Here is a 57,671-nt window from a genome sequence, read left to right as displayed (position 1 = left end):
CGGCGAGCTGCTGGATTTGGCCAAGTCCAATATCCGGAACATGCCTAGGTGATGCGGTAGGGCTTCAACGCTTCATTTAGCTTTTCGACGTCCAGCGCCGCCCCTTCCGGGTGCTTCAGCACCATGAGGGCCGGTTGGCCTCCGCCACGCAATTCGAAGGCGACTTGGCCGATATTGTGTGACGCAAAGACGTCGAAAAGCTTTTGCCTAGCCCGCTGAACATCGCGGTTGCTGCCGATGCCCGCAACCTCAAAGCTGGACGAAACAATATGAGGGGACACTAGATCCTTCCATTAAACGCCTGAAGTGCGGAGTCCTCGCGGGTGCCGCCGCGGCCATCACCATAATCGGCGTAATCCGCGATCCACTGAATCGATTTCACCCACTTCACGGCCTTGTAACCGTGCTGTGATTCAGCGCGAAGCCTAGCAGGTGCCCCCAAATGAACCTCCAACGGGTGACCATTGCGACGAATCGCCAAAATGGTGCGATCCTCCAGGGCGGTAGACGCCTCGATCACTGCATAAAAGGGCTCGCGGGGGCGATTGTCATACATCTGCTGGGCCAGACCATAGGACTCGATCAACACGTAGTTCGCGCCCTCGGGGCGAGGAGGCAAAAGATCCCGAAGGCGAGGGCCTTCCCAGCGCGATGTAGCCGACCAGCCCTGCATACAGGTATGCGTGGCGATGTAGCTAGCCTGCGGCAAAGCCTCGAGATCGGACAAGGTGAGCGAACGATCGCCCACCTGAACCCTATAACTTTCCCAATCGTCCGACTTTGCGGCGAGCCACTCCCGCGACTCCTCCTCGGTGGGCGGCAAACCGTTGGTCCAGTGGAACTGCGAAATGTCCGCGTCCGTGAAAGCGTTCTTTGGGGCAGCTTTGAGAGGGTTCAAGAAAAACTTGCGGCCCAGCTCAGTGAAAGGAACCAGGAAATGGTGTGCCCGAGCGCGATCCGCCAAGGTGAAGTAACTCAACGCGATCCAAAAAATGATCACCGCCGCAATGGTGAGCGTAATCGCGGTGAATGCCTGTGCATAACGAGCTGTGTCCACATCGCCAAACACCATGTGCACCAAATTGTGCTCTCGATGCACGGCAAACACCAGGGTCACGTGGATGATGATGAACACCGAAATGCACACCATGGAAAGGAAGTGCAGCGAACGCGCACCCTGATGGCCGCCGAGCATTTTGACGTACCTGGGAAAGCGCTCGCGGATAGCGGGGGACATCGCCACACCGGTAAACATCATCATCGGTGCAAACACGAAGATGACTGCCGAATATGCCAGCATCTGTAACGCATCGTAAGGCTGAAAATTCTCCAGGGAAGGCACACCAAAACCGGCGTAAATCTTCGCGGACTCCCAAGCATCCCCGAACACCTCCCAACTCGTAGGGACGATTCGGCGCCATAATCCTGTACTGAGGAGCAGAGTGACATACACGAGGCCGTTCAGTACCCAAAGCATCACGGCTGCGCCGTGCCAATGGCGTCCAAGGCCGACGTTTTCCCTGCCGGGCAGTGAGATGATCGGTGAGAGAGATTTTTCATCCATAAGCGAGGTGTAGACCCCCTCTTCCCGGGGTAACTCTCGCTTTGTGAATTTCAGCCACTCCTTGCCCGGGGCGCAATCATTGGACCACCAGAGGCGTGGCATTGAACTAAGGATCTCGAAGCCTGACCGCAAAAGCATGCCAATCAAGATGAAATTGATGAGATGTGTGGCTCGGAGCCACATGGGGAAATCAGGATTAATCCCCATTGCAACCTCCTTTAATAGGGGAGAGGTGATGTATTTAAGTGTATTCGCATATGTCGAAATAAAACGGGAAATAACGTGTTAATAATGTTTGGTTTATCACTGAAGGTTTTTTGGCTTGATGTCGGCCGTTTCCCATGTCAGTTGGGTGGGTAGATCTGCTGTTGCCGTCACTTTGACATGGGAACGTGCACGGTTTGGGTTTGGGTGTCGTGTTCTGTGTCGTTTCCCATGTCAGTTTGAATGGGATTGGGATTGTCGCCGTCACTTTGACATGGAAACGTGCACGCGTCAGCATGCGTCATCGGGCGCCGGAAAGCCCCCAACACTAACCCTCAACCATGAACCCCTCCCGCCGCCGCAATCCCCACCGACCTGCAGATTTGTTGATCATCGTTTGGGTAGAGTAGATTGAATATCCGTTGCACGCGCCCGTAGCTCAACGGATAGAGCATCTGACTACGGATCAGAAGGTTGGGGGTTCGAATCCCTCCGGGCGCACCAACTCAAAGGCCCTGGTGAAAACCGGGGCCTTTCGCTATGCCAGACCCGAGCCAAACCTCAACCCACCCCCCAGCCGCCGGATCTTAGCCGCCGCGCTGGAGTTCGTAGGCGAGTGTCTGCAGAGCTCGTCGTAGCGCGTCGTCCTCGAGCGCGCCGAAGCCGATCACCACACCATTTTCGCTGCTTGCGGCGCCGCCCCAGTAGTCGTCGAGCGCGGTTACTCCCAGGCTTCGCGCCGCGCAGCCGGTCACGACCTCACCCGCCGGCCTGGAGCAGAGGATCACCGCGTGCAGTCCGCCGCGGATCGGCCGCAACTCAGCATCGTGTAGACCGCCGAGCTCCTGGTAGACGATGTCGCGGCGCCGGGCGTAGGTGCGCCGCAGTTTTTGGGTGCGTCGCCGAAGGGCGCCGGTGGCCATGTAGTGGGTGAGGGCTCGTTGGGTGATGGCGCCGGCGGGTTGGCTCAGTAGGGTGCGGATGCGCAGCGTGGCGTCGAAAAGCGAAGGGGGCACGAGGATGTAGCCGCAGGCGATTGTGGGGCTTACCAGGGTAGAGAAGGTGCCCAGGAGTGCGGTGCGGGCGGGCGCTAGGGCGGTGAGTGCAGGCAGTGGTTGGCCTTCGTAGCGAAGCTCGGAGTCGAAGTCGTCCTCGATGATCCAGGCGTTGTTGAGTTCGGCCCAGCGCGCGATGGCGGTGCGGCGTTGGGCGGGCAGGGAGCCGCCGTGGGGGTACTGGTGGCTTGGGGTGCAGATCAGTGCGTCCATCGGTTGGAGGGCGTCTTCGCGCACGCCGTGGGCATCGGTTCCTACTTCCACGAGTTGGTGGCCCAGAAGTTCGGGTACGCGCCGCAGGCTTGGGTAGCCGGGTGATTCCACTCCCACCCGCAGCCTCGTCCCCATCGCGTGGAGCAGCACCATGAGTCCTTCGCGTGCGCCGGAGGTGACGATGATGTGTTCGGGGTGTGCGATCACGCCGCGCATGTGCCGAAGGTGGTGCGCGATTTCGCGTCGCAGCGCCATCGACCCGGCCACGGGCAGTGCCTCGGTGTTGTTCGCGGCTTCGCGCCACGCTGCTCTCCAGGTGGGGTCTATGAGGGTGCTGACGTCGGGGATGCCGGGCGTGAGCGTCGATAAGCTTTTCGACGCCTCCCGTCCCCGAACCTCCTGCGTGGCCGCGGGGAGGGGCTGCAATCCTGGGTGGATGCGGGTGCCTGAGCCGCGTTCGGAGTGGAGGTAGCCTTCGGCGCTGAGTTGCTCGTAGGCGGCGACGACCGTGCCGCGCGATACCCCCAATTGGGTGCAGAGGGCGCGGGTGGATGGGATTGGGTCGCCTGGCGAAAGTTGGCCGGCGGTGATGAGTTCGCGGATCTGGGCTGTGAGCTGCACGGGGAGGGGTCGGGTGTCGTGTTCGTCGAGGTGCAGGGTGAGTTCTGCGGCGGCTTCGGATCGCACAATTCCTCCAAGTGGTCTAACGCAACACGCTGAATATGGCTCTTACATTGAACCACTTTGCGTGTTGGAATGACTCTCATGGCTGAACAACAACACGGAACCACCCGCGTCAAGCGCGGACTCGCAGACATGCTGAAAAACGGCGTCATCATGGACGTCGTGACCCCTGAGCAGGCGCGCATCGCCGAAGACGCCGGAGCAGCGGCCGTGATGGCGCTCGAGCGCGTACCCGCCGACATCCGCGCCCAAGGCGGCGTGGCTCGCATGAGCGACCCCGACCTCATCGAAGGCATTGTCGACGCCGTCTCCATCCCAGTGATGGCCAAAGCCCGCATCGGCCACTTCGTCGAAGCCCAAGTGCTCGAGGCCCTGAATGTGGACTTCATCGACGAATCCGAGGTGCTCAGCCCCGCCGACTACACCCACCACATCAACAAGTGGGACTTCGACGTGCCCTTCGTCTGTGGCGCCACCAACCTGGGCGAAGCACTGCGCCGCATCACCGAGGGTGCCGCTATGATCCGCTCCAAAGGCGAAGCTGGCACCGGCGACGTCTCCGAGGCCGTGAGGCACCTGCGCACCATCAAGGGCGAAATCGCCCGACTCCAGCGCCTCGACCGCGACGAACTCTACGTAGCGGCCAAAGAGCTCCAGGCACCATATGACTTGGTAGCCGAGGTCGCAGAGACCGGCAAGCTGCCCGTGGTCCTGTTCGTCGCTGGTGGCGTTGCTACTCCCGCCGACGCCGCGCTCGTGCGCCAAATGGGTGCCGAGGGTGTGTTCGTGGGCTCGGGTATCTTCAAGTCCGACAATCCAGCGAAGCGCGCGGAGGCCATCGTCAAGGCCGCCACTGCCTACGATGATCCCAAGCTCATCGCCGAAGTCTCCCGCAACCTGGGCGAGGCCATGGTCGGCATCAACGTCGCCGACGTGCCCGCCCCGCACCGTTTGGCGGAGCGCGGATGGTAATCGGCATCCTCGCACTTCAGGGCGGCATTGAGGAACACCGCGCTGTCCTGGAGCGCCTCGGCTGCCAGGTGCGCCTGGTGCGATTCCCCACCGACCTCGAAGGCCTCGACGGCATCGTCATCCCCGGCGGCGAATCCACCGTCATGGACAAACTCGCCCGCGCCTTTGGCCTGGCCGAGCCCCTGCGCGACGCCCTGAAATCGGGTCTGCCTGCCTTTGGCACCTGCGCCGGCCTGATCTACCTCGCCGAAGTGGAAAACCCGGCCCCCGCCCAGCAAACGCTTGCGGTGTTGCCCGTGCGTGTTCGTCGAAACGCTTTTGGCACCCAAAAAGACTCCTTTGAGCAGCTTATCGACGGCCAACCCGCCACATTCATCCGCGCCCCCGAAGTCGTAGCCGCAGGCGACGCCGAGGTGATCGCGAGGCTGGCGGATGGGCGAATCGTGGGCGTGCGGCACGGGCGCAACGTGGCCTACTCCTTCCACCCCGAAGAAAACGGACGCACTGACCTGCACGAACAATGGCTTCGGAACCTCAGGGGCGAAAAACACGTCTAATTGTCATGTGGGGGTCGAACACATTGCAGAACTCAGGGAACAAGGCATCGGCCGACGAGCACTGAACGCGATGCTCGGCAGCGGGGCGCTCGTGCGAATCTTCCGCGGGCACTACAGCCGTGGGCGGCCAACGCCCGACATGCTGCTGCAATGGCTGCGCGAGCATAAACCATTTGCGCGCATCACGGGCGTGACCGCCCAGGAACACCATGAAGGGCGACCCCTGAGCTTGCCGCTGCATGTGGAGGTACCGCGCGGGCGAGGGTTGATCAATAACGAATACTTCCGCATGCGGCACTGCCGGAACCTACGTAAGAAACCCAGCGAAGGCGTGTTCGCGAATGCCGTTGAAACTGCGAGACAACTCGACTTCACCCCTGAAGATCGCCGACACTTCATTGCCCGCGCCTATCCCGGCAAAGGAGGTCTTCAGCGCTGCCTGAACGACTCAGCTAACACGCCCCGGCTCGGCCGGGAACTCAAACGTGACCTGAGGTTTTCCCCCATCGGCTGCGACTCCAACACTGAGCGGCGCTTCTTCGCCGCTCTCGCCAACTTGGGCGTGGAACTGCGCCACAACAAACCCATCGGCCCCTACCGCTTCGACGCCGTGTGCGAGAAGGCCAAGCTGATCATTGAAATCGACGGCTACGACTACCACAGCGGCGAAGAGGTATTTAAGGCTGATCGCTGGAAAGGCAATGCCGCGCAGCTGCACGGTTATCGCGTCCTGCGCTACTCAGCATCCTGCATCGACACCGAATTCGATACCTGCGTCGAGCAAGTCATGCGCGCCCTGCAGCCACGTCTGCCTGCAACCGCTTTAACCCACGTTGAAACGACCGGCGTGTGGAAATGGCACTCGCAACTGCGTTACGGGCAGCGTTGGCGCTAAGTTTTTGCTTGAACTAAGTGCCAGTCATGCTTTAGGTGTGTGAACTGGGTTTTTGTCGTGGATTTGCTGCGGATTCTGGGAATGCGAGCGAAGAGCAAGGACAACAGGAGGGCGTGAGATGCCTCGGATGGGGAATTGAGCGGGTTGTCTTGGGTTGGGGGATTGGGTTTCTTAGGAAGTGGGCCGTTTCCCATGTCAGTTGGACTGAGGTTGGGCAGGTTGGTGTTGGAATGGCATGGGAACGTGCACGTTTGGGGGTTTGGGGTGGCTTGTTTGTGCAGTTTCCCGTGGCAGTTGGGTGCTGTTGGTTAGTACGAGTGGCAGATCGTCATGGGAACGTGCACGTGGGGGTTTGGTGGGCCGTTTCCCATGTCAGTTGGGCCGAGATTGGGCAGGTTGGTGTCGGAATGGCATGGGAACGTGCACAGCGCCACCCTGGGTCTACCCGATGTTCAGGACTTCCACGCGGGCGCCAATGTTTTCTGCCTGTTTGAGCTGGTTGACCCAGCCGGGGGCGCCCGGATGGAGTCGGAACACCGGCCGGGATGAGATGCTCAGTGGGCTCACCGAGTCTGCTGAGGATTGTCCGGAGCGGGCCTCGTAGCGGATGCGGGAGCGGTAGCCGGCGTCGATGAGTTCCTCGAGGTTGGGGTTGGCTTCTGCGAGGTGGGCGCGGGCGTCGGCAAGCAAGACCATGGCTTCGTCGAGGGCGTTGAGCAGGGCTTCGGAGTTGGTTTCGCACATGGCGCGCACCAAGGAGGGGGCGGAGCCGGCGACGCGGGTGCCGTCGCGGAAGGAGCCGGCAGCCAGCGACAAGGAGAGGGCGCCGCCGTTGTCGCCGACGATTGCCAGGGCTTCGGCGAGGATGTGGGGCAGGTGGGAGATGCGGGCGACGGCGCGGTCGTGGACTTTGACGCGCGCGGGGATGACTTCGGCGCCAACTGTCTGAGCCATGAGGGCGACGTCGGTCCAGAGTTGGATCCAGGTTTTTGGTGCGCGCTGTTCGATGGCGTAATCGAAGGTCAGCACCCAGGGTGCGCCGCGGAAGAGGGTGGCGTCGGAGGCTTCCCAGCCGCTGTTGGCGGTGCCGGCCATGGGATGTCCGCCCACGTAGCGTTCTTGCATGTCGCGTTCTTTGACTTCGGTGAGCACGCTGCCTTTGACGCTGACGACGTCGGTGAAGCCGCAGCTTGGGGCGTGCGCGCTGATGGCGTCGAGTAGCCCGGCGATGGCGGTCATGGGGGTGGCCAGCACGATCAGTGCGCCTTCGCGTTCAGCGCGGGTGAGTGTTTCTTCGAGGTCGGAGCTCACATCGAAGCCGTCTTTGGCGGCGGCGCGGGCGCCGGAGGGGGAGCGGTTGAAGCCGAAGGCGGGCACGTTGGCGTCGACAAGCGCTCTGAGCAGTGACCCCCCGATGAGGCCGAGTCCGAGTACGCAGATGGGGCGGGAGATGCGGAATGTCGTCACCTGACAAGTGTGGCATATTCCGACTACGGTATGGCGTATGAAGCAGGATTTTGCGGTGACGGTGGTGCGCGGCGAGGGTAAGTGGCAGGTGCGCGAGTTTCGTGATCGTTTTGAGCAGCTTGGCACCTCGATTCAGGCGGTGCGCAGTTTGCGTTCGGAGTCTGCTGCTTTTGCCATGTTGTGTGTGGAGGACGATTATTTTGTGCTCGTTCGGCCCACTCCGCAGGGTGTGCGTTTGCTGATTTCTGATGCTTCGGCGGCGAGCGAGGACGATTTTGCTTTGGAGGTTCTGGAAACCTTGGGTGTGGAACCTGAGGAGGGAGATGAGCCTTGGGCGGAGGGTGACTTCGATATTCTTGCCGATTTGGGGGTGAGTGAGCAGGTCATGGCTGTGATTTGTGATGAGACTGATTGGTGGGCTTCGGAGCAGTTGCAGCGCTTGGCTGAGGAGCTGGGTTGTGAAGAGGAGCTTGCCGCCGCCGTTGATGCTTAGCTTTTCGACGCCCCTGCGCCCCCAATCCCACGCCCTCATGGGCCTGGCCCTAGACCATGCCGTCAACACCCCGCCGGGTGACGTGCCTGTGGGGGCGATCGTCCTTGATGAACGCGGGGAGGTGATTGGCCGCGGTGTGAATCGCCGTGAGGCGGATGCGGATCCGCTGGCTCACGCGGAGATGCTGGCGATCCGCCAGGCGTTGGGTAAGACGGGCGATGGTTGGCGTTTTTCCCGTTGCACTCTGGTGGTGACGTTGGAGCCGTGTGCGATGTGCGCGGGTGCGATCATGGGGGCGCGTATGGGCAGGTTGGTGTTTGGTGCGTTCGAGCCGAAGACGGGGGCGTGTGGTTCGGCGTTGGATGTGGTGCGTGATCCGCTGGCGCTGCACACGATGGAGGTGATCGGCGGCGTGCGTGAGCGGGAGTGTGCGGCGCTGATGGAGGAGTTTTTCCGCGGTTTGCGCGGCTAATTTGAGGTTTGGCGCGGCCAACTTATAAGCTGTTGCGCGGTAGCGTGTCCGAGCGGCCGAAGGTGCTCGCCTCGAAAGCGAGTGTTGGGTAACTCCCAACCGCGGGTTCAAATCCCGCCGCTACCGCCATCTGCTTTCGCCCCCTTCATCGCGAAGGGGGCGTTCGCGTGTCCGGGGGTAGGGTGTACGACATGTCAACTAGGTTCATCGAAGTTCTTGGCGCGCGCGAAAATAATCTGTGCGATGTCTCGTTGCGAATTCCTAAGCAAAAGCTCACGGTGTTTACGGGTGTGTCGGGCTCGGGTAAGTCCTCGCTGGTGTTCGACACGGTTGCGCAGGAATCGCAGCGCATGATTAACGAGACCTACCCCGCCTTCCTTCAAGGCTTCATGGACAATTTGAGTCGCCCGGATGTGGATGAGTTGCGCGGTTTGACGGCGGCGATTGCGGTGGATCAGGCGCGTTTGGGGGCGAATCCTCGCTCGACTGTAGGCACGGTGACTGATGTGTTGGCGCTGCTCAGGGTGCTGTTCGCCCGCGCTGGCACTCCTGCCCCGGCGAGTGCGCAGGCGCTGAGTTTTAACACCCCGAGCGTGCAGGCCAGCGGCGAGATTGCGGTGAAGGGCAAGCGTCAGACTCGCGAATTTCAGGTCACCGGCGGCATGTGCCCCACCTGCGAGGGTTTGGGCACGGTGTCGGACTTGGACTTGGATGAGCTTTTCGACGCCAACGCCTCCATCCACGACGGTGCCATCAAGGCGCCGGGGTATAACGCTGGCGGGTGGAATGTGCGCCTTTTCGCTGGCACCGAGTTTTTCCCTGGCGACGTGCCCATCAAGGATTTCAGCGAGGAGCAGCGCCGCGCCTTTTTGTATGCCGAGCCCACCAAGGTGAAGGTGGAGGGCATCAACATGACCTTCGAGGGCTTGGTGCCGCGCATCAAGAAGTCGGTGTTGTCGAAAGATCGTGAGGGCATGCAGAAGCATGTGCGCGAGTTCGTGGACCGCGTGGTGACGTTCCAGCCGTGCCCCGACTGCGACGGCACGAGGCTTTCGCCGCAGGCGCGCGAGATCAAGATCGAGGGCGTGGACTTGGGTGAGGTGTGCCGCATGCCAATCGTGGAGGCGGCGGCGTGGGTGGATGCGTTGCGGTTGCGGGGGTTTGAGGCGTTGGTCGCGTCGATAAGCAAGCAACTGAACAATATGGTCGAGATCGGCCTTGGGTATGTGGCGCTGGAGCGTTCGGCGGGCAGTTTGTCTGGTGGTGAGGCGCAGCGCGTGAAGATGGTCAAGCACCTCGGCTCGGCGCTCACGGATGTGACGTATGTGTTTGATGAGCCCTCGACGGGCCTGCACCCGCACGACATTCACAACCTCAACCGGCTGCTGCAGCGCCTGCGCGACAAGGGCAACACCGTGCTCGTGGTGGAGCATAAGCCGCAGGTGATCGAGGTGGCAGACCACGTGATCGACCTGGGCCCCGGCGCGGGCGGACAAGGCGGCCAGGTGGTGTTTGAGGGCAGCGTGGCGGATCTGCAGCAGTCAGAGTCCGCCACGGGGCAGTATCTGCAGCGCCCGGCTGTGCTGAAAAAAGAGGTTTGCAAGGCACAAGGGGAGCTGCGCGTTGAGGACATGCGCAAGAATAATCTGCGCGGCATCTCGGTGGGTATTCCCACCGGCGTGCTCACCACGATCACGGGCGTGGCGGGTTCGGGCAAGTCTTCGATGGTGCAATGCTTCCTCAAGGCGCACCCCGACATCGCCTACATCGATCAACAGGGCATCCGCGGTTCCAGGCGCTCCAACCCCGCCACCTACACGGGTGTGTTGGACGCAATCAGGAAACTCTTTGCCAAGGAGCACGGCGTCAAGCCCGGCCTCTTCTCACCCAATAGTGAGGGCGCCTGCCCCGAATGCAAGGGTGCGGGCGTGACCTACATTGAGCTGCCCATGACCCCGCCCGTCGAGCAGCCCTGCGCCGTCTGCGAGGGCCGCCGTTTCCAGCCCGAGGTGCTCGAACTCACCTACAACGGCAGCAACATCGCCGATGTGCTCGACATGTCCGCAGCCGACGCCCGCGAGTTCTTCACTCAGGCCAGCATCAAGAAGGTGCTCACTTCGCTTGTCGACGTCGGCCTGCCCTACATCACCCTCGGCCAACCCCTCAACACGCTTTCCGGCGGCGAACTGCAACGGCTGAAGCTCGCCTCCCAAATGGTGGCGAAAAAGAGCGAAGCCGCCGAGGTGCTTATCCTCGACGAACCAAGCACCGGCCTGCACCTCAAAGACGTCGACCAACTCCTAGCGCTGCTGGACCAACTCGTGGATCAAGGCAAGACGGTGGTGTGCGTCGAACACAGTGTAGCGGTGATGGCGCACTCCGATTGGATCATCGACCTCGGGCCGGGAGCAGGTAGCGAAGGCGGCCGGGTGGTTGTTGAGGGGACGCCGGCGAGGGTCGTCGAAAAGCAAAAAGGCGTGACTGCGAAGTACCTAGCAGCAGGGATCGCCACGTAAAGCCTCCAGGCCCTCGCGGACAGCGAACGCGGCGATGAACAGTGCAGCCACCGAATCCGCCCAACCCCAACCCAACCAAGCGTTGAAAACCAGGCCGGCGAGGGCCGCGAAGGAAAGGAGTGCGCAAATCATGCGCTGCTTCGAATCCGCCACCACGGAAGCCGAACCGAGCTGCTCTCCTGTGCGACGCTGCCACAACGCCAAACCCGGCATAATCAGCGCGCTCAACGCCGTAATGATCAAACCCGGGGTGGAAGGCTCAGCCTCACGGGAGAAGAGAGCCTCAAAGGTGACGTAGGCGGCCAGCAAGAAAAACGACCACGCGATCAGCTTGAGCGCCACCTCCTCGCGCTGCTCCGGGTCAGGGGCGCGGAACTGCCACGCCACCACCGCGGCCGAAAGCACCTCCACCACTGAGTCGAGGCCAAAGCCCACCAAGGCAGCAGAATCAGCCTCCCGGCCAGCCCACAGAGACACCACAGCCTCCACAACATTCCACGCAATCGCGATGGCGACGATAAGACGAACCCGGCGGTGAAGAGTGCTCATAGTGCCACATCATAGGGCTGGGATAAGCTAAACCCCGATTTCCCCCACACCAAGGAGCAAGCGCGTGGCAAAGCTGTTGTACCGAATCGGCGCATGGTCGTTCAAGGCCAAATGGCTGGTGATCGCGGCGTGGTTCGTGATCCTCGGGGCCATCGGCGGCGCGGCGGTGACCTGGGGCGGAGCGTTTGTAGACAACTTCGCCATCAAGAACACGCCCTCCCAAGAGGCCACCGAAATCTACATGGAGCAATTCCCCGACGCCCGCAACCCCCTGCGCGGCACCGGCGTGAACGTGGTGTTCAAAGCGCCCGAAGGTCAAAAGCTCACCGAGCCGCAGAACGTAGAGGCCATGGACAAAGTGGTGAACTACATCCGCGACAACCTCAAAGAAATCACCGGCACCGAACGCTTCGGCAACCCCGCTGTGCTCAGCCCCCAGATTGAGCAGGGCGTCTACAACCAGCTCACCGAAAATGGGGTGCCCGAGCTCAGCGCCAAAGCCGACGCGCACAACCTGCGCCTGCTCAGCGATGACGAAACCATCGGCTACACCACCTTCTCCATCGACGAACCCATGCCCGGCGAAGTCACCCAAGCCGAGCGCGACGTGGTGAGCCAGGCGCTCGACATTGGTCGGGCTGAGGGGCTGCAGGTGGAGGCCGGTGGGCCGGGCTTCGGTGACCCCATCGAGATTTCATCTACCTCAGAAATCATCGGTATCTCCGTTGCGGCGGTGATCCTGGTGTTCACCTTCGGCTCCTTGCTCGCCGCAGGTATGCCACTGATCACGGCGGTGGTGGGCGTGGGAATCGGCTCCCTCGCCATCACCTTGGCCACAGGTTTCGTGGACCTGAATAACACCACTCCGGCACTGGCCGTCATGATTGGCCTGGCCGTGGGTATCGACTACGCCCTGTTCATCATGTTCCGCTACCGGCGCGAACGCCTGCGCATGTCCAATCAGGAAGCCGCGGGCATGGCTGTGGGCACGGCTGGTTCGGCCGTCACATTCGCGGGCCTCACCGTGATCATTGCGTTGGTGGCGCTGGCCGTCGCCCGAATCACCTTCCTCAGCTACATGGGTTTCGCCGCCGCTTTCACGGTGCTGGTGGCGGTGCTGGTGTCCTTGACGCTGGTGCCCGCGCTGCTGGGCGTTCTTGGCGACCGCGGCTTCAAATCCCGCCGCAGCCGTCGCCAGCATGTACGCACCGCCCCCAATAAGACGATGGGCAGGCGTTGGGTGCAGCTCGTTCACCGCGTCCCCGCGCTCGTGATCGTCTTGTGCATCGTGGGCCTCGGCGCCCTGAGCTACCCCGCCACGCGCCTGCACCTCTCACTGCCCTCCGACACCACATCCAACGTGGACACAACCCAACGAAAGTCCGCTGACCTGCTAGGCGAGGGTTTCGGCGACGGCATCAACGCCCAAATGCTCGTGGCCGTCGATGCGCACCAAGTGCTTGACGACGCCCCCGTTCTCCAACCCCTCATCCGTGCCCAAGAGGCGCAAGCGGCACAGAAGGCGGCGATAGCGGCGCCGCCCGCGCCTGAAGGTGAGCCTGGGGCTGAGCCCGCGCCGCCTGCTGAGGAGGCGCCTCTAGCTCCCCCGGTTGAGGGGGAACCGGCTCCAGCCGGGGAGGTTCCTCCGGCTGAGCCTGCCCCGGCTGAGCCTCCCGTGGAACTGACAGCGCAAGAAGCCCCATTAGACGTACACAAGGCCGCAGCCAATGCCGCTTTCCAGTACATCGTGCAGAACTATTCCAACACGCCTGATGTGAAGCACGTTCAGATCATCGGACTTTCCGAAGACGGCCTGGGTGCCCAAATGCTCATCACCCCGGAGAGCAACCCAGAGGACGAATCCACCAACCAGTTGATCTCAACGCTGCGCACTAAAGAACAAGCGGTTGAAGACGCCACCGGCGTTCGCGCAGGCATCACCGGGCTCGTGCCGATCCAGCAGGACATCACCAATAGGCTCGCCGGTGTGATGCCACTGTATTTGAGCATCGTGGTTGGCCTTGCGATTTTGCTGCTCATGGTCATTTTCCGAAGCTTCTGGGTACCGATTGTCGCTGGTGTGGGCTTCCTGCTTTCCATCGGTGCCGCTTTCGGCGTGACCGTGCTGTTCTGGCAGGAAGGTCTGTGGGATTTGGTGAACACTCCCGGGCCAATCATCGCCTTCATGCCCATCTTCCTCATCGGCGTGTGCTTCGGCCTCGCCATGGATTACCAGGTGTTCCTAGTGTCAGCGATGCGAGAACACTACGTCGCCAATCCCGAAGGCAGCCAAACCGAACTTGGCGATCCCCGCAACAACCCCATTGAAGAATCGATCGTCGAAGGATTCACCTCGACCGCCCGAGTGGTGACAGCAGCAGCGCTCATCATGATCTCTGTGTTCGTTGCCTTCATTGGACAACCATTGCCCTTTATTAAGATCTTCGGCTTCGCACTCGGAGCTGGAGTTCTTTTCGACGCCTTCTTCATCCGCATGGCCTTCGTCCCAGCCGCAATGTTCCTCATGGGCCGACGAACCTGGCACATGCCACGATGGCTAGACAAAATTCTGCCCCGCATCGACGTTGAAGGAACCGCCCTTGAGCGCGAGTTCGAAGCAAAACAGGAAGACCGCAGGGCCGCTGAAAGAGAAGCCGAGAAGATGGACGCGTAGGCGGGCGCGTACGCGCCCGCGCAAAGAAGATTGAGGGAGAGGCAAAGGGACTTTGCCTCTCCTTTTTCTTTTTCACCAGTCTTGGTGGGCGCGGTTAGGGAGTTGGGCAGTTTCCCGTGGCAGTTGGTCGCTAGCGGCGGGGGTTAGTGCTGGATTGTCATGGGAAAGCGCTCGGGTTGGGGTGAGTGGTGCTGTTTCCCGTGTCAGTTGATGGCCAGCGGCGGGGGTCAGCGTCAGATTGTCATGGGAAAGTGCTCGCGCAGGGGTTCGAGGCGGGGGAGCGGGCGGGGAGGCGCTAAGGTTGCGGGCATGGAGAATCGCCAAGTTGGACAAAGCCCGGCCCTCGACCAGGATCTTTCCTTTGATCTGCGCACCGAGTTGCCCGAGGCCCAGGCAGAGCAGCCCGGCAAGCATGGGCGCACCGGCGTAATTCACACGCCGCACGGGGACATCCAAACTCCCGCGTTCATTCCCGTCGCAACGAAGGCCACGGTGAAGACGCTCACACCCGAGCAGATCAGGCAAACGGGCGCCCAGGCGATCCTGTCCAATGCCTACCACCTGTACCTCCAGCCGGGGCAGGATGTGGTGGATGAGGCGGGTGGCGTCGCAAAGTTTGAAAACTGGCATGGACCCACCTACACGGATTCGGGTGGATTCCAGGTGATGAGCCTTGGCGTGGGTTTTAAGAAGGTGCTGGCGATGGATACTAAGGGCTGGGATGAGAAGGACATTCGCGCCCGCCATAAGGATCGCTACGCGCATGTGGATGAGGATGGCGTGGATTTTCGCAGCGTGATTGATGGTTCGCGGCATCGTTTCACCCCTGAGGTGAGTATGCAGATTCAGCACGGGCTGGGCGCCGACATCATGTTTGCTTTCGATGAGCTCACCACGCTGGTGGATACGCGCGCGTATCAGGAGTCTTCGGTGGCGCGCACGCATCGTTGGGCGCGGCGTTGTTTGATTGAGCATGATCGTCTCACTAGGGAGCGTTCGCATCGGCCACGGCAGTCCTTGTGGGGTGTGGTGCAGGGCGCGCAGTATGAGGATTTGCGTCGGCAGGCTACGCGCGGGCTGCTCGATTTACACCAGGAGGCTCTGGATGAGGGGCGTCGCGGTTTTGGTGGTTTCGGCGTCGGTGGCGCTTTGGAGAAGGAGAACCTGGGCACGATTGTGGGCTGGGTGTGTGATGAGTTGCCTCGCGAGATGCCTCGTCACTTGTTGGGGATTTCGGAGCCGGACGATCTTTTCACGGCGATTGAGGCGGGTGCGGATACCTTCGATTGCGTGGCGCCGACCCGTTTGGCGCGTCGCGGCGGCGTGTACACCCTGGATGGCCGCCTGAATCTCAAGAACGCTCGTTTTAAGCGCGATTTTTCTGGCGTTGATGAGGAGTTCGGCGGCTACGTTTCGGAGAATTATTCGCGCGCCTACCTGCACCATCTGCTGAAGGCGAAGGAATTTCTGGCGGGCACGCTTTGCACGATGCACAACGTCGAGTTCATGGTTCGCCTGGTGGACAATATCCGCGCCAGCATCGATAACGGCACCTACGCCGAGTTCAAGGCCGAGTTCTTGGGCCGCTACTACACCTAAGCTTTTCGACGTTCTCCGCCCCCATCCACAGCGCCTCCGTCACCGCCGCCGCGCTGATGGGGGCGCGTTGCTGTTCGAGCTGCCCCCAATACACTTCGCGGGCGCCATGAAATGCGTTGAGCATGAGCGCGGGGCGACCCCACAGCCACCCGGGTTCGAAGCCGGGTGTATCCCGCACGTTAAATCCCGCATCGCGCAGCACCTGGAGCGCGCCGGGCAGCGTGGTGGATGGAAGGGCGCGGGTGTGGTTGGAGTACCAGGCGGTGCTGCCCTCGAACGCGATCAATGAGGAGTAGGTGCTTTCGATGGCGCGGCCGTGGGCGTCAATCAGGAGCGATTCGGAGCGGCCGGGGCCGAGTGTGGACTCCAGCCAGGGGATGTCGGGGCCCTTGGTGGTGGGTGCACAACGTTGATCATGTGCGGCATGATTAATGTGGCCGACCACCTCGCGGGGCCGTGCGGGACGCATCTGGATGTCCCAGCGTTGGCCGTCCCAGGCGATTTTGGGGTGCCACGCGCCGGGGGTGTGCAGCGGGGTGATGTCGAGAAGCTCGAGGGGGCCGTAGGCAGCGAGGCGCTGGCGGTGGCGGGTGAGGGCGGGGGCGTGGGCGTCGATAAGCAAAAAGGAGGTGAACATTTAGAGCATCTTGTGCAGGGCTGAAAGTTTGGTCAGGACTTCGTCGTATTCCTCGTCGGGGTCGGAGAGACGGGTGATGGCGCCGCCTGCGCCGTAGGTGAGGGTGTTGCCGCGGAGGACGGCAGTGCGGATGAGCATGGAGAAGGTGGCGTCGTTGCCCTGGATGATGCCCATGGCGCCCGAGTACCAGCCACGAGGCTGGCCCTCAATTTCGCGGAGAATGTCCATGGTGCGTTGCTTGGGTGCGCCCGTCATGGAGCCGCCGGGGAAGGCGAGGCGGAGGGCTTCAAGTGGTGGGACGCGGAGGCGGCCGGTGATTTCGGAGATCATTTGGTGCCACTGCGGGAAGCTGACCACCTCGCACAGGCGCGTGACTTCCACCGAGAGGGGGTCGCAGGAGCGGGTGAGGTCATTGCGCAGAACGTCGGTGACCATCATGTTTTCGGCGCGGTCCTTGACGCTGCTTTCGAGGTCGCTGCGCAGGGCGGCGTCGGCTTCCGGGTCGGCGGCGCGGGGGCGGGTGCCTTTCATGGGCAGGGTGGTGGCTACGCCGTCTTTGCAGCGCAGGAAGAGTTCGGGGCTCGCGGAGATGAGGGTGACTTCTGGGGTGATGAGCAGACCGTTCATCGCGCCGCCGCGTGCGCGCAGGTAGAGCTCCAGGGGGTCGGGGTTGTGGAGGGTGACTTTGGCGGAGGTGGTGAGGCAGAGTTCGTAGGAGTCGCCGCGGTGGATGGCGGCTTGGCATTGGGCGATGAGTTCGCGGTATTCCTCGCGACTGTGGCGCAGTTGTATCTGGGAGTGGGCGGTGGGTTTGCCGGGGATCTTTGGCAGGGTGCCGGGGAATTGCACCATTTTTTCTGGGGTGAAGCAGACGGCTTGTTCTTCCTGCCACTGCCCCGCATCGGTGCCGTTGGTGGCTTCGTAGGTGCAGGCGCCGATGACGGTTTCGCCCTCGGTGCGTGAGCTGCCGCAGGCGATGGTGGTGTGCCCTTCAAATTCGAGCCAGGCGAAGTACGGCTGTTTGGCCCATTCGCGCAGGTTGAGCGCCAGGAGCAGGACGTTGCGCATGAGCGTGATGCCTTCTGGGGTTCCTACTGATTCGGGGTGAAATTGCAGGCCCCATTGCGGCTTTTCGACGTGCCTCAGTGCCATAATTCCACCGTCTTCCGCGGTGGCGAGCGCCTTTAAGCAGGAGGGGAGATCGCTGACGTCGAGGGAGTGATAGCGCATGACTTCCAGGGGAGAGCGTAGGCCGGTGAACATGTCTCCACCGTCGTGCTGCACTTGGCTGCTCATGCCGTGCTTGGGATGCTCGGCTGGTTGGACGATGGCGCCGTAGTGGTGGGCGATGAGTTGATGGCCAAGGCAAATGCCCACGACCGGTGTGGTGCTTTGCAGAGCTTTCAAAGCGAGGGGGCCAGCATCGCGTGGGTGGCCGGGGCCTGGGCCGATGACGTAGACGTCCGCGGGCGGGAGAGCTGAGGTGAGCTGCGCTGAAAGTATGCGGGGGTTGACGCCGATGGCGCGTTCGCAGGCAGAGGCGAGGATCTGTGTGTAGGAGTCGCCGTTGTCGATGATCACGATGGAGAGTCCTCGCTGGACCAAGGACTTCGCCGACTGAACAAGAGACATGCGGATACATGCTAGTTCTCAAGACGGTAGGCGGAGTGCGATTGGCGGGTGAAGTTTCGTCACCTCGACGGAAGGCGGTCAAAGCAACCATTGTGCAGACTTTTGTCTACCCCTGTAAAGGGGTGTGTGACAGGCGACATGAATTAACCGTTTCTTATGGTTTGCAAAACTTGCAAGCGATCTGCCTGTGAAGGTATGGAAATATCAACAAAGGACATTTGTGGCAAAAACTATAAATGTAGGTTAGAGCACCCTTCTTGGTAACGCATTCGTTCAAGACGTCAGATAGAATATTTGATAGATCAGAAAAACTGGAGTTGGGACACCCATGTCCCGCGCTCGACGTAGAAGGCAGTTCGTTGCAAGTAACCACTGAACCCGCAAGCAAAAAGCTGGGCACCATCAAGACGGTGCTCGCTTTCCTTGCCGCGCTGGCCATCGCTATCTCCACTATCGCCTGGATTGAACCCACTCCCGCGCACGCGCAGGAAACGGAAACGGCAAGCGAAACCGAAGATGCTGGCACCAGCGATGGTGAATCCGCGACGAACGACGCAGCCCAGCAAGCTGTGACCGAGGATGCGAGCGCGGCTTCAGAAGAAGCAGCCGCGCCTGCGGAAGATCAAACGACCGCTGAGCAGACGAACAATGAGGCACCTGCGGAGCAAACGGCTACTGAAGAAGCGCCTGCGGAAAGTGCTGAGGCTGAGGAAGCTACTGGAATCGACGTGAAGGGTGACCCATTCCGCCCAACTTTAACAGTGTCACGCCGTTCATCCCGCGCAGCAACTGCTGGTGCAGACCCAAGGTATCAGTGTGGTCTAGATTTTGCTTTGCTTATTGATACTTCTTTGTCCACGAGTGATTCTGCCGCGAAGCAGCGCATTAAAGATGCCGCCAATCAAATGATCAAGAACCTTGCCAATTCTGGTTCCTCGTTCACTATCATCCCTTTCGCTAAGGACGCTACGGTAGCGCTACCTCGCACGTCGCTGGATGCTGCCGGAGTGCAACAGGCATTGAATGCCGTAGCGAACCTGGATCAGTATTGGAAAGAGGGCGGTTCTAACTATGCCGCTGCTATCGATCTTGCCCAATCACAAGGCACAAACGTTTCGATTCTTGTTGGCGACGGTCGGCCGATCATGGCCAATAGGACAAACGGAAACCTAGCGACGAAGACATTTAATGAGGATCTCACAAACACGTATTCAGCCGCCCGGAACTATCAAAATTCTGGCGGGTCGATCTTTTCGGTGTGGGCGCAAACCGACTCGACAGTTCAGATGTTTGTACCAGAGACTAATAGCCGATGGAGTGATTATTTCCTCGAGGAGGATTACCTGCCCCCAGCAGCTTTTCGTTCCACAAATCGGGCGGAGATGCTGAGGAAGCAGGGTACAAGTTGGTACAGCCTTTCCAGCTCTGATGTCCTCGTCGGCGTGGAAGGATCCCGGAAGGTTCAGCACCTGAATTCGTTGCAAGATTTGGCGCAGAAGCGTTATTACCGGCCCCGGGAAGTTCTTCAGAACATCAGCGTTTCGGTGAGCGACGCAAACCGTGATCTTTCAGATCTCACGAGCGAAATCGACGCCCTCACCTCGGGCTGCTGGGGCACGGTGAACCTGCAAAAGGAAATCGTGGACAGCACCGGCAAGGTGCAGTCCGGTCAGCCTCTTTCTGGCTTCGAGTTCGTTGCTGATAAGGCGCTGAACGGTTCGAATGTTCAGAGTAACTTCACTGTGGCCACCGATGATCAGGGCAAAGCAACCTTGCACTACCCAACCACTGCCGGTGTAGGTGCCATGAAGGTCACCGAAACGCAGCGCGACGGTTTCAAACTCTACGAGCAGACCGTGAATGGCAACAAGACGTTGGCGAAGTGCACCGCTGTAGATAAAAACGGTAGCAACGTGCCTATCTTCTACGGCTCCGGCTCCGGCATCGTTGTCACCAGTGACAAAACAAACAATGCCTTCAGCCTCTCCGGCGTAGGTGAGCAGCACCGCGTGACCTGTACTGTGCAGAACTCCAAGGGTGAACCCAAGTTCGCGCTGAAGAAGACGCCGTTCGGCAATGGCGAAGCTCGCGTGATCACTGGCGAGCCCAACCAAACCATCAACGTTGAGTACCTCATCGAGGTCGGCAACACTGGCACCTCCGGTGGTCAGCCTCCGATCATTCGCGAAATGCCGCAGGCACCTGCGGGCACAAGCGTCACCAACGTCGTTGCTTTCCCCGAGGGCTCTAACCCCTTGGTCGCGCAGCAGATCACCCTCACTCAAGGCGATGGCGGTGCCTGGACGCTATATCAGCAAAATCTCACCGCAGTAGATGCAGGCCAGAAGCGCACCGCACGCGTCGTGGTCACTTACACCGTCAATGATCCCAACGCTGTGAATGAGGATGATTTGACTTGCGAGCCAGGCAATACCTCCAAGGGCTTGTTCAACCACGCTGAGTTTGATCAGGCAAATGACGATACGCAGAAGTCCGACGCTTGCGTCAGCGCTACGGTTCCCGGTGTTGAGCTGAAGAAGCGCATCAACGATGCGGACGCCAACACCAAGGACGGAGCAACCGCGATCATGGGCGGCACTGACCAAGTTCAGATCACCTACGAAGTGAAGAACTCTGGCTCCACTCCGCTGACTGAGCTCCGCTTGGATGACTTCAACTTGGACCAGGACTCCGGTGCCAAGCAGGGGCCAATCAACATGGCGGGTCTCGTCTGCGAAGGCGCATCCCTCCGCGATGAGGGCACCACGAAGATCATTACCCCGACCAATCCGCTTGCCAAGGACGCGACCCTGATCTGCCGTTGGACTGCCTCCGCCCCGATCGTGCCCGCTGAAGGCGAGTACCACGGCGACCGCGGCATCGTCCTCGCCTCCTACAACGTTCCGGCTGAGCAAGGTGGCCAAGCCAAGCCCGTCAGCTCCGAGAACGACGCCTGGGTGTTCAAGCTTCCAATTGCTGTTGGCGTCCTTCCGAAGTCAGGCGGATACGGCCACAACCTTTACCTCATGCTCGGCGGGTTCGTCGCAGCAGCAGGCGCGTTCTGGGCTTATCGACGCTACGCCTAACACTCCAAACACAACTCAACAGCAACTGTCCACAACCAACGAAGGAGCAGCAATGATCCAGGATCGTCCCCGGTGCAATAGCGAGTAAGTGAAAGCGCACCGACGTGCTCGCGGGCGCGAACTTACTCACAATCGCATCACCCGTGGCAACTCCTCGTGGCCCCCGCCCGAGATCCAATGGCAGAGCAAATCTTTGCCACTGAATTCCGACCACACCTCGAAAGACTCAGAAGAGGAAAAATATGACAACTCTCAAGCACCGCTGGGCAGCAGCCCTCGCCGCCGGCGCAATCGCAGTGACCGGCGCGGGCGCATCCGCAGCTCTGGCTCCGGCTCCCGCCTTCGCGCAGACCCAGTCCACCATCGATGCCTCCCAGCGCGGTACCCTGCACGTTCACAAGTTCTCGAATGACACCCCTGGTGACGCTGGAAACGGTACGCAGATCGATACCGGGTCTCTTGGAGATCCCTTGGCTGGCGCTGTGTTCAAGGTTGAGAAGGTCACCAACGTCGACCTGACCACCAACGAGGGCTGGCAGCAGGCTGCTCAGATTCAGAAGGGCGAGCTTCAGCCACAGCTCGGTGCCGCTCAGTCCAAGGCTACTGAATCTGACGGATCCGCTGACTTCTCCGATCTTGAGCTCGGCCTTTACAAGGTAACCGAGACCTCTGCTCCCGCTGGTCACGAGATCACCACTGAGCCTTTCTACGTCACTCTTCCGATGACGAACCCGACCAACTCGAACGAGTGGATGTACGAGGTTCACGTCTACCCGAAGAACAAGAAGCAGACCGACGTCATCACCAAGACCGTGAATGACGAGAATGCAACCACGGTCGGCAACGAGATCGACTACCAGGTAACCGGTAAGCTGCCTTCTGCTGAAAACCTCGTAAAGGTTGAGCTCACCGATATTTACCCCGCTGACCGTATCGAGAATCCTCAGGTAACCAAGGTTGCTCTGGGCGACGGCACCGTTCTGGACTCCGCCGACTACACCCTGGACACCACTCAGAGTGGTCTCGCCACGGTGAAGCTCACCGACACCGGCCTCCAGAAGGCTAACGCTCTCACCGGCGAGGAGCGCACAGTGATCGCCGACTTCACCTTCACCGTGAAGGATCCCGCGAACGCAGGCGACCTCTCCGCCGCTGAGAACCGCGCGATGATCAACGCCAAGGGTGAAGGCGACAACACCCCGGATCCGAACCCCACGGATCCTGACAACCCGAACGTTATTCCTCCGGGAGAGGGCACCAAGACCTACTACGGCAACGTAGACATCACCAAGACCGGTGATAATGGCGAACAGCTCGATGGCGTTAAGTTCGATCTGTACCAATGCGATGCTCCCGATGCTCTGGGCAACAAGGTGAAGTCCGACATCACCGTGACCGGTGGTAAGGCAAACATCAACTCCCTTCACGTGAACGACTGGGTAAACGGTGAAGCTGGTACCAGCAACCCCAACGGCTACTGTCTTGTGGAGACCCAGGCTGCTGACGGCTACGCACTGCTCGCTCAGCCTCACTACTTCCAGGTGAAGAAGGACGGCCAGGAAGAAATTTCTCTGACCTCCCTGGACGTGAAGAACGTCAAGAACAACGGTGGCTTTAACCTGCCGCTGACCGGTGGCGCTGGTGTGACCATGCTCCTCGTGCTCGGTGGCCTGATCATGGCCGGTGGCGCACTGTACATGGTGCGTAACAACCGCCGCGAGAACAAGGCCTAATTAAGTTCTCAGCACTCCTTTGAGTGCGGCCTGAATGGGCGGCGTGTGGCGTCGACAAGCTTGGCGCCCCGCCACCTTCCTTAAGCTTTTCCTATAACTCAAAATCCAAAGAGGATTACTGTGACAACTGCGTCGCTTGAACGCCACGAGGGTGGAAACAATACAAAACAGCGCTCCGTGATGAAGCGGATCATGCCGCTGCTCGTTGTGCTGCTCGGTTTCGCCATCGTGATGTACCCGGTGCTCGGCACGTGGGTTCGGAATGTGACGCAGACGCAGCAAGCCGAGGCCTACACCTCGCGCATCAACGACCAAACCACCGAGGAAGAACGAGCAGCTTCGCTGGCCTCCGCAGAAGAGTGGAACCGCACCCACGCACAAGGCCCCGTGCTGGATCCCTGGCTTGCGCGCGTTGATGAATCAAATCTTGAATATCAGCAGTACCTCAAGGAACTTGATCTGGATGATGTGATGGGGCGCATCATTATCCCAAAGATCAACTCTGACCTGCCCATCTACCACGGCACCGACGAAAAGACGCTGGGTAAAGGCATCGGACACCTTTACGGCTCCTCCCTGCCCGTCGGTGGCGAAGGCAGTCACTCAGTACTCACCGGGCACACCGGCCTGCCCAACGCCACTTTGTGGGACAAGCTCGTGGACTTGGACAAGGGCGATTCCTTCACTATCTACGTGGCGGGTCGCGTGATGAAGTACGAGATCGACAATCGCCGCGTAGTGCTGCCCAACGAGACGAACAACCTGCGCCCCGTCGAGGGCCAGGATCTGGTCACCCTCATCACCTGCACCCCCTACGGTGTGAACTCGCACCGCCTCCTGCTCACGGGTCACCGCGTGCCTATCGACGAATCGGAGGCGCGCGAAATCCTCAACCAGAAACACAACCCTTGGCAGTGGTGGATGATCCTCGCCCTCGCGCTTTCGCTGATCGTGGTGATCGCCGCCGTCACTTGGACCATCCGCGGAATCAAACGCAATAAAGCACAAGAAGAGACGGAGTAACCCATGCGCACGCTCTTGCGATTCCTCGCCGCCTTCGCCGTGGCCCTCATCGGCATGGTCGGCACAAGCACAGCATTGGCGAACCCTTCTTCGCTTATCGACGTCTCCCGCACCGGCACCCTCATCGTGCACAAGTCCGCGGGTGATCCACTGACCCAATACGGCGATCCGACGAACCCTAATGCGGACCTCTCTCGCGACCCCATTGAGGGCATCGACTTCCAGATCCAGCGCATCACCGACATTGACCTGACAAAGAACGAGGACTGGGAGAAGCTCGCCGCCACCGACATCTCCGACTACTTCGCCGAAGGCTCCCGCGAAGGCGTGCTTGGCGGCATCCAAACCGCCACCACCGGCCCGGACGGTGCCGCAACCTTCACCGACCTTCCCCTTGGCGCCTACCTGGTCACGGAAAATCCCGCCAGTGCAGGCCGCAAGAACTTGAGCGTGGCAGCGCCATTCGTGGTGACGGTGCCCATGACCAATCCCCAGAATCAACAAGAGTGGCTCTACACCGTTGAGGTGAACGCCAAGGATCAGACGCTGAACGCATCCAAAGCCGCCAGCGCCACCTGTGCCGCACTTGGCGATGAGGTGAAGTTCGCCATTTCCGCGACGTTGCCCGCCCCCGACCGCGAAGGTCGCATCAACCGCGCCGAGATCGCCGACCCGCTGGCCGCAGAATTCTCCTTCCTCGACGGCACTTCTGCCGTGCTCGTGGACGATGAAGCGCTCGCGGCCGAGGACTACAACGTGAGCTTCAAAGACGGCGTGGCCACCATGGCGCTCACACAGTCCGGCTTGGACAAAGCCGCCAAGCACCGCGCCGGAAATCCAGAAGCTACCCTCACCTGGAGCTTGAAGGCGAAAGTGACCGGCGAAAACATCGCCCCCGGCACCAAGCTGGAAAACCGAGGCTACTTCCTTCCCGAGGGCTACCCAGCCTTCGACGCAAGGCAGCATCCCGGCGTACCCACCAACCGCGTGCGGGTGCGCATTGGCAACTGCGAGCCCACTAGCACCGAGATTCCCACCCCAGTGCCGGATCCCGGCACTACGCCGCCGAGCACCGGAGGCAGCACCGATGGGGGCTCCACCTCAGGCGGAATCAGCAGTGGTAGCAGCGGGAGCAGCAGCTCCCGTGGTGGAGGGCTTGCCTCCACCGGCGCTAACGTGATCTGGGCAGCTGTGATTGGCTCCGCACTGATGGGGCTGGGCATCTTCATGATTGCGCGCCGCAAGCGCTCCTAGACAGATATCCAGAAGGCCCCGCTCTCCTTGTTGGAGGGGTGGGGCATTTTGCTTATGAGCTCACGGCAGGCAGGTAGTCTTCCCTCCGTTTCACCCACGCAATGACCGCATAGGTGATGGGCATGACCAGCACCTCTACCAGTGTCTTCCAGAAGAATCCCACCACCACATAATTCATCGTGTCCGCGGTGGTGGTGATACCGATGACCGGTGCCGCAATCAGGCAAAACACGAGTGTGTCGCCGAATTCGCCCACGATGGTGGAACCGATGAGGCGCTGCCAGAGGGACTTTTCTCCCGTGCGCTTCTTCATCGTGGTCAGAGCCCAGGCGTTCAGAATCTGCCCGATGGCGTAGCCGCACAGTGATGCCAGCACGATTCTTGGAACCAAACCAAGAACGAGCGAGAACGCCTCCTGGTTTTCGTAGAAGTCGGCAGCGGGCAGCCAAATGGCGATGTAGAAGGCGGCCACGGCGAGGATCGTGGTAAAAAATCCCGTCCAAATGGCACGGCGTGCAGCCTTGAATCCATAACATTCGCTGAGCACGTCCCCGATCACATAAGCGGCGGGGAAGAGGAAGAAGGCGCCATCAGTGACTAATGGGCCGATGGTGATGCCTTTCGTGCTGGTGATGTTGGAGATCAGATAAATCGCCACGAATAGGGCGACGAGCACGGGGTACAGGCTCTTCTGCACTGGAATGTAGGAGGGTCGGTGTGTCACGAACATGATGCTCTCACATAGCCTGGACGCATGACGAACGCAGCGGGAAGATTTGCGCCCTCACCAAGCGGAGACTTGCACTTTGGCAACCTTCGTACCGCCATGTTGGCGTGGCTATTTGCGCGGCGCACGGGGCGCGCTTTCCACATGCGAGTTGAGGACATCGATACGCAGCGTTCCTCGGAAGGCTCAGCCCAGCGGCAATTGGAAGACCTCGCACTCATCGGCTTGGATTGGGACACGCTCACCTTCCAGCACGAGCGTTTCCACCTCTACGAGGCGGCGCTGGAAAAGCTGGATACTTACGAGTGCTACTGTTCGCGCAAAGATATCCAACATGCAGCCTCCGCCCCGCACGCGATCCCTGGCCACTACCCGGGCACGTGCCGAGACTTGAGTGAGGCGCAGCGCGCCACCAAGCGCGAGGAACTTGCGGCGCAGGGGCGCGTGCCTGCGATACGTCTGCGTGCCACCACCGCCTCCGAAGATTTCCACGACTACTACCTCGGCGCACAGTCGGGGGAGGTAGATGACATGATCTTGCGACGCGGCGGCCAACAACCCGACTGGGCCTACAACCTGGCCGTGGTGGTGGACGATGGAGAGCAGGGCATTGACCAGGTAGTGCGTGGCGACGACCTCCTCTCTTCCTCCGCGCGCCAAGCACATCTAGCCAAGCTGCTCGGCATCCAGGTGCCCGAATACGTACATGTGCCACTCGTGCTCAATCAAGAAGGGAAGCGGCTAGCCAAACGCGATGGGGCGGTCACGCTGCGGGAAATGCTCGCTGATGGTTCCTCGGTGGCGGACGTGGTAGGGGCGCTGGGGGCGTCGATAAGCTTGGAGGGCACGACGATGGGGGAGCTGCTGGCGAAGTTTGAGCCGGGGAGGTTGCCGCGCGAGCCTTATTTTTGGGAGGCGTAGCGCCACACCAGGGTGATGGCGAGGAAGCTGAGGGCAGTGAGCGCAATGAACGCCGCGACGATGGCGGCGATGTTGCTGGAGTGATCCATGAGCAGCATGGTGGCCACTGAGCCGCTGAATAGTGATGCGAAGCTGAGGATCGCTTTGTTTTGCTGGAAGGTTTCACGCATGCCTTCAAACTACACGAATTGTTCACCCCTTTTTCGGGTAAATTCCGTGTGGGACTAATTAAAACGGGGCAACTCGTAAATAATAAGGGCTGACCCATTCCCCTCAGCAGAAAGAACCCGCATGAAGGCGAACCCCGACGTTCAAGACCGCTCAAAGCCGGTCCTGAGCATGAGCAAAGCATGGGTGCAAGGCGTTGCACTCGTGATGCTGTTTGGATTCTTTGTCATGGGCTTCCTGGCGTATCGCACCTACGACGCCTCGATGCCCCTGCCAAAGAAGATCGTTGCCGAAAAGACCGGCGACACGATCATCACTGAAGAGCAAATCACCCACGGTCAGGAAATCTTCCAAGCCCGCGGCCTGCAACAATACGGATCCGTGCTCGGACATGGCGCCTACCTCGGTGCCGACTACACCGCCGAATACCTGCGGATGGCAACGGACCTGGCCGGCGAAGACTTCGCCCAACAGGATCTTCCCAAAGGCACCGACGCGCACGACGCGGTCGTAGAAGAGTTCCGCACCAACCGCTACAACGAAGACACCGGCGTGCTGCAATGGACTGATCACCAGATCCAGGCATACGAACAAGCCCAGCAGTACTACGCCGACTACTTTGGCAAAGACTCTTTCGAACACGGACTGCCCACAGACTTCATCACCAGCAAAGAGGACATCCGGGACCTCACCGCCTTCTTCGGTTGGACTGCCTGGGCCTCCGCCGCTGAACGCCCCGGCCTGGACTACTCCTACACCAACAACTGGCCCGCCGAACCGCGCGTAGAAAACGGCCCCACCGCCGACATCGTGGTGTGGTCCGTACTCTCCCTAATCGCCCTGATCGGCGGCACCGGCCTCATCTTCGCCATCTACGGCCGTTGGTCCAAGCAGATCGGTTGGCACTCTGAAGAACAACTCAATCTGGACTTCAAGCAGCCCGGCGAAGTTGGCCTGACCAAATCACAAAAGGTTGTGGCCTGGTTCTTCTTCGTGATCGTGCTGCTCTTCCTCATCCAATCCTTCCTGGGCGCAGCAGTCCAGCACTACCGCGCAGAAATCACCGGCTTCTTCGGCCTGCCGCTCCAAGAACTCCTGCCCTATAACGTGGCGCGCACCTGGCACCTGCAGCTCTCCCTGCTGTGGACCGCCGGCGGCTTACTCGCAGCGGGCCTGTTCCTCGCGCCGTTCATTGCCAAAAAGGAACCCAAGAAGCAGGGCGTTTTGGCATGGATCCTGCTGGGAGCCATCGCCTTCGTGGTCTTCGGTTCCATGGCCTTCGAGTGGCTCTCCGCCTTCGGCAAGGTGCCCGAGGGCTCGCTGTTTTCGCAGCAGTGGGAATACCTGGACCTGCCGCGCTTCTTCCAGATCCTGCTCACCGCAGGCATGTTCATCTGGATCGCGATGATCTTCCGCTCCCTGCACGGCCGCCTCAAGGGTGAGCACAAGTCCAACATGCCATGGCTATTCTTCTTCTCAGGCCTCACCATCCCTGGCTTCTACGCCGTGGGCATGCTCGCCGGATCTGACACCCACATCTCCGTCGCCGAATTCTGGCGCTTCTGGGTGGTGCACTTGTGGGTGGAGGACTTCCTGGAGCTGTTCACCACCATCATGGTTGCCTACGTGTTCGTGCTGCTCGGCGTGATCCGAGAGCGCATCGCCCTTGGCATCATCTACCTGGACATCATCCTCTACTCCGTCGGTGGCGTGATCGGCACCATGCACCACCTCTACTTCTCCGGGACCCCAGTGGAGCACATGGCGCTGGGCGCATTCTTCTCCGCTGCCGAGGTGGTGCCGCTGACTCTGCTCACCGTCGAAGCGTGGACCTTCCTGCAGCTCGGTTCGCGCCAGCGTGCCTCCGGCGATCGTCCCTTCCCACACCGCTGGGCTGTGCTCTTCCTCGTTTCGGTGGGTTTCTGGAATTTCCTGGGTGCCGGCATCTTCGGCTTCCTGGTGAACCTGCCCATCGTGTCCTACTACCAGATCGGCACCGCGCTGACCGCCAACCATGCACACGGCGCCATGATGGGCGTGTACGGCTTCATGGCCATTGGCCTGGGCGTTTTTGCTCTACGCTACCTGCTGCCCAAGAAGCACTGGAATGACAAGCTCATGGGCTGGAGCTTCTGGCTGCTCAACATTGGCCTGCTGTGGATGGTCGTGATCTCCCTGCTGCCGCTGGGCATCGTCCAGCTCTATCACTCGGTTGGCGAAGGCTATGTGGAAGCGCGGTCGCTCGGCTACATCACCCAGCCTGGCAACGCGATCCTGGAATGGTTGCGCCTTCCCGGCGACGTCCTCTTCCTAGCGGGCATCTTCCCTATGCTCTGGATGGCATTCAAAGGTCTGCTCCACAACAAGGACATCCCCACCGTAGATACGCAACCCGACAACGCTCTGTACTCCGTCATTGAGCTTGACGACGCCTCCGGGACCGACATCCCCGCCGGCTCGCCGGTAGGACTCGTCTCTGGTGGGCACGCCCGCGTGGACAACCGCATTCAAGATGAGCGACGTGGGGGCGTCGAAAAGTGAGCTCGCCGGACCTGTTCACGTGGCTGGCCGCAGCCTACGCCATCTTCCTACTAGGAGTGGCGTGGGGCTTCGACCGCATGGCGCAACACACCTCCAACCGGACCTCGGACATGCGAACCGGAACTTTCCGCTACGTGGAAAAGCACGACGCATGGCAATGCCCCGAAGACCACTGGCTGTGGCCCTCGAGCTTTGACCCCGAAAACCGCGTGATGCGCTACCGCGCGCACCCCACCGTGTGCAACAACTGCCCCGTAAAACAGACCTGCACCGCCAGCGCCCATGGGCGTGAAGTGACCCGGCAACTCGACCCATGGCCACACTCCGACTCAGGGCGATTCCACCGCGGCATCGCCCTGGGGGTGGCACTCATGGGGCTCATTCTGCCGCTCGTATCACTGATCCAATACCACTCGCTGGCGGACTTGCTGCTGATTGGGGCGGTGTTGGTGATTATGGCGGGCGGGACGATTCCGCTGGCCAAACACCTGTGGAACACGCCCTCCAATTTCCCCACCGCCGTGCACGTGCCGCACCTTGATGACCGCCAGGCGGAAATCGAAGCGGCCGTGGACCGCTACGCAAGGCGCTACGGCTCCGATGCGCGCAAACTCGCCGAAGAAAGGAAACGCCCATGAGCGCACTCGTATTCTGGCCGATCATGATCGGCATTGTGATCGCCATCCTCGTGGTGCTGATCTCGTACTCAGTCAAAGTGATCAAGCAATACGAACGTGGCGTCGCCTTCCGCTTCGGCCACGTCAAACCACTCATGGAACCCGGGCTGCACTTCCTCATCCCCGGCGTAGACAAGTTGGAACGTGTGGATCAGCGCGTGGTCACGCTGACCATTCCGCCGCAGGAAATCATCACCAAGGACAACGTCTCCGTGCGCGTTAACGCTGTGGTGATGTTCGAAGTACTCGACTCGCTGAAGGCAGTGCTAGAGGTAGAAAACTACGCAGTAGCCACCTCTCAGATTGCCCAAACCACACTGCGTTCCCTGCTGGGCCGCGCCGACCTTGACGATCTACTCGCACACCGCGAAGAGCTCAACGAAGATCTGCGCAAAATCATCAACGGGCAAACGACCCGCTGGGGTGTGGAAACACGCATTGTGGAAATCAAGGACGTGGAAATCCCGGAGGCCATGCAGCGCGCCCTGGCCCGCGAAGCCGAAGCCGAACGCGAACGCCGCGCCAAAGTGATCTCCGCACACGGCGAACTGCAATCCTCCGTGGAACTGCGCCAAGCAGCCGAAGAGCTGCAAAAAGCGCCCGCAGCACTGCAACTGCGCTACCTGCAGACGGTGCTCGAATTGGGCGCAGACCAAAACTCGACCATCGTGTTCCCGCTACCCATCGACATCATGCAAGGCTTCATGGACAAAGCCACGCAAATGGGCATTCCGCTGCCCAAGATCACCGGGAAGCAACCAGATGCTGAGTAAGTAGAGAAAAGGGCCGGCCGTGTGCCGGTCCTTTTTGCACGCTCTCAAAACCTCGCTTCTTTACGGGGGTACCAGGGGTTCAAGGCACCCGCGGAGATGCAGGCGAATGGTTGTTCCGTCTTTACGCTTGCCATGTCGCACGTTTCGAGTTGGTGCCGTTTCCCATGGCATTCGGGAGTCGGTGACGTGGGGTGTTGTCGGATTGTCATGGGAAAGTGCACGGGCTCGGTTTTGGTTGGGGATTGGGTGTGGTTTGTGGCTGGGGTGTTCCGTTTCCCATGTCATTCGGGCTAGGAATTCTGGTTTGTGAGCTGATTGCCATGGGAAAGTGCACGCTGGCTCAGGATTGGGCTGGGTTCCCGGTGTTGGGATGGGTCGTTTCCCATGTCATTCGCCGCGAGAATCGGGGATTTGGTGTTAATTGCCATGGGAAAGTGCACACAGGTTGCTGGAACTGGGGTGGCCGGGGCACGGAGCGTGCACTTTCCAGTGTCATTCGCGGCGAGAATCGGGGATTGGGCGTTGATTGTCATGGGAAAGTGCACGCGCCACATCGTGCCAACACTTGCGCCCCCACCTCACACCTAAAACGCAGAAACACCCCGAGCCGAGGCTCGGGGTGTTTCGTTGGCGGAGGATGTGGGATTTGAACCCACGAGGGTCGTGAAACCCGCACGCGTTCCAGGCGTGTGACATAGGCCGCTAGTCGAATCCTCCAGCGTCAGCACTTCTTGCGCATAAGCGCGCGAAGTGCGTACCGACAACAGTGTACTCACGGAAAGCTCCTACGCAAAATGGCTGGTGGTTGGGGGCGGTGGCGTCGAAAAGCGAAGGGGGCGGAGGAGAAATGGAAAATGGGGCGGGGCTGCGCTATTGTCTTGGGCAGGACTTCGCATGGCGTTTATCCCATGAACTCCCCCAGGGCAGGAATGCAGCAAGGGTCAGTGGGCTCTGGCGGGTGTGCGGAGTCCCTTTTTAATGGCCGGGGGAGCCGTTACACTAAAGCCCAGTGCACACGAAGAGGAAAGGGCTGCACATGAGCATCGATGCGTTGAATACCCAGAAGCTGCAGGAACATGCGGATGAGATTCGTCAACAGTATGAGGATCTGAAGGCTCGCAATCTGAACCTGGATCTCACGCGCGGCAAGCCCTCCTCTGAACAGCTCGATTTTTCCAATGATCTGCTGAGCCTGCCGGGGCAGAACTACCGCACTGAATCCGGTGTAGATACCCGCAACTATGGCGGCCTGGTGGGGATCGAGGAGATCCGCAACATTTGGGCGCAGGTGCTGGGCATCCCGGCGGGGAACATTGTGGCGGGTGACGCCTCCAGCCTGAACATTATGTTCGACCTGATCTCCTGGTCCTATATCTGGGGCAACAATGACTCCGAGCGTCCCTGGTCGCAGGAGGAGAAGGTGAAGTGGCTGTGCCCGGTGCCTGGCTATGATCGCCACTTCTCCATCACGGAGCACTTCGGCTTTGAGATGATCAATGTTCCGCTGACGGATCAGGGCCCGGACATGAACGTGGTTCGTGAGCTGGTGAAGGACCCGCAGGTCAAGGGCATGTGGACGGTGCCTGTGTTCGGCAATCCCACGGGCATTACGTTCTCGGAGGAAGTCTGCCGTGAGCTCGCTTCCATGGAGACGGCCGCGCCCGATTTCCGCATCATTTGGGACAATGCTTACGCGGTGCACACGCTCACCGATTCTTTCCCGGTAGTTCACGATGTGCTGAGCATGGGCGCGGAGGCCGGCCACCCGAACCGCTTCTGGTTCATGAGTTCCACCTCCAAGATCACCTTGGCTGGCGCGGGCGTTGCGTTCTTCGCCTCCTCGAAGCAGAACCTGGATTGGTATGCGGAGCACGCGAACATTCGCGGCATTGGGCCGAATAAGGTGAGCCAGCTCGCCCACGCCCAGTTCTTCGGCGGCCCGGAGGGTGTGTATGAGCAGATGCGCAAGCATGCGGATAACCTCGCCCCGAAGTTCAATCGTGTCCTGGAGATCCTGAATGAGCGCCTGGCTCCCTTCGGTGCTGCGGAGTGGACGCAGCCCAAGGGCGGCTATTTCATCAGCGTGAATGTGTCGCCGGGTACGGCTTCTCGTGTGGTGGAGTTGGCGAAGCAGGCTGGTATCGCGCTCACGGGTGCGGGTTCTTCTTTCCCCCTGAAGCAGGATCCGAAGAATGAGAACATTCGCCTCGCCCCTTCGTTGCCCCCGGTGTCTGAGCTGGAGGTTGCGATGCACGGGTTCGCTACTTGCGTGCTGTTGGCAGCCCTTGAGGCATAAAAAGCTTTTCGACGTCCCCACGAGGAGCATCACCACATGGACCTAGAGGCATCTCTGCTGTGGCAGCAGGGCGTTTTCCCCGGCACGCTGGCTGAAGTCCCTGCTGAGGCCGGTTGTGGTGTGCGCGTGGCTGTTTCCGACCTGGGCGAAGAGTTGCTTGCCACCACCTTGAACTTCAACGAGGTGGACACTGGCCTGCACTCCCAGGACGAGGGCGCCGACGTGCGCAGTGAAATCTTCACCGTGGGGCGCGTGAGCTCTACGCTGGCGCAAAGCGCCTTGCAGCAGGTGTGCACCAAGCTGGAGTCTTTCAACCGCGATTTGCCAGGCGTGGTACCTGCACAGCCTGGCACGATGGTGCCGAACCTGGAGCTTGATGGCTGCAGCGTGCGCCACGGCGTGTTCGTGGTGCCCTATGTGTGGGGCGAGCAGGTGCCCCGCTTCAGCGAGGGCGGGCGCCTGGTGGTGATGCTGCAATTGGTGTTGCTCACCGACGAGGAATACGAGTACGCCACCACCTACGGGGTGCCTGCGCTACAGCAGGCGTTAGGTGAGCAAGGCGTGGATCTCCTAGATTGGCGGCGCTAGCTGCGTTTTTCTTGCGCGCTGGAAGCAATTCGGGGGTGGGTAGGTAGGCTCTAAGACGTGGCTTTGTATAGGAAGTATCGCCCCGGCTCCTTCGCGGAAGTTGTGGGCCAGGAGCAGGTAACCGTCCCGCTTTCGCGCGCGCTGGATAGTGGCAACATTAATCACGCCTATCTTTTCTCTGGCCCGCGTGGTTGCGGCAAGACTTCCTCTGCGCGCATCCTCGCCCGCTCCCTCAACTGCGCTGAAGGCCCTACTTCCGCTCCCTGCGGCAAGTGCTCTTCCTGCGTGGCGCTGGCTCCCAATGGGCCTGGCACTTTGGACGTCACTGAGCTGGACGCAGCGAGTAACAACGGCGTGGAGGATATGCGTGAGTTGCGCGACCGCGCTATGTATGCCCCCGCCGAGTCGCGCTATCGCATCTTCATCATCGACGAGGCGCACATGATCACCACCTCGGGTGCGAATGCGCTGCTCAAGATAGTTGAGGAGCCCCCGGCGCACCTCATCTTCATCTTCGCCACTACGGAGCCGGAGAAGGTGATTGGCACGATCCGTTCGCGCACGCACCACTATCCTTTCCGTCTGCTCACGCCCCAAGCCATGCGTGGGCTGATCGAGCGCACCGCTGCCGCCGAGCATGCTCACATAGACGACGCCGTCTATCCCCTGGTTCTCCGCGCTGGTGGCGGTTCTCCGCGCGACACGCTCTCCGTGCTAGACCAGCTCTTGGCGGGTTCCGGCCCCGATGGCCTCACTTACGAAACGGCCCGCATGCTCTTGGGTGTCACCGATGACTCGCTTATCGACGCCGCCGTGGAAGCCCTCGCCGACACCAACAAGGCCGGTCTGTTTGCCGTAGTAGACGAGGTCATTGAGGCGGGCATTGACCCCAGGCGCTTCGCCGCCGATCTTCTGGACCGTCTCCGTGACCTCATGGTGCTCCAAGCAGTGCCCGAGGCCCTCGAATCCGGTCTGGTGGACGCGCCAGCAGACCGCCACGACACGCTGAAAGAGCAGGCCGCCGCCTTCCCCGAGGGCGGTATCGCCGGGTATGCGGCGATGGTAAATGACGGCATCACTGACCTGCGCGGCGCCACCTCGCCACGGCTCCTACTAGAAATTCTTTGCGCCAAGATGCTCATCGGCGGCAGCGCACCCGCCGTGGCCGCCTCTGCGCAGTCCGCCGCTGCTGAGTCTGCTGAAGCGGGACCTAAGAGTGCGCCCAGCAAGTACGACCGCGACGCGCTGCGTCGCGCACGCGAAGAACGCGAGCGTAAGCAACGCGAACAGGCTGAAGCAGCAGCCGTGCGGCCCGCGCCGAAACCAGAACCAAAACCGGAACCAGAACCCGAGCCCGAACCGGAGCCAGTCGCAGTGCCGGAGCCAGAAACCTCCGAGCCCGAGCCGCAGTCACCCGAGAAGGCGCCGGTGGATGAGGCGCAGGGGAGCGTCGATAAGCTGGCGAAAGAGCATTGGGCTGAGATTCGCAAGCTCGTGCACAAGAAGAAAGCAGTGGCGGGCATCATGCTCACCGAGGCGCGAGTGCTGGGCGAGCGCGACGGTACGCTGATCATTGGCCACAACACCGGGGCGCTGGCGGGACGGCTGAATGATCCCTCCAATAACACTGTGCTGGTAGAGGCCATTCGGGAAATCACCGGGCGCGAAGTTGCAGTGGAATGTGTGGTGGGGCAGCGCCCAAAAGACGCGGGGTTCAGTGAGCCCGACCGGGAATCTGAGCCCGAGCCCGAGCCCGAGTCAGAGGATGGCTGGGGCGAGCCGGTGCAGATTGGCCGCAACGCCGATCCCGAGCCAGAACCGGAGCCTGCACCAGAGCCCCAACGGGCGCCAGTAGCTGAACCTTCATCTGCGCCTGCCACCTTCTCCGACGGTAGCCCCCTGCCCCCGGAGCCCGACGATTTCTACGGCTACGGCCCCGACGAGGGCATGCCCGAACCTAAGCACGCCCCCGACCTTGTGCCTACGCCAGAACCAATCCCCGAGCCACAGCAAACCCGCGAGCAGGAAGAAGAAGAAATGCTGCGCGAGGTACGCGATGGGGCCAAGAGCGCCGATCACCGCGACGCGCTCACCGTCGCAATGGATTTGTTGGGCCAGGAGCTTGGTGCCAAGCCGCTTTAGGCTTGGTCGAGTACACTTGTCGCGAGCGAAAATTTGAGGAAAGGCAAAGAATATGACTCAGCCAGATATGAACGAATTGATGCAGCAAGCAGCGCAGATGCAGGCGCAACTGAAGGCCGCTGAACAGGAGATTCTGGAGTCCACCGTCACCGGTACCGCAGGCAATGGCCTGGTCAGCATCGACCTCGGCGGCAACGGCGTGATGCGCAGCATCCACATTGATCACAAGATCGTGGATCCTGAAGACGTTGACACCTTGCAGGACCTCATCATGGGTGCATTCGCAGATGCGCACACCAAGCTTGGCGAACTCGCCGAGCAGAAAATGGGCCCGGTGCAGCAGATGTTCGACACCATGCCTGGTATGTTCTAAGTTTCACTTTGACGGCCGGCACGTCGCTGGCCGTTTTCTTTATGCCCGCAAAGAAAGGACCGCGCCGTGTTTGAAGGCCCGCTGCAGGATCTCATCGACGAATTTTCGCGCCTGCCCGGCGTTGGCCCGAAGTCCGCGCAGCGCATCGCCTTCCACCTCCTCCACGTCGAACCCACCGACATTCAACGCCTCCAAGACGCCCTCGGTGCGGTCCGCGATGGCGTGAGCTTCTGCCGTATCTGCTGCAACATCTCCCGCGCGGAAGTCTGCCGCATCTGTGCCGATTCCTCCCGCGACCGCGGCCTGATTTGCGTGGTCGAGGAACCCAAAGACATCCAGGTGATCGAACGCACCGGCGAATTCAACGGCCGCTACCACGTCCTCGGCGGCGCGCTGGACCCCCTCGCCAACGTCGGCCCCCGCGAGCTCAACATCACCCAGCTCCTGCAGCGCATCGGCGAAGTGGTCCAGGACCGCGAGCTCGCCGATTCCACCCCCGAACACCCGCTTTTCGACGCCCCACCGCGCATCACCGAAGTGATCATCGCCACCGACCCCAATACCGAAGGGGAGGCCACCGCCTCCTACTTGGCGCGTCTGCTGCGCGACTTCCCGGACCTCACCATCTCACGGCTCGCATCCGGCATGCCGCTGGGCGGCGACTTGGAATTCGTAGACGAGCTCACGCTTTCCCGCGCGCTCAGTGGCCGACTCACCCTTTAAGAAAACTCATCATTGTTGAATCCTGAATCATCATTGATCCTCTCGGATCATGAATGATGCTGAAGTTTTGGGGATTACCTGGTTGCTTCGCGAGTTCGGCAATGACTCCTAAAGAATCGAAGTGAAGGACGCATCCCGGGGGATGCCGGACACGATCGACGAGACGCTAGCCGCCTTCGCCAGTACTTCTGAAGGCGGCATGATCATCCTCGGTGTCGCTGAAAATGGCGGTGCATTCGATCTCCGTGGTGTGTGGGACGCGAAGGCCGCTGTGGATGCTTTAGGCAGTAAGGCGCGCAACAAAATTCGCCCTCCAATGCAGCTCGGCGCAGTTGAAGCTCACCAGATCGAAGGCGAAACTGTTATTACCTGCGTAATTCCGCCACAGCCGAGCGATTTCAAGCCTTTCAAGGTGGGCGATCGTGGTCGCGCCTACACACGCTCAGCCGATGGCGACTACCGGCTTTCTGCCCTGGAGTCGCTTCACCTTGTGGGCGCTGGCAAACAACCTCGTTACGATCGTGATCCCGTCTTGGAGGCAGACGTTGTGCGCGATCTGGAGTTGCTGGAATAGTACCTCGATGCACAATGGTCGAGCTCTCCGACGCTGCGCAGATCGAGCCGTGACGAGCAATTGTTGCCGACGAATGTGGTGGCGAATGAAGATGGTGCACCACCGTCGCCGCTGTCTATACCCTGGGCGTGCGCACCTCACCATCAAAGCTCATGTACAGCCTGGTCCAGGAAATGCGTCTGAGGTGCGCCTTATTGATTCGTGTAAATTTCACGGCCCCGCCCCCGATCTGCCGGAACTGCCTGCGGTTGCCATCCGCGAGTTGATTGCCAACGCCATTGTGCACCGTGATCTTTCAAACGCCAGCTTTGGTGCATTCACACAGGTTGTGAAGGCACCATCGAAGCTTATTTTGAGCAATCCCGGTGGACTTTGGGGCATCACGGAGCGCCAGCTAGGCAAGACGGGATATGTGCGCAACCCAGTGCTCTTAGACATGTGCTCGGCTTATTGGTCATCGCTTGATCGAGGCGCATGCACTGGTATTCCAGCAGCCCGGCAAGCGCTCGCCGAGGCATTCCTGCCAGAACCCTACCTCCGGGACAAAGTGGTGCAGTTCCAGGCAATCCTTACGCCCTTGTCGATCCTGAGCGCCGAGCAATTGCAGTGGCTCAACGAGATTCCGGGCGCCGCCACCCTCACCGCAGCACAGAAGCATGCGCTGGTCACAATGAAATCAGGCAAGCCGATGACCAACGCCACCTACCCCGGAATGTTCCCTATGGACTCAACGCAGGTGCGCAGCGAACTACAAGAATTGGTGCAATTTGGCCTGGCAGAGCTTAAAGGCACTGGCCGCGCGGTGGAGTACTACTACAAGATGGCGGGAGGTGAGCCGTTGCGTAAAGCCACAAGTTCTGGCGAGAAGAAGCACATTTCGATGCAAGAAAAGCAGCAGGGCATCCTTGGTGCCCTGGCTAGAGCCGATCGTTCATTGACGAAGCAACAGCTTCAAAATGAAACCGGGCTCAGCACCGATCAGCAAAAAGCAGCGGTACCGCCTAGCTTCGGCACACCGGCCAGATCCTGCCTAGCGCGTGCGCTCTTTGCGTAGCTGCGCCACAACCTCAATGTCCAGCGGTTCCAGCTCTGCCAGGGTGGTGCCCATCGCTTGGGCGAGTAGAAGGTCTGCGAGCTGTGGGTTGCGGGCAAGTGCCGGACCGTGCATGTACGTACAGATCACATTGCCCTGCACCACGCCCTCAACCCCTACTTGCTCGGGGGACTCGGAGGCGCCGAGGGCGTCGGTGTTGCCCACGCCCCGGGTGACGCGCCCCAGCGGGGAGGCGTCGGGGCCGAGGATGGTGGCGCCCATGTGGTTCTCAAAGCCGGTCAGTGGCTGATCCAGTGCTGCGGTGATCCCGGCACCGGTGGGGGAGGACTGCACCTCACCAATGGCGCGCTTTTCCAGGGAGACGGTGGTGGCGTCGATAAGCCCAACGCCCTCAACGATGCCCTCCGAGGCGCGGAAGCTGGTGCCCAAAACTTGCAGGCCAGCGCAAATGCCCAGGATGGGGCGGCCAGCGTTCGCGGCGCGGATCAGGCCGCCGTCTTTGCGGAGATGCTCGGAGGCAAGCACCTGTGCCGTGTCCTCGCCGCCGCCGACGCAGTAGACGTCGAGGGATTCGGGGACGGCCTCGCCAAGTTTGATCGGCTTGATTTCGGTGTCGATGCCGCGCATGCGAGCGCGTTGGCGAAGCACGAGAGCATTGCCGTCATCGCCGTAGGTGCCAAGGACGTCGGGCAGGATGAGTCCGATGGTGAGCATTTAAGCCTCCTTCTTGGCTTCGAGAGCGCGCTTAAGATCCCTAAACGCGGTGTAATTGGCCAGCACTTCCACCCGGCCGGGCGGGCACGCCTCGATGGCCTCCACAGGATCTTTGACCAGCTCATGCTGCACTGATGCGTAGGTGAGGCGCACGGCGAGGTCGGTGCCACGTTCACCGGAAGCCTTCACGGCGAGGGTTTCGAGCTCCTCAAATTTGACGTCCCACAGCCAGGACAAATCCTCACCATCAGCCACCTGGCCATTCACGGCGATCACCAAGCCATCGGCGCTGCGATCCACCATCGACAACGCCTCCTGCCAACCAGCGGGATTCTTCGCCAACAGCAGGTGAATCTCGTGCTCACCCAAGGTGATAGTGGAGTAGCGTCCAGCCACGTCATCGACAGTTTCCACCGCCGCCACAGCCTTATCCAGCGGCACCGAGAAACGCTCCACCGCCGCAGCTACAGCCTGGGTGGCATTGCCGCGGTTGGCATTGCCCGGCAGCGCCAAGTTCAGCGCCACGGGCTCGGCGTCGGCGCGGCGGATTCCCTGGGGCGTGATCTCCCACGTGGGCGTGGGGCGTCGGAACGTGCGGCCGTCGACAAGCTTCTTTACCGCATACCAATCCGAACCATCATGAACAATGTGGCCGCCAGTGCGCGGGCAGGAAACAGCATCGCCGAGCCATCCCGCGCCCGCAGAAACCCACACCACGTTCGGGGCGTCGTAGGCGACGGAGGTGATCAGCACATCATCGCAATTAGCAATCACCGTCATATCAGGATGAGCGTTCACGCATTCGCGCAGGGCGCGCTCAATCTTGTTGATCTCTCCCACACGATCCAACTGATCGCGCGAAAGATTCAGCAACACCAAGCACTGCGGATTCAGGCGCTCCGCCACCTTCGGCACATGCAACTCATCCACCTCAAGCACCACATGGGAAGCATCGCGGCCGGCCATGAGCGCGGAAATGATACCGGCGTCCATATTGTCGCCACCCTCATTCGTGGCCACCGTGTGCTCAGTGCGCAGCGCCGAAGCCAACATGCGAGTGGTTGTGGACTTGCCATTCGTGCCCGTGACCAGCGCAACCGGCCGCTCGCCGCCGAGGGAAACCATGATGTTCGGGTCGATCTTCTCCGCAATCAACCCGCCAATCATGCCACCAGAACCGCGACCCGTGGCGCGCGAAGCCTGAGTAGCGAGCTTTGCCGCAGCCACGGCCACAGCACTGCGAATCCGGCCAAATGACACAGAAGGTAACGTCATGCCGAGCAATTCTAGTCTTTCAAACGCTTGCCCGGCGCCACCTGCTCGCACGCCCGCAGAAACTCCTCGTCGCTGAGCAGCGGAATGCCCTTGCGGTCGCCGTGCATCGCTTTGCCCACCAGGTCTTCCCGCTTATTGCACACCACCACCGAAGTCTGGCGCGTCAGCTTCTCGTTATAAGCCAGGTTCTCGCGCACGGCAGCTTCGATGATGCGGTCCGGGTCCATGGCAATTTCGGGCGCCACCACCACTTCCATCCCCTGCACCAAGCCACGCTCGGGGGTGTACACGCCCGGATTTTCAAACTCTCGCGGCATATGGGTGGCATCAATGCGCAGGTCGGAGCGTTGCAGCCCGAACTTGTCCGCGCGCAGGTCCTCCGGGTTGTGCACCGCCAGAATCTGCCACGCGCGCTGCACAAAGAACATCCGGGCAATCATGAGCGTTTGCTCGCGGCTGGTCTCCGCCTCACTGAGTTTGGTGCGCGCCATGTTTGCCTTCGCGTCCGGCGCCTCAAGCCCCAGTTCCCGCGCCACGTTCAGCACGCGCGTGTCCGCAAATTGCAGCCCTTGCCTGCGCGCCGACGCCAACGTATCCACAATCTCCTTCGGCTGCGGCACATGCCCAACCCGCTGCCTGCGCTTTTGCCTACCACGCTGCCGATTCGCCCTAGCTGCCTCCGCCATCGCCCGCCTGGCCTCCGACACAATAAATCCCCACACACGCGGCGCGTTATGTACCAGAAGGACGCGCCCGTCAATCAGCTTGTCAACGCGCTTGAGCACCTCACCAAAACGTTTCCCCTGAGCAATCTCGTCCTCCCTTAACCCATGCAGATGATAGGGACCCGCATCCGAACCAGAATTGAGCACCACATGAAACTGCTCCACCTGCTCACCGTCCTTAGTAAACGTCACCGCGTCGATGCTGACCAGCTTGGAGGTAGAGGGATGAATGCCCGAGGACTGAATCGAAAGAGCCACATAAGGGGCGTGTTCGATAGCGGCTGTATTCAGCTTCGGTTTCGATCGCTTATTGCGTTGGTTGTGTGGCTCTTGCTGAGAAGTCTGCGCAACTTGATTCTGATTGTGGGAAGGGGGCGTATCGTTTTTGCCGTTCTGAACTGGTCTTTGAGGCTTTTCTCCAGCATTGCGTCTGGAGGTGGCGCGATCCCGCCTAGCGGTTGTGGGTTGAGCTTGGTTGCTACGAAAGCGTCTTCCGCGTCGGCGACGCTGACTTAGCTGCTGCGCCTGCTGTTCACTGCGTTGCCCATCACTCATGAACCCAGTCTATAAGGAGGGGAGTTTCGGACTTTACATCAGCTAACCCCGCTTGAGAGCTTTGATTAAATTTTCGGAGCAAAATGAGTTTTTTGGAAAACCTGCACCAGAGAGTGCCACTTTCCTAAAAACAGGACATTGATGTTGTTGGATTTGTAGCCAATTATGGGGGTGTTTACTGCTCAAAATCGGCCATAAATGCGAGAAAATCGATTACTTCCGGTAGAAAAACGAGTACTGGCGATTTAACCTGAAATTGTCCCCTCCTCGAAGCTCTAAGAAAGGTCGGATGTATGTCTAAGAGTTCAAGAAGGTTTGGCGTTCAGGCGATTGCCGCGATCACCGTGCCATCTCTAATGCTCGGTACCGGTGTCGCGTTTGCTCCCGTAGCAGGAGCCGTCGAATCCGAGCAGCCAACTGTCAGTGCTGCCCCGGCGGAAACAGTGGAAGATGTCCCCGCTGCTGATGCTGAAAGCGAAGTGCCAGCAGAAACCGCCGCTAACGATTCAGATTCAACGGAGCCTGCAGTCACGGAAACTGAACCTCAAGAATCAGCCGCTGCGGAAGAAGCACCAACGTCTGAAGTAACTCAACCCCCAACGTCCGACACTACTGAGGACGGCTCCTCTGACGAAGAAAAACCCCAGCCTACTCCGGTAAAAGTCGATCGAGTTCCTTCTCTTAGCACCAACGGCCCAACTACGTTTCCGGTAGGCACCCAGTTCTCACCCTCGGATCTCAATCCTGTTGCCATTGATCCAGAAGACGGCGACATCAGTGATCAGGTGGAGGTAGTCTCTAACAACGTCGACACGGTTCGTCCCGGCGAGTACCAAGTCGAGTTTGCAGTTTATGACAGCTTCGGTAATCGAGCTGCCCACACGGCATATGTCACCATCACGCCAAAACGTGAATTGAACAAAACTCCAAGCATTACGGTGAATGGTCCGACGACGTTCCCGGTTGGTACGAACTTCTCGCCAGATGACCTTTCGGTGAGTGCATCGGATCCTGAAGATGGCGACCTCACTGATCAACTTGAAATCATCTCTAACAACGTCAACACTGCTACCCCTGGTGATTACGAGGTCGTGTATGCGGTGACTGACAGTGCAGGGGCGCGCCATGAGCAGGTCATCCCGATCACTATTACTCCGAAGAAGAAACTCAATGAGGTTCCCGCGATCACGGTGAATGGTCCGACGACGTTCCCGGTTGGTACGAACTTCTCGCCAGATGACCTGGATGCCACAGCTTTCGACCCCGAAGACGGCGATCTCACAGACAAGATTGAAATCGTCTCAAATGACGTCGATACAGTTCGGCCCGGTGACTACACAGTGGTGCTAGCTGTCACCGATAGTGCAGGGGCGCGCCATGAACAGATCGTGCCGATCAAGATTGTCCCGAAAACAGTTGAGCTCAATGCCGCTCCAATCCTGAAGGCACCGGATAGTATCGAGATTGATCAAGGAACAGATTTCTCCGATCCGGTTGATGTTATCAAAGCTACAGCTCAGGACGAGGAGGACGGCGACCTCAGCGATAAGATTGAAGTTGTCTCCAATACGGTTGATCCCGATACACCGGGTAATTACCAGGTCGTACTTCGGGTCACAGACTCGGACGGCGCTTCCACTAAGAAAGCTGTGGATGTCCATGTAAAACCGAAGGATGAAAAAGAAGATTCTTCGGTTACGATCTTCGTTGCTACGGTCGTGAACCTACATATTGGCATCAACTTCGACGATCCTATCGCGGTTCTTCACGCGACTGCTTCTTCTAAGATTGACGGCAACCTCACTGGTTCCATTCAGGTGATCGCGAACGACGTCAACATTAACGTGGCTGGTACCTACCACGTTACTCTCGCGGTAACCGCTTCCAACGGCACCAAATCTGAGAAAACTGTGGAGGTGCTCGTACAGGACAAGGACGGAAAGGTTGTTTCATCCGACCACGTCTCAAAGTCTGACTCCAACAATCACGCGGTTGGAAATGACACCACGCATCAAAAACAAGACGCTGTCGCTAATCACTCCTCCTCTCGCAGCCTCGCAAACACCGGTGCTTCCGTTCTCGGCATTGTTGTAGCGGGTCTGGCGCTGGTCGGTGGTGGCCTCCTTCTCAGTCGTCGTCGTAAGCAGTCCTAATAACGCTGAGCGGATTGATTGACGTCGAGCCTTCTCTCCTTGCTTTTCTGGCGGCGAGAGAAGGCTCTTTGCTCTGTGTATCGATGCTTGCTGTAAACGGGATTTTTGGAACGAAGTCAACTGCGTTACAGGAATTTAAGACAATTCAGGGTGGGTCTTTGGAATCCTATTCCGAAGACCCACCCTGGTCTTTGAGCAACGGTCGAAGACTCAAATGAAAAGTCGCAGGATATTTATACCCCACCGGTGACGGCAGGTGCGGCGGCGGCGCGGTTGACGGCGCTGGTGACTGCCTGGAGGGAAGCGTAGGTGATTGACCCGGCGATGCCGACGCCCCAAGCGGGGGTGCCGGAGACGTCGGCAAGCACATAGGCGGCGGCCTCAGCATCGTCGCCGGCGCTGCGTGCGTGCTGGGAGTATTCCTGCACCTCAACGTCGATGCCCAAGGATTCCAGTGCATTGCAGTAGGCGGCCACGGGGCCGTTACCCACGCCGGAGATGTCCTTGGTGGCGCCTTGGAAGCGAACCTGTGCCTCAACTTCGGCGTGCTCGTCGCCGCGAACGGAGATCTTCAGGGCCTCCAGCGGTTCTGTCTTGTCCAGGTACTCGCTAGCGAAGATGTCCCACATATTCTTGGAGTTCACTTCGCCGCCTTCGCTGTCAGTGACGCGCTGCACCACGGAGGAGAATTCCACTTGCATGGGGCGGGGTAGTGCGATGCCGTGGTCGGTCTTCATGATGTAGGCAACGCCGCCCTTGCCAGATTGGCTGTTGACGCGGATAACGGCTTCGTAGTCGCGGCCGACGTCCTTGGGGTCGATAGGCAGGTAGGGCACTTCCCACACTTCGCTTTGGAGTTCGTCCCACGCCACGTCGGTGTGGGTGGCGCCGGGTCGTACTCGTGCCGCGAGGGCGTCGAGTCCCTTGTTCACGGCGTCTTGGTGCGAGCCGGAGAAGGCAGTGAACACCAAGTCGCCGCCGTAGGGGTGGCGTTCTGGGACGCGCAGTTGGTTGCAGTATTCGACGGTTCGGCGGATGTGGTTGATGTCGGAGAAGTCAATTTGTGGGTCGACGCCTTGGGTCAGCATGTTCAGGCCCAGAGTCACCAGGCACACGTTGCCGGTGCGCTCGCCGTTGCCGAACAGGCATCCTTCGATGCGGTCCGCGCCGGCCAGGTAGCCCAACTCGGCCGCTGCTACGCCAGTGCCGCGATCGTTGTGAGGGTGCAGGGACAAGATGATGGAGTCGCGACGAGCGAGGTTGCGGTGCATCCACTCGATGGAGTCCGCGTACACGTTGGGGGTGATCATTTCCACGGTGGAGGGCAGGTTGATGATGATGGGCTGCTCGGGGCTGGGGTCCATCACTTCGACCACGGCGTCGCACACTTCTTTGGCGTATTCCAGTTCGGTGCCGGTGTAGGACTCGGGGGAGTATTCCCAGCGCCAGTTGGTTCCGGGGTATTCGGTGGCCAAGTTTTTGATCAGACCGGCGGCGTCGGTGGCGAGCTTCTTCACTTCTTCGCGATTTTTTCTGAACACCACTTTGCGCTGCAGTTTTGAGGTGGAGTTGTAGAAGTGCACGATCACGTTTTTCGCCCCGGCGCAGGCTTCGAAGGTGCGGCGGATCAGGTGTTCGCGGGCCTGGACGAGCACTTGGATGGTCACATCTTCCGGGATCATGTCTTTTTCGATGATCTCGCGCACGAAGTCGAAGTCGGTTTGTGAGGCGGAGGGGAATCCCACCTCAATTTCCTTGTAGCCCATTTTGACCAGGAGTTGGAACATGCGCCGTTTGCGTTCGGGGCTCATTGGGTCGATGAGCGCTTGGTTGCCGTCGCGTAGGTCTACGGCGCACCATTGCGGCGCTACTTCGATTCTTTTGGACGGCCAGGTGCGGTCGGGCAGGTCTATTGGCTCGACTTCTTGGTGGAAGGGTTGGTAGCGTCGGGTGGCCATGGCAGAGCCGCGTTGTTTGTTCCAGGCTGCTTGGCCGGGGTTGAAGTCGCCTGCGGGGGTTTCGATGGAGCGGGGTGCGGAGAAGAAGGTGTCGGTGGGGCTCATGGTTTTTCCTTTGTTGTTGTTGAGCCGGCATGGGTTTCTCCGCGACGGGAGCCAGCTCAGTGCTGTGTTTGTGACCCGCCGCGGCGTCTAAGCAAGAGTTCCGCGCGTTGCATGCCTCACACACTAACACAAAAATGAGACGTGCAATCTCAAAAACAGCTTTTCGACGTTCCCCCGCCCCCAACAAGTACAGTGATCCCGTGACTTCGCGCCAGCTATTGCCAAAGGCGGCCTTGCTTTTCGCATTGACCGCCCTGCTGCGCCTCGGCCTGCTTTTGGCGATGAATCCGCAGCATGCAGTGGATTATCTGGGCAAGTGGGACGGTGAGCAGTACTCAGAAATTGCTCGCTTTGGCTATTTCAGCCCCGACGGTGTTCGGCCAGCGGATCCGGACACTTATGCACAACGCCTTGCATTCTTCCCGGGGTTCCCGGCACTCATCCGGTGTTGCTATTGGCTGCTGCACTGGATCCCCAGCGTGACCTATGTGGGTGTGGGTGTGGGGATTGCCTGCGTCGCGGGCATCCTCGCTACCTGGGGTTTTATGCGCCTGGCGTTGCCCGCTAGGCCCAGTGCCTCGGCGCTACTGCTGCTCGGCGCGCCCATGGCGATCACCATGCAGATGGCATATACGGAAAGCCTGTTCATGGCATGCGCCTTCTGGGCGTTGGTTTTCATGCGTGGGCGTCGTCTGCTCCCCGCGGCAATACTCGTGGCGGCGAGTGGCTTCTTGCGCTTGACTGCGGTGGATCTGTGGCTGGTGTTCGCCGCTTTGATCTTGGTGTATCAGCGCAAAACCTTCCGAAACTGGCTCCTGCTTATCGCTTCTGCCCTTCCCTTCGTGGCATACATACTTTGGGCGTCGGCACATTCGCGTGATCTTGGCGGCTACTTCGGCCTGCAGAAGCGCGGCTGGAACTCAGGCGTGGACTTTGGCAAGGCCACCGTGGAGTGGATTTTCACCTGGCACAGCAACTTTGGCTACATCATCAGTTCGGTGGTGATGGTCGGCGCGGCAGTTGCCGTGGTGTTGGGTGCGTGGTGGGTTTATCGCGGGCATTTGGAGTGGTTCGTGTGGTTTTTCGGTGCCGCGATCACGGCGAATGTGCTGCTTTCTGATGGCATCATGCACTCTCGACCTCGCCTCCTCCTGCCAGCCATCGTGCTGCTCATCCCACTTGCGCGTCGCATACCAACGTGGGGGATGTTGGCGTGGACCTTGGCTGGCGTGCTCGTATCCGCCTACATGGTGGGCATTTTTACTTGGGCTATTTAGCCCCTTTGCGCGATAGCGCGATGGTGGACACGATCATGGTGGCAAGAGCCGCGGCCATGAAAATCCAGTTGAGGCCGCTGACCTGGAATTTTTCTCCAAGCACCACGTACCCGAGGGCGAAGGCGACGATGGGTTCCACGATGGTCATGGCGGGCAGCGAATTCTTCAACGCTCCTGCGTTGAAGGCGTATTGCTGCACCACTGTGCCAATGATCGCACCGGCTAGGAGTGTGTAGCCTTCCCAGGCGGTAAGCAGGGCAACAAGTCCCTCGTGCGTCACAATATCCACGGTGGCCTTGGAGAGCACGGCAACATAGCCATAGATGCCGCCAGTCACCACGCCAAGCCACAGTGCCTTTTCATTTCTAATCTGGCGCCGCCCGTAGCGCTCCAGAGTTACCAAGACGATCACGCCAATACTCATCGCGGGAATCCAGCGCTCCAAGGGTGGCTGCGGATCACCAGCCTCGGGGTTTCCGAGGATCACTAGCACCGCCACCGCCACGGTGAGGGCAAATGCCCACAGTAGCTCATCGGCTGGAATACGGCGGCCTTCGAAACGGGCGGATAGTGGCAGGGTGAACATCAGTGAAAGCACGAGGATCGGCTGGACAACCAGCAGTGTGCCGAAGCCAAGAGCCACAACCTGCAAGCCGTAACCCGCCAGGGCGAGGAAGGTGCCCGCCCACCAGGCGGGGCGTCGAATAGCTTGTATGAAGGGGGAATCGGAGTTTTCGGCAATGCGGTGGCGAACCACGGTGCCCCAAGCGATGGTGAGTGCTGAGAGGAGCGCGAAGAACATCGCCGCGAGATTGCCAAACATTGCCATAACTATAACGGGGCTTGGGGGTGCTGCCTGGCTCACACGCGCCGGTGGGCTGTAAACTATTGCCCGACATTCATTAGGGAAAGAGAGGGCGGCGCCTGTGGCTCTGGTCGTACAAAAATACGGTGGTTCCTCGCTGGAATCCCCCGAACGAATCCGCAGCGTAGCTGAACGCATTGTTGCCACGAAAAAGAAGGGCAACGACGTTGTCGTGGTGTGCTCCGCGATGGGTGACACCACCGATGATCTGCTCGATCTCGCTGCTGCGGTGAATCCTGTTCCACCGGCCAGGGAGATGGACATGCTCCTCACCGCTGGAGAACGCATTTCGAACGCCTTGGTTGCCATGGCGATCGAATCCTTTGGTGCTAAGGCGCAGTCTTTTACTGGCTCGCAGGCAGGTGTGATCACGACTGAGCGCCACGGCAACGCGCGTATCGTGGACGTCACACCGGAGCGCGTCCGTGAAGCTCTGGATGAAGGCAAGATTTGCCTGGTCGCAGGGTTCCAGGGCGTGAATCGTGAGTCGCGTGACGTCACCACCTTAGGCCGTGGAGGCTCGGACACCACCGCCGTGGCACTGGCTGCCGCGCTGGACGCGGACGTGTGTGAGATCTACTCGGATGTCGATGGTGTGTACACCGCTGATCCGCGCATCGTGCCAAACGCACAAAAGCTCGACCAGTTGTGTTTCGAAGAAATGCTTGAGCTGGCTGCGGTTGGTTCGAAAATTTTGGTTCTACGCAGCGTCGAGTACGCTCGCGCCTTTGGCGTTCCGCTGCGCGTCCGTTCGTCGTATAGCAATGACCCCGGCACCCTGGTGGCCGGATCTATGGAGGAAATTCCTGTGGAAGAAGCAGTACTCGCTGGTGTAGCCACCGATAAGTCCGAAGCAAAGATCACCGTCCTGGGCATCCCGGATTCTCCCGGCGCTGCCGCCGACGTGTTCCGCGCGCTTGCCGACGCTGAGATCAACATCGACATGGTGCTGCAAAACATCTCCTCCCTGGAGGACAACCGCACCGACATCACCTTCACCTGCCCGCGCACCGACGGCCCGCGCGCCATGGAACTGCTGCGCAACCTGCAGGCAAAGAACGACTGGCAAAACGTCGTGTACGACGATCAGATTGGCAAGGTGTCGCTGGTGGGCGCGGGCATGAAGTCCCACCCCGGCGTCACCGCAATCTTCTGCGAGGCGCTGCGCGATGCCGGTATCAACATTGAGCTCATCTCCACCTCGGAAATCCGCATTTCTGTGCTGATCCGCGAAGCCGATGTGGATGAGGCAACCCGCGTGCTCCACGAGGCATTTGAGCTCGGTGGGGAGACCGAGGCAACCGTGTACGCAGGCACCGGCCGCTAATCACCTTCGAAGTTAGGAACCTTTCACCATGACCACCGTTGCAGTAGTAGGGGCCACCGGCCAGGTTGGTCGCGTTATGCGCGCCCTGCTGGAAGATCGAGCATTTCCGCTCGACACTGTCCGTTTCTTCTCCTCTCCTCGTTCCGCTGGGACCACGCTGACCTTCAAGGACGAAGAAGTAGAGGTTGAGGACCTCACCCAGCAGACAGTGGAAAGCTTGCAGGGCATCGATATTGCGCTGTTCTCCGCCGGTGGTTCCACCTCCAAGGAGTGGGCACCGGTGTTTGCTCAAGCGGGGGCCACGGTGGTGGACAATTCCTCGGCATGGCGCAAGGACGACGAGGTTCCGCTGGTGGTGTCTGAGGTGAACCCCGATGAGGCGCGTCACCCACAGAAGGGCATCATTGCGAACCCGAACTGCACCACTATGGCCGCGATGCCCGTGCTGAAGCCTCTGCATGAGGAGGCCGGATTGGTGCGCCTGCACGTTTCCTCCTACCAAGCGGTATCTGGCTCCGGCCTGGCCGGTGTGGAGACGTTGGCGAAGCAGACTGCCGAAATTGGCGACCGCGACGTTGAGCTCACCCACGATGGCGCATTGATGGATCCTGAGGATCTCGGTCCCTACGTCAAGCCCATCGCTTTCAATGCGCTGCCTTTTGCGGGCAACCTTGTGGACGACGGCTCCAACGAGACGGACGAGGAGCAGAAGCTGCGCAATGAGTCCCGCAAGATCCTCAACATCCCAGACCTGAAGGTGGCTGGTACCTGCGTGCGCATCCCCGTGTTCACTGGCCACACGCTCACGATTCACGCCGAATTCGATCGCCCCATCACCCCCGAGCGCGCCAAGGAGATCTTGGGTCACGCTGAGGGTGTGAAGCTTGTCGACGTTCCCACGCCACTCGACGCCGCCGGCATCGATCCTTCGCTGGTGGGCCGCATCCGCCAGGATCAGTCCGTCGACGATAATCGCGGTCTAGTCCTCGTGGTTGCAGGCGATAACCTGCGCAAGGGCGCGGCTCTGAACACGATTCAGATTGCTGAGCTGTTGGTCTAAAACAGCAAACAACGGGGCGGGCAGCGATCCATGCACTGCCCGCCCCGTAGTGATTTAGCGGCTATACGGTGAAACCATAAGCCTGACCGATGGTGCCAAGAATGGTCTTGACAATCGCAACAGCGAACTGAGCTGCATCCTGGTCAAAGTAACCGGGGAACGGTGCGGGTCCAACCTCCATGGTCGAAATCCTTTCAACATAGTTAGGCGATCGTGATTGTCGCTTCGGGGTCGTTGTAGTTTGTCCATGCGGCAAGCGGAGGCACTCGCTTGCACTGCAAGACGCAGTTGGGATCCTGCTTCTTGGGGCGCCCGTCCTGGCGAACATCATTGGCGCTGTACACCGTGGGGACTGCGACGATGCGTTCACCCGACTGTGCCCGGTTAGGAACACGAACCTTCAATTTGATGTGCAGTTTGCCATCTTCAGTAGCGCGGTACGTGAGCCACGTGTACACGCCCCAGTCCTGGCCACTGCCTGCTTCACGCAGCGTTACTCGAACCGTGTAATAGAGTCCGGGCGTGAAACCGGAGGCTTCTGCCCTGACCCACGCCTCGGTGATGACTCCCGGCGGCACCTCCAGATCGTGTGAGCCTTCGAGGGAAGTGAACGACACGCTATCGACGCGTCCTTCAGCGTGCGAAGGATCCACGGGAACCTCAATGACCTTCGTCGGGTCCCACCAGGGCCGACCATCCGTGGAAGAAATGAGGGGATCAAATGTTGCCGCAGAAGCGGTGGGGGTGATCACAGCCATTGCGGAGATCATGGCTGCGGTTGCGAGCAGTGGCTTTTTCATCTGGACGTCTCCTTCAAACGAGGGCGAGGGTGGTGTTAGACCACACCGGTTGCGAATCCGAGCATCGCCACTGCGGCGTCTACGAGGTGTGGCCCAATTTCTTGGAACCAGTGGAATACCGGGGTGGGATCTTGGGTCGGATCAAGCGGGACATTTTCCATTGGGTATTCAGTTGCGCCCATGGTGTGCTCCTAGAGGGGTGAAGGGGATGAGTTAGACAACCTTGCCAACGAAGCCGAGGATGGCAGCGACGAGGTCAACGGCCTTGCCGAAGAAGTTGGTGACGTTGTCGGGGCTGATCTGAGAAGAGAATGCGTCAGCACCAGCGGTGGAGGAACCACCCTGCGCAGGAGCCTCAGGGGTGGCAGGCTCAGCCGGGGTCTCGGTAGCAGGCTCTTCGGTGGCGGGAGTGGTGGGCTCAACCGGGGTGGTGTCCTCGGCGGGATCAGCGACGGCGACGGCTGCGGTGTCTGCAGGGGCGGTAGTGGCCTCTTCAGCGTGTGCGGTGTTGGCAAAGCCGGCACCTGCGACGGATACAGCAGCGGTGAGCAATGCAGCGCTTGCGAACTTCTGAATCTTCATGACGTCTCCTAAAAGGTTGAGGGAAATGTTCACGCCTCCAAAACAACTGAAAGTGAAATTCAGGAGTGCGTGGCATTGAGTATAAAATCAATTTTGAAACTTACGCAATAGGTTCGGGCGTAAATCTTCGATCCGCTTTCACATTTTCGCCTCATTTTCCGGCAAGGGTCGCCTAAGTTGCCAGGTCAAAGCCATTAAACGGCCCAAAGTGAACTTTACATAAACCATTGTTCCGGAAAATAAACCGTTCGATTTTGTGTGAGGAGTCACCAATTTGGAAATACTGCATATATTTATGAAATGCTTCCCTTGCAAAATATGCAGCACAGGCCCAGGCGCGGCGGACAATTGACGTGACACGGATCTTCAAACTTTAGGTTGAGCTCTGCTAATGGATGCCAATTTTTAGAAAACAAAAGCACAATCAATCCACGCTTCGATTGCCATGGAAAGAGAAAAAATATTGAATATGTGCCTCGATCGCGCAATATTTCCCCGCGTTACATCATTGAGAAACGGGGGTAATGAGTGGGGGTGATTAGTTGCCGAAGCGCCGCTCGTTGTCGGGGTTTTGGGACGCCTCGATGAGCTCCTTGCGGGCGCGCGCGACGCGGCTGCGGATGGTGCCAACGCGCACGTCGGCAATCTTGGCGGCTTCCTCGTAGGTGTAGCCGAGCACTTGCGTCAAGATCAGCGCCTCACGCTGCTGTTCGGGCAGGTTTTCAATCAGGATGCGAACATCTACCCACTCGGACCAGCGGGAATCGGAGCCCGGGGTGCGCTCGAAATCTTCCACTTCGGCGGCCGATTTCCGCGGCCTGGCCATGTCGTGGCGAATATTGTCCACCCATACGCGACGTGCGAGAGAAAGGAGCCAGGTGCGAGCGGATGAGCGCGCCGCAAAGCGGGGCAGTGACTTCATCACGCGCAAGTAGGTTTCTTGGGTTAAATCGTCGGCAATGCCGGGTCCTCCCAAATGGGCGAGCAGGCGCCAGACATCTCCCTGGGTTGCTTTAATGAACTCCGTTAGTGCAGCGCGGTCGCCGCGACCAGCGCGAAGCGCTAGGGTCGTGACGGCATCATCGTGCTGCTGTTTGTTGGGGTTCATGGTGCCTGTGAGTTTAGCAGTAGAACTTCCGGTGGATTTCGCTGTAGGGGAAAGGGCGGGGGGACGTCGAAAAGCTAGCAGAAGCCTTGGGATTTGATGTGAATGTCACCTGAGGCCTTGAAGCGCCGGTTAATCATATGTAGGCTATCAATCAACGAACAATCCATAGGAAAACCTTAGGAGGGCCTTCCCTATGTCCCAGAACGAACAATCAGTAGCCGATCAAATCCTGGCGAAGGGCGAGCGCACGGGTAATGCCAGCCACACCACCCGCGCCGGCGGTCAAGTTGTGCCCAGCGAAAACGTTTCCATCACTGCGGGTCCGCAAGGTCCCAACGTGCTCAATGACCTCCACTTGATTGAAAAGCTTGCGCACTTCAACCGCGAGCGCGTGCCGGAGCGCAACCCCCACGCCAAGGGCCACGGCGCTTTTGGTGAACTGCACATCATCGAGGATGTATCCAAGTATACCAAGGCCAAGCTCTTCCAAAAGGGCGCCGTCACCCCGATGGCTGCCCGCTTCTCCACCGTCGCCGGTGAGCAGGGTTCGCCCGATACCTGGCGTGACGTGCACGGATTCGCCCTGCGTTTTTGGACCGAGGACGGCAACTACGACATCGTCGGCAACAACACCCCCACCTTCTTCCTGCGTGACGGCATCAAGTTCCCCGACTTCATCCACTCGCAGAAGCGCCTTGGTGCCAATGGCCTGCGCGACGCTGACATGCAGTGGGACTTCTGGACCCGCACCCCTGAATCCGCACACCAGGTGACCTACCTGATGACGGATCGCGGCACCCCGAAGACCTCGCGCCACCAGGACGGCTTTGGTTCCCACACCTTCCAGTGGATCAACGAGGAAGGCACCCCCGTCTGGATCAAGTACCACTTCAAGTCTCGCCAGGGTTGGGATTGCTTCACCGACGCCGAGGCCGAGGAGATGGCAGGCAAGAACGCCGACTACCAGCGCGAAGACCTCTTCAACGCCATCGAGCGCGGCGATTACCCCATCTGGGACGTCAAGGTGCAGATCATGCCCCACGACGAGGCTGAAAACTACCGCTGGAACCCCTTCGACCTGACCAAGACTTGGTCGCAGAAGGATTATCCGCTTATCGACGTCGGGTACTTCATCCTCAACCGCAACCCCAAGAACTTCTTCGCCCAAATCGAGCAGCTTGCGCTCGACCCGGCGAACTTGGTGCCAGGCGTGGGCCTCTCGCCCGACCGCATGCTCATGGCTCGCGCCTTCGCGTATGCCGATGCGCAGCGCGCCCGCATTGGTGCTAACTACCAGCAGCTTCCGATCAACCGCCCGCTGACTCCGGTGAACACCTACAGTCACGAGGGGCACATGGCTTTCGAGTTCAACCCCGCCGACGCCCCCACCTACAGCCCCAATCGCTTTGATAAGGGCGCGGGCTACCTGGACAACGGCGAAACCTCGAACTCCGGCGAAACCTTCGGCCAAGCCCACGACCTGTTCGTGAACCCGGATCCGCACGGCACCGACCTGGTGCGCGCCGCCTACGTGCAGCACCCCGAGGATGATGACTTCATCCAGCCCGGCATCCTTTACCGCGAAGTGCTCGATGACACCCAGCGCGAGCACCTGGTGGAGAACATCACCAACGCCATGCAGGGCGTTTCCCCCGAAACCGAGGAGCGCTGCTACTGGTACTGGAGCCAGGTTGATGAAAACCTCGGCGCCGAAGTCAAGCGCGTCTTCGCTTCCAAGAAGTAACTAGCCGCACGTGAACCCCGCAGCCCTTGGTTGCGGGGTCTTTGCTTGGGTGGGGGAACCCGCCCCGCTGTATTCTCATGCTCGTGCGGTCCACCTCATTTGATCCCGCCATCCAAATGGCACATGATTCTGCGCTTCGTTCCATTGCGCGAGTTGTAGAAGAAACTACCGAGCCCACCTCACCGGCGCAGGCACTTTCGGCCATCGCGGAACAGCTCCGCCAAGGTGGGGTCATGGTGATCACCGGCGCGGGCGTGAGCACTGAATCGGGCATTCCCGATTATCGCGGTCCGCGCGGTTCCTTGTCCCGGCATCGCCCCATGACCTACCAAGAGTTCCGGCACGACGTCGAAGCCCTGCAGCGCTATTGGGCGCGCAGCTTCGTAGGTTGGCGTCATCTGGATCGGGCCCAGCCAAACCGCACCCACTTTGCGCTTGTAGAACTCGAGCGCGCCGGACATATCTGCGGTGTAGTCACTCAAAACGTCGATGGCCTTCATGCAGCGGTCGGCAGCGAGCATCTCATCGCACTTCATGGGGATCTTGCCCGCGTGGTGTGCCTCAACTGCGGGGCAAAAGAAGAGCGCCACCACCTTGACCAGCGCATTGAGCAAGCAAATCCCAACTATCTGCAGCGCATCGAGCTGGACCCGGCGATGGTCAATCCGGATGGCGATGTCACCCTCAGCCAGCAGCAGGTGAGCACCTTCAAGCTCGTCGGATGTCAGCAGTGCGGTTCCGAATTGCTCAAACCGGACGTGGTGTACTTCGGTGAGCCGGTGCCCCGGCAACGCCGTGAACAGGCCGCAGCTCTGCTCGCATCATCTCGGTCCGTGTTGGTTGCGGGTTCATCCCTTGCGGTGATGAGCGGTTATCGCTTCGTGCTCGACGCCCTTAAGCAGGGCAAGGAAGTCTCAGTGATTAACGGCGGCCCTGGCCGCGCCGATGCGCGGGTGCATACGCTGTGGCGGGCCCAGGTGGGACCCGCCTTTGATGCGCTGCTGGACGAGCTTTCCCTATAGCCTCGCCTGTGCACTTTCCCGTGGCAATCTGCCTTTCGCCTGCTAGAACTGCTGCACTTCGCCACGGGAAGCGGCTTGCAACGCGCCACTACCCCCGCGGCAGCGTCGGGAAAGCGGTAGGTGGGGCGCCGAAAGCAGGGGCTAGGCAAACCTAAGACACTCGTGTAGGGTCTGGTTACCGTAGCCTAAGTTAAGTCCCATATATCTAGAAGGAGCGAAATGCGCCGTCTCGTTGCCGCCGGCCTCGCAGCCGCCCTCACCCTCACCGCCTGCTCGAGCGGCGAAGAGGGCTTTGATCAGAAGTCTGACGATGTGGTCAATGTGTACTCCTCGCGCCACTATGACGTGGACAAAGAGGTGTACAAGATGTTTGAGGAGGAAACCGGCCTCAAGCTCAACGTCGTGGAGGGCAAGGGCGATGAGCTGGTAGAGCGCATCACACGCGAGAAGAACAAGCCGCAGGCAGACGTGCTACTCACCGTCGGCGCGGAATCCCTGTACCCGCTGCACGAGGCGGACGCGCTTGAGGATGCAATGAGCGACACGATTGAATCGAACATCCCCGAGCAGTACCGCGGCGACTACTGGATGGGCATCACTTCCCGTGCCCGCGTGATCGCTTACAACAAGGATCACGTGGATCCGGAGAAAATCAAGACTTACGAGGACATCACCAAGCCCGAGTGGAAGGATCAGATCCTCGTTCGCCCTTCCAGCTCCTCTTATAACCAGGCGCTGCTGGCCTCCTTCATCCAAAACGATGGGGAAGACGAAGCGAAGCAGTGGGCGCAGGGCGTTGTAGACAACTTCGCGCGTGAACCTAAGGGCAATGACATTGACCAGGCCAAGGCAGTTGCCGCTGGCGAGGGTGATCTGGCGATCATGAACTCCTACTACTGGGCGCGCATGGCTAAGTCCTCTGACCCTAACGAAGCGAAGGTGGCTGAAAAGGTCGGCCTTATCTTCCCCGAAAACACCCACCTGAACATCTCCTACGGCGCGATGCTCAAGGGTGCGAAGCACAAGGAGAACGCCATCAAGCTGCTGGAATTCCTCTCTAGCGAGAAGATCCAGGAACTCTATGCCCAAGAAAACGGCGAGTTTCCGCTGAACCCCAAGGCGCCGCTGCCTGAGGTACAGAAGTCCTGGGGCGAGTTCTCCAAGCAGAAGATCAACTACGAGGAGCTGGGCAAGTATCGCGACGACGCCACCAAGCTTTTCGACGAAGTCGGCTGGAAGTAACCACCGCCTCACCCCATAGCTCTGCCCTCGAAAGAAGCGCGCAACTTTTATGACATCACGTCGAGTCTGGACCACGATCACCGCGATCGTGGTCTTGCTCATGCTCACCCCCCTCGCGGGCATCCTCGCCGGGCTTTTCGCCCCGGCCACTGACGCTTGGCATCACATCGTGGATACTCTGTTGGCCGGCTATATCCGGGGCACGTTGAAGCTGGTGGTGGCTGTGGTGACGCTGAGCGTGATCGTCGCCTCCGCTTTGGCGTGGTGGGTCACCGCATATGAATTTCCCGGCCGACGTCTGCTGTCTTTGGGGCTGGTGTTGC

At 60.1% G+C, this 57,671-nt stretch carries 50 protein-coding genes, 3 tRNA genes and 1 other RNA gene (2 of these 54 running past the window's edge); 35 read left to right on the top strand and 19 right to left on the bottom strand.

What is annotated here, in order from left to right; translation table 11 throughout:
- A protein-coding gene (locus CGERO_RS10260; protein ID WP_123935646.1) for a pyruvate dehydrogenase crosses the window boundary here: on the top strand, positions 1 to 52 show its 3' portion. It extends 1,676 nt beyond the left edge of the window; only the last 52 of its 1,728 coding nucleotides appear in the window; its start codon lies off the left edge, out of view; the stop codon is at positions 50 to 52.
- On the opposite strand, the gene CGERO_RS10255 is transcribed toward CGERO_RS10260, so the two are convergent.
- Positions 45 to 281 carry a hypothetical protein gene (locus CGERO_RS10255; protein ID WP_123935644.1) on the bottom strand — a complete coding sequence of 79 codons (237 nt, stop codon included), beginning with the start codon at positions 279 to 281 and terminating at the stop codon, positions 45 to 47. The two genes, CGERO_RS10260 and CGERO_RS10255, sit on opposite strands and share 8 nt — an antisense overlap.
- Complete coding sequence (locus CGERO_RS10250; protein ID WP_245998922.1) at positions 281 to 1,747, bottom strand: molybdopterin-dependent oxidoreductase; 1,467 nt, start codon at positions 1,745 to 1,747, stop codon at positions 281 to 283. The genes CGERO_RS10255 and CGERO_RS10250 overlap by 1 nt, the downstream gene beginning before the upstream one ends.
- Before the next feature lie 449 nt (positions 1,748 to 2,196).
- Here CGERO_RS10250 and CGERO_RS10245 point away from each other — a divergent pair.
- Positions 2,197 to 2,272 (top strand) — tRNA-Arg (locus CGERO_RS10245).
- 83 nt (positions 2,273 to 2,355) lie between these two features.
- On the opposite strand, the gene pdxR is transcribed toward CGERO_RS10245, so the two are convergent.
- Positions 2,356 to 3,723: a MocR-like pyridoxine biosynthesis transcription factor PdxR gene (pdxR, locus tag CGERO_RS10240; RefSeq protein ID WP_123935640.1), complete on the bottom strand. Its 1,368-nt coding sequence runs from the start codon at positions 3,721 to 3,723 to the stop codon at positions 2,356 to 2,358.
- A 78-nt stretch (positions 3,724 to 3,801) separates the two neighbouring features.
- Between pdxR and pdxS the strand changes: the two genes are divergently transcribed.
- The 3 genes from pdxS to CGERO_RS10225 are packed head-to-tail and all read left to right on the top strand — an operon-like array spanning position 3,802 to position 6,144.
- Positions 3,802 to 4,692, top strand: a complete 891-nt coding sequence (pdxS, locus tag CGERO_RS10235) for a pyridoxal 5'-phosphate synthase lyase subunit PdxS (RefSeq protein WP_206423901.1) — start codon at positions 3,802 to 3,804, stop codon at positions 4,690 to 4,692.
- On the top strand, positions 4,686 to 5,249 hold the full coding sequence (gene pdxT, locus CGERO_RS10230) for a pyridoxal 5'-phosphate synthase glutaminase subunit PdxT (RefSeq protein WP_123935636.1): 564 nt from the start codon (positions 4,686 to 4,688) through the stop codon (positions 5,247 to 5,249). Before pdxS ends, pdxT begins: the two co-directional genes overlap by 7 nt.
- 7 nt (positions 5,250 to 5,256) lie before the next feature.
- Positions 5,257 to 6,144, top strand: coding sequence for a type IV toxin-antitoxin system AbiEi family antitoxin domain-containing protein (locus tag CGERO_RS10225; RefSeq protein WP_123935634.1), 888 nt, complete (start codon positions 5,257 to 5,259; stop codon positions 6,142 to 6,144).
- A gap of 441 nt (positions 6,145 to 6,585) precedes the next feature.
- On the opposite strand, the gene CGERO_RS10220 is transcribed toward CGERO_RS10225, so the two are convergent.
- Entirely contained in the window at positions 6,586 to 7,611 is a 1,026-nt protein-coding gene (locus CGERO_RS10220; protein ID WP_123935632.1) for a prephenate dehydrogenase, read from the bottom strand.
- A 37-nt stretch (positions 7,612 to 7,648) separates the two neighbouring features.
- Here CGERO_RS10220 and CGERO_RS10215 point away from each other — a divergent pair, with 37 nt between their 5' ends.
- The 4 genes from CGERO_RS10215 (at position 7,649) to CGERO_RS10200 (ending at position 11,092) form a co-directional block, all read left to right on the top strand.
- Positions 7,649 to 8,104 carry a tRNA adenosine deaminase-associated protein gene (locus CGERO_RS10215; RefSeq protein ID WP_123935630.1) on the top strand — a complete coding sequence of 152 codons (456 nt, stop codon included), beginning with the start codon at positions 7,649 to 7,651 and terminating at the stop codon, positions 8,102 to 8,104.
- A complete protein-coding gene (locus CGERO_RS10210; protein WP_123936145.1) occupies positions 8,097 to 8,576 on the top strand; it encodes a nucleoside deaminase in 480 nt (159 codons plus the stop codon). The genes CGERO_RS10215 and CGERO_RS10210 overlap by 8 nt, the downstream gene beginning before the upstream one ends.
- A 38-nt stretch (positions 8,577 to 8,614) precedes the next feature.
- A tRNA-Ser gene (locus tag CGERO_RS10205) sits at positions 8,615 to 8,705 on the top strand.
- 62 nt (positions 8,706 to 8,767) lie between these two features.
- Positions 8,768 to 11,092: an ATP-binding cassette domain-containing protein gene (locus CGERO_RS10200; protein WP_123935628.1), complete on the top strand. Its 2,325-nt coding sequence runs from the start codon at positions 8,768 to 8,770 to the stop codon at positions 11,090 to 11,092.
- On the opposite strand, the gene CGERO_RS10195 is transcribed toward CGERO_RS10200, so the two are convergent.
- Positions 11,069 to 11,641: a cation diffusion facilitator family transporter gene (locus CGERO_RS10195; protein WP_123935626.1), complete on the bottom strand. Its 573-nt coding sequence runs from the start codon at positions 11,639 to 11,641 to the stop codon at positions 11,069 to 11,071. The two genes, CGERO_RS10200 and CGERO_RS10195, sit on opposite strands and share 24 nt — an antisense overlap.
- Before the next feature lie 64 nt (positions 11,642 to 11,705).
- Here CGERO_RS10195 and CGERO_RS10190 point away from each other — a divergent pair, with 64 nt between their 5' ends.
- Positions 11,706 to 14,315: an MMPL family transporter gene (locus CGERO_RS10190; protein ID WP_123935624.1), complete on the top strand. Its 2,610-nt coding sequence runs from the start codon at positions 11,706 to 11,708 to the stop codon at positions 14,313 to 14,315.
- Between the two features lie 309 nt (positions 14,316 to 14,624).
- Positions 14,625 to 15,914 (top strand): tRNA guanosine(34) transglycosylase Tgt, encoded by a 1,290-nt coding sequence (gene tgt, locus CGERO_RS10185; RefSeq protein ID WP_123935622.1) that lies wholly within the window; start codon positions 14,625 to 14,627, stop codon positions 15,912 to 15,914.
- Here tgt and CGERO_RS10180 read toward each other — a convergent pair.
- Both CGERO_RS10180 and CGERO_RS10175 read right to left on the bottom strand, forming a co-directional pair.
- Positions 15,880 to 16,551, bottom strand: coding sequence for a hypothetical protein (locus CGERO_RS10180; RefSeq protein WP_123935620.1), 672 nt, complete (start codon positions 16,549 to 16,551; stop codon positions 15,880 to 15,882). The genes tgt and CGERO_RS10180 overlap by 35 nt on opposite strands.
- Positions 16,552 to 18,183, bottom strand: a complete 1,632-nt coding sequence (locus CGERO_RS10175) for a chorismate-binding protein (RefSeq protein WP_123935618.1) — start codon at positions 18,181 to 18,183, stop codon at positions 16,552 to 16,554. It lies immediately after the preceding gene.
- Between the two features lie 359 nt (positions 18,184 to 18,542).
- Between CGERO_RS10175 and CGERO_RS10170 the strand changes: the two genes are divergently transcribed.
- The 4 genes from CGERO_RS10170 to CGERO_RS10155 all read left to right on the top strand — a co-directional run bounded on the left by CGERO_RS10170 (position 18,543) and on the right by CGERO_RS10155 (position 25,279).
- The gene (locus tag CGERO_RS10170; protein ID WP_164470306.1) at positions 18,543 to 21,269 is read left to right on the top strand and encodes a vWA domain-containing protein; all 2,727 of its coding nucleotides are present in this window, start codon (positions 18,543 to 18,545) and stop codon (positions 21,267 to 21,269) included.
- 242 nt (positions 21,270 to 21,511) lie between these two features.
- Positions 21,512 to 23,002, top strand: a complete 1,491-nt coding sequence (locus CGERO_RS10165) for a SpaH/EbpB family LPXTG-anchored major pilin (RefSeq protein WP_123936143.1) — start codon at positions 21,512 to 21,514, stop codon at positions 23,000 to 23,002.
- A gap of 120 nt (positions 23,003 to 23,122) precedes the next feature.
- A complete protein-coding gene (locus CGERO_RS10160; protein WP_245998831.1) occupies positions 23,123 to 24,025 on the top strand; it encodes a class C sortase in 903 nt (300 codons plus the stop codon).
- A gap of 3 nt (positions 24,026 to 24,028) precedes the next feature.
- Positions 24,029 to 25,279 carry a SpaH/EbpB family LPXTG-anchored major pilin gene (locus CGERO_RS10155; protein WP_123935614.1) on the top strand — a complete coding sequence of 417 codons (1,251 nt, stop codon included), beginning with the start codon at positions 24,029 to 24,031 and terminating at the stop codon, positions 25,277 to 25,279.
- Positions 25,280 to 25,331: 52 nt separating this feature from the next.
- Here CGERO_RS10155 and CGERO_RS10150 read toward each other — a convergent pair whose 3' ends face one another.
- Positions 25,332 to 26,003 carry a queuosine precursor transporter gene (locus CGERO_RS10150; RefSeq protein ID WP_245998830.1) on the bottom strand — a complete coding sequence of 224 codons (672 nt, stop codon included), beginning with the start codon at positions 26,001 to 26,003 and terminating at the stop codon, positions 25,332 to 25,334.
- Between the two features lie 30 nt (positions 26,004 to 26,033).
- Between CGERO_RS10150 and gluQRS the strand changes: the two genes are divergently transcribed.
- Positions 26,034 to 26,927, top strand: coding sequence for a tRNA glutamyl-Q(34) synthetase GluQRS (gluQRS, locus tag CGERO_RS10145; protein WP_123935610.1), 894 nt, complete (start codon positions 26,034 to 26,036; stop codon positions 26,925 to 26,927).
- Here the strand turns inward: gluQRS and CGERO_RS10140 are convergent.
- Positions 26,909 to 27,097, bottom strand: coding sequence for a hypothetical protein (locus CGERO_RS10140; RefSeq protein ID WP_123935608.1), 189 nt, complete (start codon positions 27,095 to 27,097; stop codon positions 26,909 to 26,911). The two genes, gluQRS and CGERO_RS10140, sit on opposite strands and share 19 nt — an antisense overlap.
- A gap of 121 nt (positions 27,098 to 27,218) precedes the next feature.
- Here CGERO_RS10140 and CGERO_RS10135 point away from each other — a divergent pair, with 121 nt between their 5' ends.
- The 3 genes from CGERO_RS10135 to CGERO_RS10125 are packed head-to-tail and all read left to right on the top strand — an operon-like array spanning position 27,219 to position 31,086.
- Positions 27,219 to 29,636, top strand: coding sequence for a nitric-oxide reductase large subunit (locus CGERO_RS10135; protein ID WP_123935606.1), 2,418 nt, complete (start codon positions 27,219 to 27,221; stop codon positions 29,634 to 29,636).
- Positions 29,633 to 30,274: a hypothetical protein gene (locus CGERO_RS10130; RefSeq protein WP_123935604.1), complete on the top strand. Its 642-nt coding sequence runs from the start codon at positions 29,633 to 29,635 to the stop codon at positions 30,272 to 30,274. The genes CGERO_RS10135 and CGERO_RS10130 overlap by 4 nt, the downstream gene beginning before the upstream one ends.
- Positions 30,271 to 31,086 (top strand): SPFH domain-containing protein, encoded by an 816-nt coding sequence (locus CGERO_RS10125; protein WP_123935602.1) that lies wholly within the window; start codon positions 30,271 to 30,273, stop codon positions 31,084 to 31,086. Before CGERO_RS10130 ends, CGERO_RS10125 begins: the two co-directional genes overlap by 4 nt.
- Before the next feature lie 628 nt (positions 31,087 to 31,714).
- On the opposite strand, the gene CGERO_RS10120 is transcribed toward CGERO_RS10125, so the two are convergent.
- A tRNA-Ser gene (locus tag CGERO_RS10120) sits at positions 31,715 to 31,803 on the bottom strand.
- Positions 31,804 to 31,967: 164 nt separating this feature from the next.
- Between CGERO_RS10120 and ffs the strand changes: the two genes are divergently transcribed.
- The 8 genes from ffs to CGERO_RS10080 all read left to right on the top strand — a co-directional run bounded on the left by ffs (position 31,968) and on the right by CGERO_RS10080 (position 38,836).
- Positions 31,968 to 32,064, top strand: an RNA gene (gene ffs / locus CGERO_RS10115) — signal recognition particle sRNA small type.
- 58 nt (positions 32,065 to 32,122) lie between these two features.
- Positions 32,123 to 33,382, top strand: coding sequence for an aspartate aminotransferase type Ic (locus tag CGERO_RS10110; RefSeq protein WP_123935600.1), 1,260 nt, complete (start codon positions 32,123 to 32,125; stop codon positions 33,380 to 33,382).
- A 36-nt stretch (positions 33,383 to 33,418) separates the two neighbouring features.
- Complete coding sequence (locus CGERO_RS10105; RefSeq protein WP_123935598.1) at positions 33,419 to 33,970, top strand: suppressor of fused domain protein; 552 nt, start codon at positions 33,419 to 33,421, stop codon at positions 33,968 to 33,970.
- Positions 33,971 to 34,027: 57 nt separating this feature from the next.
- Positions 34,028 to 36,112, top strand: coding sequence for a DNA polymerase III subunit gamma and tau (locus CGERO_RS10100; protein WP_123935596.1), 2,085 nt, complete (start codon positions 34,028 to 34,030; stop codon positions 36,110 to 36,112).
- A 52-nt stretch (positions 36,113 to 36,164) separates the two neighbouring features.
- Positions 36,165 to 36,485, top strand: a complete 321-nt coding sequence (locus CGERO_RS10095; protein ID WP_123935594.1) for a YbaB/EbfC family nucleoid-associated protein — start codon at positions 36,165 to 36,167, stop codon at positions 36,483 to 36,485.
- A 66-nt stretch (positions 36,486 to 36,551) separates the two neighbouring features.
- Entirely contained in the window at positions 36,552 to 37,208 is a 657-nt protein-coding gene (gene recR, locus CGERO_RS10090) for a recombination mediator RecR (RefSeq protein ID WP_123935592.1), read from the top strand.
- 121 nt (positions 37,209 to 37,329) lie between these two features.
- Positions 37,330 to 37,782 (top strand): AlbA family DNA-binding domain-containing protein, encoded by a 453-nt coding sequence (locus tag CGERO_RS10085; RefSeq protein WP_123935590.1) that lies wholly within the window; start codon positions 37,330 to 37,332, stop codon positions 37,780 to 37,782.
- An 85-nt stretch (positions 37,783 to 37,867) separates the two neighbouring features.
- Complete coding sequence (locus CGERO_RS10080) at positions 37,868 to 38,836, top strand: ATP-binding protein (RefSeq protein ID WP_164470305.1); 969 nt, start codon at positions 37,868 to 37,870, stop codon at positions 38,834 to 38,836.
- Here the strand turns inward: CGERO_RS10080 and CGERO_RS10075 are convergent.
- From CGERO_RS10075 to CGERO_RS10065, 3 genes are read right to left on the bottom strand one after another with little or no spacing between them, the layout of a single operon-like run.
- A complete protein-coding gene (locus CGERO_RS10075) occupies positions 38,813 to 39,550 on the bottom strand; it encodes a type 1 glutamine amidotransferase (RefSeq protein WP_123935586.1) in 738 nt (245 codons plus the stop codon). The two genes, CGERO_RS10080 and CGERO_RS10075, sit on opposite strands and share 24 nt — an antisense overlap.
- Positions 39,551 to 40,825, bottom strand: a complete 1,275-nt coding sequence (locus CGERO_RS10070) for a Mur ligase family protein (protein WP_123935584.1) — start codon at positions 40,823 to 40,825, stop codon at positions 39,551 to 39,553.
- A gap of 11 nt (positions 40,826 to 40,836) precedes the next feature.
- Positions 40,837 to 42,105 carry a DNA polymerase III subunit epsilon gene (locus tag CGERO_RS10065; RefSeq protein WP_245998829.1) on the bottom strand — a complete coding sequence of 423 codons (1,269 nt, stop codon included), beginning with the start codon at positions 42,103 to 42,105 and terminating at the stop codon, positions 40,837 to 40,839.
- Positions 42,106 to 42,398: 293 nt separating this feature from the next.
- Between CGERO_RS10065 and CGERO_RS10060 the strand changes: the two genes are divergently transcribed.
- Positions 42,399 to 44,258, top strand: coding sequence for an immunoglobulin-like domain-containing protein (locus CGERO_RS10060; RefSeq protein WP_123935582.1), 1,860 nt, complete (start codon positions 42,399 to 42,401; stop codon positions 44,256 to 44,258).
- Between the two features lie 233 nt (positions 44,259 to 44,491).
- On the opposite strand, the gene leuA is transcribed toward CGERO_RS10060, so the two are convergent.
- Complete coding sequence (gene leuA, locus CGERO_RS10055) at positions 44,492 to 46,216, bottom strand: 2-isopropylmalate synthase (RefSeq protein ID WP_377017611.1); 1,725 nt, start codon at positions 46,214 to 46,216, stop codon at positions 44,492 to 44,494.
- Between the two features lie 305 nt (positions 46,217 to 46,521).
- Between leuA and CGERO_RS10050 the strand changes: the two genes are divergently transcribed.
- Positions 46,522 to 47,598 (top strand): hypothetical protein, encoded by a 1,077-nt coding sequence (locus CGERO_RS10050; RefSeq protein WP_123935578.1) that lies wholly within the window; start codon positions 46,522 to 46,524, stop codon positions 47,596 to 47,598.
- On the opposite strand, the gene CGERO_RS10045 is transcribed toward CGERO_RS10050, so the two are convergent.
- Positions 47,591 to 48,421, bottom strand: a complete 831-nt coding sequence (locus CGERO_RS10045; protein WP_123935576.1) for a DMT family transporter — start codon at positions 48,419 to 48,421, stop codon at positions 47,591 to 47,593. The two genes, CGERO_RS10050 and CGERO_RS10045, sit on opposite strands and share 8 nt — an antisense overlap.
- 103 nt (positions 48,422 to 48,524) lie before the next feature.
- On the opposite strand from CGERO_RS10045, the gene CGERO_RS10040 reads away from it, so the two are divergent.
- Positions 48,525 to 49,790: an aspartate kinase gene (locus tag CGERO_RS10040; RefSeq protein ID WP_123935574.1), complete on the top strand. Its 1,266-nt coding sequence runs from the start codon at positions 48,525 to 48,527 to the stop codon at positions 49,788 to 49,790.
- Between the two features lie 28 nt (positions 49,791 to 49,818).
- Entirely contained in the window at positions 49,819 to 50,850 is a 1,032-nt protein-coding gene (locus tag CGERO_RS10035) for an aspartate-semialdehyde dehydrogenase (RefSeq protein ID WP_123935572.1), read from the top strand.
- 203 nt (positions 50,851 to 51,053) lie between these two features.
- On the opposite strand, the gene CGERO_RS10030 is transcribed toward CGERO_RS10035, so the two are convergent.
- The 4 genes from CGERO_RS10030 to CGERO_RS10020 all read right to left on the bottom strand — a co-directional run bounded on the left by CGERO_RS10030 (position 51,054) and on the right by CGERO_RS10020 (position 53,340).
- A complete protein-coding gene (locus tag CGERO_RS10030; RefSeq protein WP_123935570.1) occupies positions 51,054 to 51,650 on the bottom strand; it encodes a hypothetical protein in 597 nt (198 codons plus the stop codon).
- Positions 51,651 to 51,685: 35 nt separating this feature from the next.
- On the bottom strand, positions 51,686 to 51,832 hold the full coding sequence (locus CGERO_RS10705) for a hypothetical protein (protein WP_164470304.1): 147 nt from the start codon (positions 51,830 to 51,832) through the stop codon (positions 51,686 to 51,688).
- Positions 51,833 to 51,863: 31 nt separating this feature from the next.
- Positions 51,864 to 52,232, bottom strand: coding sequence for a hypothetical protein (locus tag CGERO_RS10025; RefSeq protein ID WP_123935568.1), 369 nt, complete (start codon positions 52,230 to 52,232; stop codon positions 51,864 to 51,866).
- A gap of 538 nt (positions 52,233 to 52,770) precedes the next feature.
- Entirely contained in the window at positions 52,771 to 53,340 is a 570-nt protein-coding gene (locus CGERO_RS10020) for an RNA polymerase sigma factor (protein ID WP_123935566.1), read from the bottom strand.
- 193 nt (positions 53,341 to 53,533) lie between these two features.
- On the opposite strand from CGERO_RS10020, the gene CGERO_RS10015 reads away from it, so the two are divergent.
- From CGERO_RS10015 to CGERO_RS10000, 4 genes are all read left to right on the top strand, one after another.
- A complete protein-coding gene (locus CGERO_RS10015; RefSeq protein WP_123935564.1) occupies positions 53,534 to 55,084 on the top strand; it encodes a catalase in 1,551 nt (516 codons plus the stop codon).
- Between the two features lie 116 nt (positions 55,085 to 55,200).
- On the top strand, positions 55,201 to 56,106 hold the full coding sequence (locus CGERO_RS10010; RefSeq protein ID WP_377017608.1) for a Sir2 family NAD-dependent protein deacetylase: 906 nt from the start codon (positions 55,201 to 55,203) through the stop codon (positions 56,104 to 56,106).
- A gap of 219 nt (positions 56,107 to 56,325) precedes the next feature.
- Positions 56,326 to 57,348: a Fe(3+) ABC transporter substrate-binding protein gene (locus tag CGERO_RS10005; RefSeq protein WP_123935560.1), complete on the top strand. Its 1,023-nt coding sequence runs from the start codon at positions 56,326 to 56,328 to the stop codon at positions 57,346 to 57,348.
- Between the two features lie 49 nt (positions 57,349 to 57,397).
- On the top strand, positions 57,398 to 57,671 hold the beginning of the coding sequence (locus CGERO_RS10000; protein ID WP_123935558.1) for an ABC transporter permease. Its footprint extends 1,313 nt past the window's final position; 274 of the gene's 1,587 nt are visible here — the first part of the coding sequence; the start codon lies at positions 57,398 to 57,400; its stop codon lies off the right edge, out of view.

This window comes from Corynebacterium gerontici (genome assembly GCF_003813985.1).
Classification (GTDB): Bacteria; Actinomycetota; Actinomycetes; order Mycobacteriales; family Mycobacteriaceae; genus Corynebacterium; species Corynebacterium gerontici.
The sequence above is the reverse complement of the archived record's forward strand: the minus strand, read 5'-3'. Positions and strand labels throughout refer to the sequence as shown.

Coding starts and splice junctions, on each gene's coding strand:
- CGERO_RS10250 (WP_245998922.1), bottom strand. CDS start 1,747: ATGTGGCTCCGAGCCACACATCTCATCAATTTCATCTTGATTGGCATG.
- pdxS (WP_206423901.1), top strand. CDS start 3,802: ATGGCTGAACAACAACACGGAACCACCCGCGTCAAGCGCGGACTCGCA.
- pdxT (WP_123935636.1), top strand. CDS start 4,686: ATGGTAATCGGCATCCTCGCACTTCAGGGCGGCATTGAGGAACACCGC.
- CGERO_RS10215 (WP_123935630.1), top strand. CDS start 7,649: ATGAAGCAGGATTTTGCGGTGACGGTGGTGCGCGGCGAGGGTAAGTGG.
- CGERO_RS10210 (WP_123936145.1), top strand. CDS start 8,097: ATGCTTAGCTTTTCGACGCCCCTGCGCCCCCAATCCCACGCCCTCATG.
- CGERO_RS10200 (WP_123935628.1), top strand. CDS start 8,768: ATGTCAACTAGGTTCATCGAAGTTCTTGGCGCGCGCGAAAATAATCTG.
- CGERO_RS10195 (WP_123935626.1), bottom strand. CDS start 11,641: ATGAGCACTCTTCACCGCCGGGTTCGTCTTATCGTCGCCATCGCGATT.
- tgt (WP_123935622.1), top strand. CDS start 14,625: ATGGAGAATCGCCAAGTTGGACAAAGCCCGGCCCTCGACCAGGATCTT.
- CGERO_RS10180 (WP_123935620.1), bottom strand. CDS start 16,551: ATGTTCACCTCCTTTTTGCTTATCGACGCCCACGCCCCCGCCCTCACC.
- CGERO_RS10175 (WP_123935618.1), bottom strand. CDS start 18,183: ATGTCTCTTGTTCAGTCGGCGAAGTCCTTGGTCCAGCGAGGACTCTCC.
- CGERO_RS10165 (WP_123936143.1), top strand. CDS start 21,512: ATGACAACTCTCAAGCACCGCTGGGCAGCAGCCCTCGCCGCCGGCGCA.
- CGERO_RS10155 (WP_123935614.1), top strand. CDS start 24,029: ATGCGCACGCTCTTGCGATTCCTCGCCGCCTTCGCCGTGGCCCTCATC.
- gluQRS (WP_123935610.1), top strand. CDS start 26,034: ATGACGAACGCAGCGGGAAGATTTGCGCCCTCACCAAGCGGAGACTTG.
- CGERO_RS10140 (WP_123935608.1), bottom strand. CDS start 27,097: ATGCGTGAAACCTTCCAGCAAAACAAAGCGATCCTCAGCTTCGCATCA.
- CGERO_RS10135 (WP_123935606.1), top strand. CDS start 27,219: ATGAAGGCGAACCCCGACGTTCAAGACCGCTCAAAGCCGGTCCTGAGC.
- CGERO_RS10125 (WP_123935602.1), top strand. CDS start 30,271: ATGAGCGCACTCGTATTCTGGCCGATCATGATCGGCATTGTGATCGCC.
- CGERO_RS10110 (WP_123935600.1), top strand. CDS start 32,123: ATGAGCATCGATGCGTTGAATACCCAGAAGCTGCAGGAACATGCGGAT.
- CGERO_RS10105 (WP_123935598.1), top strand. CDS start 33,419: ATGGACCTAGAGGCATCTCTGCTGTGGCAGCAGGGCGTTTTCCCCGGC.
- CGERO_RS10095 (WP_123935594.1), top strand. CDS start 36,165: ATGACTCAGCCAGATATGAACGAATTGATGCAGCAAGCAGCGCAGATG.
- CGERO_RS10080 (WP_164470305.1), top strand. CDS start 37,868: ATGAAGATGGTGCACCACCGTCGCCGCTGTCTATACCCTGGGCGTGCG.
- CGERO_RS10075 (WP_123935586.1), bottom strand. CDS start 39,550: ATGCTCACCATCGGACTCATCCTGCCCGACGTCCTTGGCACCTACGGC.
- CGERO_RS10070 (WP_123935584.1), bottom strand. CDS start 40,825: ATGACGTTACCTTCTGTGTCATTTGGCCGGATTCGCAGTGCTGTGGCC.
- CGERO_RS10065 (WP_245998829.1), bottom strand. CDS start 42,105: ATGAGTGATGGGCAACGCAGTGAACAGCAGGCGCAGCAGCTAAGTCAG.
- CGERO_RS10060 (WP_123935582.1), top strand. CDS start 42,399: ATGTCTAAGAGTTCAAGAAGGTTTGGCGTTCAGGCGATTGCCGCGATC.
- leuA (WP_377017611.1), bottom strand. CDS start 46,216: ATGGCCACCCGACGCTACCAACCCTTCCACCAAGAAGTCGAGCCAATA.
- CGERO_RS10045 (WP_123935576.1), bottom strand. CDS start 48,421: ATGTTTGGCAATCTCGCGGCGATGTTCTTCGCGCTCCTCTCAGCACTC.
- CGERO_RS10035 (WP_123935572.1), top strand. CDS start 49,819: ATGACCACCGTTGCAGTAGTAGGGGCCACCGGCCAGGTTGGTCGCGTT.
- CGERO_RS10030 (WP_123935570.1), bottom strand. CDS start 51,650: ATGAAAAAGCCACTGCTCGCAACCGCAGCCATGATCTCCGCAATGGCT.
- CGERO_RS10705 (WP_164470304.1), bottom strand. CDS start 51,832: ATGGGCGCAACTGAATACCCAATGGAAAATGTCCCGCTTGATCCGACC.
- CGERO_RS10025 (WP_123935568.1), bottom strand. CDS start 52,232: ATGAAGATTCAGAAGTTCGCAAGCGCTGCATTGCTCACCGCTGCTGTA.
- CGERO_RS10020 (WP_123935566.1), bottom strand. CDS start 53,340: ATGAACCCCAACAAACAGCAGCACGATGATGCCGTCACGACCCTAGCG.
- CGERO_RS10015 (WP_123935564.1), top strand. CDS start 53,534: ATGTCCCAGAACGAACAATCAGTAGCCGATCAAATCCTGGCGAAGGGC.
- CGERO_RS10010 (WP_377017608.1), top strand. CDS start 55,201: ATGGCACATGATTCTGCGCTTCGTTCCATTGCGCGAGTTGTAGAAGAA.
- CGERO_RS10005 (WP_123935560.1), top strand. CDS start 56,326: ATGCGCCGTCTCGTTGCCGCCGGCCTCGCAGCCGCCCTCACCCTCACC.